Annotated in this window: 50 protein-coding genes and 3 pseudogenes; 31 read left to right on the forward strand and 22 right to left on the reverse strand. The window is 65.2% G+C overall.

Annotation, left to right across the window (positions count from 1 at the left end; all coding sequences use genetic code 11):
* From NP3_RS30480 to thpD, 9 genes are all read left to right on the forward strand, one after another.
* On the forward strand, window positions 1-276 hold a 276-nt coding region (locus tag NP3_RS30480; RefSeq protein ID WP_157124652.1), incomplete at its 5' end, for an ANTAR domain-containing protein.
* Window positions 277-392: 116 nt separating this feature from the next.
* The gene (locus tag NP3_RS30485; RefSeq protein WP_063045096.1) at window positions 393-824 is read left to right on the forward strand and encodes an anti-sigma factor; all 432 of its coding nucleotides are present in this window, start codon (window positions 393-395) and stop codon (window positions 822-824) included.
* Window positions 814-1599, forward strand: coding sequence for an RNA polymerase sigma factor SigF (locus NP3_RS30490; RefSeq protein WP_063045059.1), 786 nt, complete (start codon window positions 814-816; stop codon window positions 1597-1599). The genes NP3_RS30485 and NP3_RS30490 overlap by 11 nt, the downstream gene beginning before the upstream one ends.
* Window positions 1600-1725: 126 nt before the next feature.
* Window positions 1726-2124: a hypothetical protein gene (locus tag NP3_RS30495; RefSeq protein WP_245721181.1), complete on the forward strand. Its 399-nt coding sequence runs from the start codon at window positions 1726-1728 to the stop codon at window positions 2122-2124.
* 232 nt (window positions 2125-2356) lie between these two features.
* On the forward strand, window positions 2357-3067 hold the full coding sequence (locus NP3_RS30500) for a response regulator (protein WP_063045061.1): 711 nt from the start codon (window positions 2357-2359) through the stop codon (window positions 3065-3067).
* A 149-nt stretch (window positions 3068-3216) separates the two neighbouring features.
* Window positions 3217-3801, forward strand: coding sequence for a diaminobutyrate acetyltransferase (gene ectA, locus NP3_RS30505; protein ID WP_084509191.1), 585 nt, complete (start codon window positions 3217-3219; stop codon window positions 3799-3801).
* Complete coding sequence (ectB, locus tag NP3_RS30510) at window positions 3798-5066, forward strand: diaminobutyrate--2-oxoglutarate transaminase (protein ID WP_063045062.1); 1269 nt, start codon at window positions 3798-3800, stop codon at window positions 5064-5066. Before ectA ends, ectB begins: the two co-directional genes overlap by 4 nt.
* A 1-nt stretch (window position 5067) precedes the next feature.
* Window positions 5068-5466 (forward strand): ectoine synthase, encoded by a 399-nt coding sequence (locus NP3_RS30515; RefSeq protein ID WP_040690649.1) that lies wholly within the window; start codon window positions 5068-5070, stop codon window positions 5464-5466.
* A gap of 8 nt (window positions 5467-5474) precedes the next feature.
* Complete coding sequence (thpD, locus tag NP3_RS30520) at window positions 5475-6350, forward strand: ectoine hydroxylase (RefSeq protein WP_063045063.1); 876 nt, start codon at window positions 5475-5477, stop codon at window positions 6348-6350.
* A 72-nt stretch (window positions 6351-6422) separates the two neighbouring features.
* On the opposite strand, the gene NP3_RS30525 is transcribed toward thpD, so the two are convergent.
* Together NP3_RS30525 and NP3_RS30530 are read right to left on the reverse strand one after the other, a co-directional pair.
* Window positions 6423-7646: a hypothetical protein gene (locus NP3_RS30525; RefSeq protein ID WP_063045064.1), complete on the reverse strand. Its 1224-nt coding sequence runs from the start codon at window positions 7644-7646 to the stop codon at window positions 6423-6425.
* Window positions 7646-7867: a hypothetical protein gene (locus NP3_RS30530; RefSeq protein WP_063045065.1), complete on the reverse strand. Its 222-nt coding sequence runs from the start codon at window positions 7865-7867 to the stop codon at window positions 7646-7648. The genes NP3_RS30525 and NP3_RS30530 overlap by 1 nt, the downstream gene beginning before the upstream one ends.
* Window positions 7868-7897: 30 nt before the next feature.
* On the opposite strand from NP3_RS30530, the gene NP3_RS51640 reads away from it, so the two are divergent.
* The gene (locus tag NP3_RS51640) at window positions 7898-8239 is read left to right on the forward strand and encodes a hypothetical protein (RefSeq protein ID WP_063045066.1); all 342 of its coding nucleotides are present in this window, start codon (window positions 7898-7900) and stop codon (window positions 8237-8239) included.
* Here the strand turns inward: NP3_RS51640 and NP3_RS30540 are convergent, their stop codons facing one another.
* Together NP3_RS30540 and erm are read right to left on the reverse strand one after the other, a co-directional pair.
* Window positions 8240-10489, reverse strand: a complete 2250-nt coding sequence (locus NP3_RS30540; protein WP_063045067.1) for a serine/threonine-protein kinase — start codon at window positions 10487-10489, stop codon at window positions 8240-8242.
* A gap of 57 nt (window positions 10490-10546) precedes the next feature.
* The gene (gene erm, locus NP3_RS30545) at window positions 10547-11347 is read right to left on the reverse strand and encodes a 23S ribosomal RNA methyltransferase Erm (protein ID WP_063045068.1); all 801 of its coding nucleotides are present in this window, start codon (window positions 11345-11347) and stop codon (window positions 10547-10549) included.
* A gap of 315 nt (window positions 11348-11662) precedes the next feature.
* Between erm and NP3_RS51910 the strand changes: the two are divergent.
* Window positions 11663-11752: pseudogene (locus tag NP3_RS51910) on the forward strand (DUF1768 domain-containing protein); the annotation flags it as partial.
* 23 nt (window positions 11753-11775) lie between these two features.
* On the opposite strand, the gene NP3_RS30550 reads toward NP3_RS51910, so the two are convergent.
* Both NP3_RS30550 and NP3_RS30555 read right to left on the reverse strand, forming a co-directional pair.
* Window positions 11776-13014 (reverse strand): tetratricopeptide repeat protein, encoded by a 1239-nt coding sequence (locus tag NP3_RS30550; protein WP_063045069.1) that lies wholly within the window; start codon window positions 13012-13014, stop codon window positions 11776-11778.
* Window positions 13015-13105: 91 nt separating this feature from the next.
* Complete coding sequence (locus NP3_RS30555; protein WP_063824954.1) at window positions 13106-13627, reverse strand: hemerythrin domain-containing protein; 522 nt, start codon at window positions 13625-13627, stop codon at window positions 13106-13108.
* A gap of 874 nt (window positions 13628-14501) precedes the next feature.
* Between NP3_RS30555 and NP3_RS30560 the strand changes: the two genes are divergently transcribed.
* The 3 genes from NP3_RS30560 to NP3_RS30570 all read left to right on the forward strand — a co-directional run bounded on the left by NP3_RS30560 (window position 14502) and on the right by NP3_RS30570 (window position 17146).
* Window positions 14502-15581, forward strand: a complete 1080-nt coding sequence (locus tag NP3_RS30560) for an NAD(P)H-dependent amine dehydrogenase family protein (RefSeq protein WP_063045070.1) — start codon at window positions 14502-14504, stop codon at window positions 15579-15581.
* Window positions 15578-16063 (forward strand): carboxymuconolactone decarboxylase family protein, encoded by a 486-nt coding sequence (locus tag NP3_RS30565; RefSeq protein WP_063045071.1) that lies wholly within the window; start codon window positions 15578-15580, stop codon window positions 16061-16063. The genes NP3_RS30560 and NP3_RS30565 overlap by 4 nt, the downstream gene beginning before the upstream one ends.
* 249 nt (window positions 16064-16312) lie before the next feature.
* A complete protein-coding gene (locus NP3_RS30570; RefSeq protein ID WP_157124654.1) occupies window positions 16313-17146 on the forward strand; it encodes a hypothetical protein in 834 nt (277 codons plus the stop codon).
* Between the two features lie 5 nt (window positions 17147-17151).
* Here the strand turns inward: NP3_RS30570 and NP3_RS30575 are convergent, their stop codons facing one another.
* Window positions 17152-17838 (reverse strand): hypothetical protein, encoded by a 687-nt coding sequence (locus NP3_RS30575; protein ID WP_063045073.1) that lies wholly within the window; start codon window positions 17836-17838, stop codon window positions 17152-17154.
* 98 nt (window positions 17839-17936) lie between these two features.
* Between NP3_RS30575 and NP3_RS30580 the strand changes: the two genes are divergently transcribed.
* Both NP3_RS30580 and NP3_RS30585 read left to right on the forward strand, forming a co-directional pair.
* Entirely contained in the window at window positions 17937-18215 is a 279-nt protein-coding gene (locus tag NP3_RS30580; RefSeq protein WP_373864797.1) for an ArsR/SmtB family transcription factor, read from the forward strand.
* Window positions 18215-18604 carry a VOC family protein gene (locus tag NP3_RS30585; RefSeq protein WP_174566286.1) on the forward strand — a complete coding sequence of 130 codons (390 nt, stop codon included), beginning with the start codon at window positions 18215-18217 and terminating at the stop codon, window positions 18602-18604. The genes NP3_RS30580 and NP3_RS30585 overlap by 1 nt, the downstream gene beginning before the upstream one ends.
* Before the next feature lie 3 nt (window positions 18605-18607).
* On the opposite strand, the gene NP3_RS30590 is transcribed toward NP3_RS30585, so the two are convergent.
* A complete protein-coding gene (locus tag NP3_RS30590) occupies window positions 18608-19528 on the reverse strand; it encodes an LLM class flavin-dependent oxidoreductase (protein ID WP_063045099.1) in 921 nt (306 codons plus the stop codon).
* A gap of 57 nt (window positions 19529-19585) precedes the next feature.
* The gene (locus tag NP3_RS30595; RefSeq protein ID WP_040690789.1) at window positions 19586-20095 is read right to left on the reverse strand and encodes a GtrA family protein; all 510 of its coding nucleotides are present in this window, start codon (window positions 20093-20095) and stop codon (window positions 19586-19588) included.
* Window positions 20096-20286: 191 nt separating this feature from the next.
* Between NP3_RS30595 and NP3_RS30600 the strand changes: the two genes are divergently transcribed.
* Window positions 20287-21090, forward strand: a complete 804-nt coding sequence (locus NP3_RS30600) for an aldose epimerase family protein (protein WP_063045075.1) — start codon at window positions 20287-20289, stop codon at window positions 21088-21090.
* A gap of 3 nt (window positions 21091-21093) precedes the next feature.
* On the opposite strand, the gene NP3_RS30605 is transcribed toward NP3_RS30600, so the two are convergent.
* Complete coding sequence (locus NP3_RS30605; protein ID WP_174566285.1) at window positions 21094-21846, reverse strand: TetR/AcrR family transcriptional regulator; 753 nt, start codon at window positions 21844-21846, stop codon at window positions 21094-21096.
* A gap of 106 nt (window positions 21847-21952) precedes the next feature.
* Between NP3_RS30605 and NP3_RS30610 the strand changes: the two genes are divergently transcribed.
* From NP3_RS30610 to NP3_RS30625, 4 genes are all read left to right on the forward strand, one after another.
* Window positions 21953-23155 (forward strand): DUF418 domain-containing protein, encoded by a 1203-nt coding sequence (locus NP3_RS30610; protein ID WP_063045076.1) that lies wholly within the window; start codon window positions 21953-21955, stop codon window positions 23153-23155.
* Between the two features lie 283 nt (window positions 23156-23438).
* A complete protein-coding gene (locus tag NP3_RS30615) occupies window positions 23439-23978 on the forward strand; it encodes a hypothetical protein (protein ID WP_157124655.1) in 540 nt (179 codons plus the stop codon).
* A gap of 43 nt (window positions 23979-24021) precedes the next feature.
* Window positions 24022-25626: a hypothetical protein gene (locus tag NP3_RS30620; protein WP_157124656.1), complete on the forward strand. Its 1605-nt coding sequence runs from the start codon at window positions 24022-24024 to the stop codon at window positions 25624-25626.
* Window positions 25623-26054: a hypothetical protein gene (locus NP3_RS30625; protein WP_063045079.1), complete on the forward strand. Its 432-nt coding sequence runs from the start codon at window positions 25623-25625 to the stop codon at window positions 26052-26054. The genes NP3_RS30620 and NP3_RS30625 overlap by 4 nt, the downstream gene beginning before the upstream one ends.
* A 26-nt stretch (window positions 26055-26080) precedes the next feature.
* Here NP3_RS30625 and dapA read toward each other — a convergent pair whose 3' ends face one another.
* Window positions 26081-26974 (reverse strand): 4-hydroxy-tetrahydrodipicolinate synthase, encoded by an 894-nt coding sequence (gene dapA / locus NP3_RS30630; RefSeq protein ID WP_063045080.1) that lies wholly within the window; start codon window positions 26972-26974, stop codon window positions 26081-26083.
* A gap of 72 nt (window positions 26975-27046) precedes the next feature.
* Here dapA and NP3_RS30635 point away from each other — a divergent pair, with 72 nt between their 5' ends.
* Entirely contained in the window at window positions 27047-27934 is an 888-nt protein-coding gene (locus NP3_RS30635; protein WP_063045081.1) for a LysR family transcriptional regulator, read from the forward strand.
* 38 nt (window positions 27935-27972) lie between these two features.
* Here NP3_RS30635 and NP3_RS30640 read toward each other — a convergent pair whose 3' ends face one another.
* Window positions 27973-29463, reverse strand: coding sequence for a carboxylesterase/lipase family protein (locus tag NP3_RS30640; RefSeq protein ID WP_063045082.1), 1491 nt, complete (start codon window positions 29461-29463; stop codon window positions 27973-27975).
* A gap of 146 nt (window positions 29464-29609) precedes the next feature.
* Here NP3_RS30640 and NP3_RS30645 point away from each other — a divergent pair, with 146 nt between their 5' ends.
* Window positions 29610-31127: an FAD-dependent monooxygenase gene (locus tag NP3_RS30645; protein WP_157124657.1), complete on the forward strand. Its 1518-nt coding sequence runs from the start codon at window positions 29610-29612 to the stop codon at window positions 31125-31127.
* Between the two features lie 47 nt (window positions 31128-31174).
* Here the strand turns inward: NP3_RS30645 and NP3_RS30650 are convergent, their stop codons facing one another.
* The gene (locus NP3_RS30650) at window positions 31175-31585 is read right to left on the reverse strand and encodes a nitroreductase family deazaflavin-dependent oxidoreductase (protein ID WP_063045083.1); all 411 of its coding nucleotides are present in this window, start codon (window positions 31583-31585) and stop codon (window positions 31175-31177) included.
* A 131-nt stretch (window positions 31586-31716) separates the two neighbouring features.
* On the opposite strand from NP3_RS30650, the gene NP3_RS30655 reads away from it, so the two are divergent.
* The gene (locus tag NP3_RS30655) at window positions 31717-32484 is read left to right on the forward strand and encodes a trans-aconitate 2-methyltransferase (RefSeq protein ID WP_063045084.1); all 768 of its coding nucleotides are present in this window, start codon (window positions 31717-31719) and stop codon (window positions 32482-32484) included.
* Between the two features lie 202 nt (window positions 32485-32686).
* On the opposite strand, the gene NP3_RS30660 is transcribed toward NP3_RS30655, so the two are convergent.
* From NP3_RS30660 to NP3_RS30685, 6 genes are all read right to left on the reverse strand, one after another.
* Window positions 32687-33124 carry a nuclear transport factor 2 family protein gene (locus tag NP3_RS30660; RefSeq protein WP_063045085.1) on the reverse strand — a complete coding sequence of 146 codons (438 nt, stop codon included), beginning with the start codon at window positions 33122-33124 and terminating at the stop codon, window positions 32687-32689.
* A gap of 94 nt (window positions 33125-33218) precedes the next feature.
* Window positions 33219-34115, reverse strand: coding sequence for an N-acetylmuramic acid 6-phosphate etherase (murQ, locus tag NP3_RS30665; RefSeq protein ID WP_245721182.1), 897 nt, complete (start codon window positions 34113-34115; stop codon window positions 33219-33221).
* Window positions 34116-34131: 16 nt separating this feature from the next.
* Window positions 34132-34995 (reverse strand): MurR/RpiR family transcriptional regulator, encoded by an 864-nt coding sequence (locus NP3_RS30670; protein WP_063045086.1) that lies wholly within the window; start codon window positions 34993-34995, stop codon window positions 34132-34134.
* A 3-nt stretch (window positions 34996-34998) separates the two neighbouring features.
* Window positions 34999-36159, reverse strand: coding sequence for an anhydro-N-acetylmuramic acid kinase (locus NP3_RS30675; protein WP_063045087.1), 1161 nt, complete (start codon window positions 36157-36159; stop codon window positions 34999-35001).
* On the reverse strand, window positions 36159-37688 hold the full coding sequence (locus NP3_RS30680) for a sodium:solute symporter (RefSeq protein WP_063045088.1): 1530 nt from the start codon (window positions 37686-37688) through the stop codon (window positions 36159-36161). The genes NP3_RS30675 and NP3_RS30680 overlap by 1 nt, the downstream gene beginning before the upstream one ends.
* A 63-nt stretch (window positions 37689-37751) precedes the next feature.
* Window positions 37752-38681, reverse strand: a complete 930-nt coding sequence (locus tag NP3_RS30685) for an N-acetylglucosamine kinase (protein ID WP_063045089.1) — start codon at window positions 38679-38681, stop codon at window positions 37752-37754.
* Window positions 38682-38739: 58 nt separating this feature from the next.
* Between NP3_RS30685 and NP3_RS30690 the strand changes: the two genes are divergently transcribed.
* The gene (locus NP3_RS30690; RefSeq protein ID WP_063045090.1) at window positions 38740-39240 is read left to right on the forward strand and encodes a DnaJ family domain-containing protein; all 501 of its coding nucleotides are present in this window, start codon (window positions 38740-38742) and stop codon (window positions 39238-39240) included.
* A 29-nt stretch (window positions 39241-39269) separates the two neighbouring features.
* On the opposite strand, the gene NP3_RS30695 is transcribed toward NP3_RS30690, so the two are convergent.
* Window positions 39270-39929, reverse strand: coding sequence for an RraA family protein (locus NP3_RS30695; RefSeq protein ID WP_063045091.1), 660 nt, complete (start codon window positions 39927-39929; stop codon window positions 39270-39272).
* Window positions 39930-40078: 149 nt separating this feature from the next.
* Between NP3_RS30695 and NP3_RS47130 the strand changes: the two genes are divergently transcribed.
* From NP3_RS47130 to NP3_RS30710, 3 genes are all read left to right on the forward strand, one after another.
* Window positions 40079-40726: a cupin domain-containing protein gene (locus NP3_RS47130; RefSeq protein ID WP_157124658.1), complete on the forward strand. Its 648-nt coding sequence runs from the start codon at window positions 40079-40081 to the stop codon at window positions 40724-40726.
* A gap of 42 nt (window positions 40727-40768) precedes the next feature.
* Window positions 40769-41176: a TIGR03668 family PPOX class F420-dependent oxidoreductase gene (locus tag NP3_RS30705; RefSeq protein WP_063045103.1), complete on the forward strand. Its 408-nt coding sequence runs from the start codon at window positions 40769-40771 to the stop codon at window positions 41174-41176.
* A gap of 98 nt (window positions 41177-41274) precedes the next feature.
* Window positions 41275-42105 (forward strand): mycofactocin-coupled SDR family oxidoreductase, encoded by an 831-nt coding sequence (locus NP3_RS30710; protein WP_063045093.1) that lies wholly within the window; start codon window positions 41275-41277, stop codon window positions 42103-42105.
* 2 nt (window positions 42106-42107) lie between these two features.
* On the opposite strand, the gene NP3_RS48330 is transcribed toward NP3_RS30710, so the two are convergent.
* On the reverse strand, window positions 42108-42341 hold the full coding sequence (locus NP3_RS48330; protein ID WP_157124659.1) for a hypothetical protein: 234 nt from the start codon (window positions 42339-42341) through the stop codon (window positions 42108-42110).
* 370 nt (window positions 42342-42711) lie between these two features.
* On the opposite strand from NP3_RS48330, the gene NP3_RS30715 reads away from it, so the two are divergent.
* Window positions 42712-42921: a TOBE domain-containing protein gene (locus NP3_RS30715; RefSeq protein ID WP_040690806.1), complete on the forward strand. Its 210-nt coding sequence runs from the start codon at window positions 42712-42714 to the stop codon at window positions 42919-42921.
* Between the two features lie 36 nt (window positions 42922-42957).
* Here NP3_RS30715 and NP3_RS30720 read toward each other — a convergent pair.
* Window positions 42958-43547 (reverse strand): annotated as a pseudogene (locus NP3_RS30720) (TetR/AcrR family transcriptional regulator C-terminal domain-containing protein).
* A 13-nt stretch (window positions 43548-43560) separates the two neighbouring features.
* Here NP3_RS30720 and NP3_RS30725 point away from each other — a divergent pair.
* Window positions 43561-44421, forward strand: a pseudogene (locus NP3_RS30725) (FAD-dependent monooxygenase); the annotation flags it as partial.
* Between the two features lie 362 nt (window positions 44422-44783).
* On the forward strand, window positions 44784-46606 hold a 1823-nt coding region (locus NP3_RS30730), incomplete at its 3' end, for an arylsulfatase (RefSeq protein WP_063045095.1).

Below are 46606 nucleotides of genomic sequence, written 5' to 3' on the forward strand. Positions count from 1 at the left end.
CAGCAGGAGACCCTCGACGACGCGCTGCCCGAACTGTATGCGGCCCGCGCGGTGATCGAGCAGGCGAAGGGCGCGTTGATGCTGGTCTACGGCATCAATGCCGAACAGGCGTTCCGGGTGCTGAGCTGGCGCTCACAGGAGACCAATATCAAACTGCGGGCACTGGCCGCACGGTTGATCGCCGATCTCGGCGCGCTGACCGATTCGATGGCCGAACTGCGCACGCGATTCGACCATCTCCTGTTGACTGCCCATGAACGGATCGAGGCCGACTGAGTCGAATCCACACCGGTTGCGATGTTTCGATGGTGACCGGCCGGGTAAGTCGCGAATGGCCCCCGACTCGAAGGCAGGTTCGGCGTCGGCTCGGAGGAAAAGAGGTGGTGATGGGCATGGGGGAGTGGAGTTCCCAGTCCGCGGCGGAGAAGACGACGACAATCGGGGTTCGTATCCCCGCGGAGTTGGAGCAGCTGACCATGCTGCGCGCGCTCGCCGAAACCGTCGCGCTCATCGCGGATTTCGCGATCGATGAAGTGGTCGACATCCGGCTCGCCCTCGACGAGGTAGCCACCTCGTTGATCCTGGAGGCAACACCGGGCTCGAACTTGGACTGCGATTTCACCTACAACGATCACGAGATGTTCGTGCGCGTGGCCGCGGTCGCGGTGTCGGAAAAGGTGGTCGGCCAAGCCGGATTCGGCTGGCATATCGTCCGCACGCTGACACAGTCGATCTCGGCGGCGCAGGAGCCGTTCGACAGCGTGGTCTCCGGATATCCGACCGTCGTCGACTTCAGCTGGGCACGGAGTGGTGATGGCGGCTGATTCGAGAGCGCACCGCGACAGTTACGACAATATCGAGCCGCTCTTCGAAAAGATCGCCGCCATCGACCCGGCCGATCACCGTCGAGAACTGTTGCGCGAGGAGCTGATCGGCCGGTGCCTGCCGCTGGCCGAACATATCGCGCGCAAATTCTCCGGGCGCGGCGAGAACTTCGACGATCTGTTGCAGGTGGCCCGATTGGGTCTGGTGCAGGCCGTCGACCGCTTCGATGTATCACGCGGTTCCTCGTTCCTGTCGTTCGCGGTGCCGACGATCATGGGCGAAGTGCGCAGGCATTTCCGGGACAACACCTGGGCCGTGCGGGTGCCCCGGCGCACCAAGGAGATCCAGCTCAGCATCGGTCCGACCATCGAGGCCTTATCGCAGCGGCTGGGCCGGTTGCCCAAGGCGCGCGAGATCGCCGCGGAGCTGGATGTGGATCTGGTCGAGGTCACTCAGGCGCTCATCGCGGGCAATGCCTATCAGTCGAGTTCGATCGACGCGGTGGCCGGCGACGACGTCGAGAACGCGCCGCAACCACTGCTGGACAGTCTCGGTGAAGATGAGCCCAGCTACCAGTATGTGGAGGACTATCTGGCGGTCCGGCCGCTGATCGAGGAACTGCCCGACCGGGAACGCGAGGTGCTGGTCATGCGCTTTTTCGAGTCCATGACCCAGTCCCAGATCGCCGAGCAGCTCGGCGTTTCGCAGATGCATGTCTCGCGCATACTGTCCAGAACGCTCGGGAAGTTGCGCGCCGCCGCGCTACGCGACTGATCGGCGTGGGGAATACATTGTCGCGCAATGTGTTTCGTAGTGATCGGATCCACTGTTTGCCCGGGGTTGCACGCGGGTACGCGAAGAGGAACCGGACTATTGATGCCGACGCGCAAGGAGGTCGTCATGAACGATCAGCGACGACCGGCCACCCGAGATCCGTACGCCGGACCGGGGGCTTTCAGGTCGCTGAAGAAACCGCCGGAATCAGTCGTTCGCGGCGAGGGCCCGCAGCAGCCCGGGCGCTTCCTCGTCACCCGCAATCATGAAGTGATCCGGCGGTGGGCCGAGCAGCGCGGTGCGCGACCGGCCACCATGCCCGGCAGTGAGTATGACGGTCGCCTCGGCGTCCTGCGCTTCGATTTCCCCGGGTACGGCGGTGCGGTGCTGCGCGCGGTGGGCTGGGACGAATGGTTCGCCACCTTCGACGCGCGTCGGCTGATGTTCCGCTATCAGGACCGCAGGGCCGACGGCGGACCGAGCAACTTCAACCGGCTCGAACAGTCCCATCGGGACGAATGGTGACACTGGCCGAAATGTGTCGCATGTCACGTGCAATTTGCACAAATCGGGTCTTCATGCGCAGGGTGGAGTAGCCGGACGCTAACCGACTGCCCGTGACCTGCCGTTTACCAATTGGTCGGTCCGGGTATTCAAGCAGTTGGCAAAGGTGCTCGAAGTGCGGACTTTCGCGTCGGTTCTGGGTACGCGAGTCTCCGCGTCGCGTCGCGTCCGCGTGGCTGCAAGGGATGAGGGCTTGACCGCAAACCTGATGATCGTTGACGACGACGAAGTGGTTCGTGGCGCACTGCGCACGGCCATGGAAGACGAGGGTTACGACGTTGCCGAGGCACATGAGGCCGAGGACGCTCTGACATATCTGCGCAGCAATGGCGCCCCCGATGTGATGATCGTCGAGCTGATGCTCGGCGATATGGACGGCTTCGATTGCATCAGGGAGATCCGCCGCGAGCACGACGTGCCGATCATCGTGATCAGCTCGCGCGATGACACCCATGATGTGGTGGCCGCACTGGAGGCGGGAGCCGACGACTACGTCACCAAGCCGTTCGAGATCAAGGAGATCTCCGCGCGCATGCGGGCGCTGCGCCGCCGTGCACGCCTGACCATGGAGCGCGAAGCGCCGCGCGAGGCCGTACTCGACGCGCACCCTGACGGACAACTGGTGCTGGATCGCGACGGTGGCGCGGTACGCCGCGGCGAAGACGAAATCCGGCTCACCATCACCGAATTCAAATTGCTCTGCGAACTCGCGGAATCGCCGGGACGGGTGCTCAGCCGCACCGTCCTGCTCGAAAGAGTATGGGACGACGGCTTTTTCGGCGATGAGCGGATCGTCGATGTCCATATGCGCCGCCTGCGCACCAAAATCGAGCTCGACGCCTCAGAGCCGCGCATCGTGGTCACCGTGCGAGGTCTCGGCTACCGACTCGATCTGCAGCGCTGAGCCTGTGACGAACGCCGCAGTGGCACCGAAGTATGACGCTGCCTGCGGTTGTGATCTTTTCGTAATACAACCGCAAAGAGTTCGACAGGTTCACCTCAAAGTTGCTTCGTAAGCCTGGATAAGTACTGCAGACCCGACCAGGGAGACGTATGTCACTGCACACCTTGTCCACCAAGACGATCGAACCGTCGGTCACCGAATACCCTTCGGCCGTACCGATTTCCGGACCGCACACGCAGCCGGTGCTGCGCCCGCCGAGAGTCGGTGACGCGGCCCAGATCTGGCGTATCGCCAAGGATTCGCAGGTTCTCGACACCAATTCCAGCTATGCCTACCTGCTGTGGTGTCGTGATTTCGCGAGCACCTCGGTGGTTGCCGAAGTCGGTGGCCGGGTCGTCGGATTCGTGATCGGCTACCTGCGTCCGCAGGCGCCGCAGACGGTTTTCGTGTGGCAGGTCGCGGTCGAGCACGAACAGCGCGGGCGCGGCCTCGGCGCGGCGCTGCTGGACACGCTGCTCGACACCGTGGCCGGTGCCGGTGTTTCGACATTGGAGACCACGATCGCACCGGACAATCCGGCCTCGATCGCGATGTTCGCCTCGGTGGCACGTCGCCGGTCGGCCGAGCTGACCAAACACCCCTTGTTCGATTCCGAACTCTTCCCGGACAGCCACGCTGCCGAAGACCTCTATTTGATCGCCCCCACCGCCCGAAAGCAGGAGGATCGACGATGATTACCGCCGAGACGACCATTTTCGAGGAGCTCGAATCCAATGTCCGCGGCTATTGCCGCGCGTGGCCCACGGTGTTCACCACCGCGTCCGGGAGTTGGTTGCGCGCCGAGGACGGGAAGGAGTACCTCGACTTCTTCGCCGGAGCGGGTGCGTTGAACTACGGCCACAACAATCCGGTGCTCAAGCAGCCGCTGCTGGACTACATCGCCGGTGACGGCGTCACCCACGGCCTGGATATGTCGACCGTGGCCAAGCGCGGACTGCTGGAAACCTTGCGCGATACCGTCTTCACACCGCGCGGCCTGGATTACAAGGTCCAGTTCCCCGGACCGACCGGCGCGAATGCCGTCGAGGCCGCGCTGAAGCTGGCCCGCAAGGTCACCGGCCGCGAGACGATCATCAGCTTCACCAACGCCTTCCACGGCATGTCGCTGGGTGCGCTGTCGGTGACCGGCAATGCCGCCAAGCGGGCCGGCGCCGGTGTGCCGCTGGTGCATGCCGCGCATATGCCCTATGACGGCTACTTCGACAACACGACTGCCGACTTCCAGTGGATGGAGCGGGTGCTCGACGACACTTCGTCCGGTTTCGACCGGCCCGCGGCGGTGATCGTGGAGACGGTGCAGGGTGAAGGCGGGGTGAATATCGCGCGGCCGGAATGGCTGCGGCATCTGTCCGAATTGTGCACCGCGCGTGGCATTCTGCTGATCGTCGACGATGTGCAGATGGGCTGCGGCCGGACCGGACCGTTCTTCTCCTTCGAGATCGCCGGTATCACCCCGGATATCGTGACGCTCTCGAAATCCATCGGTGGCTACGGTTTGCCGCTGGCGCTGGTGCTGTTCAAACCGGAGCACGACGTCTGGGCCCCGGGTGAGCACAACGGCACCTTCCGCGGTAACAACCCGGCCTTCATCACCGCACAGGCCGCGCTCGAGCACTTCTGGTCCGACGGCACCCTGCAGGCCTCGACTGAGGCCAAGGGGCAGCGGATCGGTGCCGCCCTGACCCAGGCGGCCGAGTACTTCCCCGGCATTTCGACGCGGGGTCGCGGACTGGTGCACGGTGTGGTCTTCGACGATCCCTCTCAGGCAGGCAAGGTCTGCCAGGTCGCCTTCGAGCGTGGGCTGCTGGTGGAGACCTCCGGTTCGCTGGACGAAGTGGTGAAATTGCTGCCGCCATTGACGGTCACCGACGAGGAGGTCGAGCATGGTCTGCGAGTGCTGACCGGCGCGATCGGCACCGTTTGCGGACAGGAGCGTTGAGATGATCGTGCGCAGCACCGCGGAGATCACCGGCACCGAACGCGATGTCGCGGGGCAGGGCTGGCGCAGTAAGCGCATTGTGCTCGGCGGCGACGGCGTCGGTTTCTCCTTTCACGAGACCAGCATCGAGGCCGGGACCGTGCACGAGTTCCACTACCGCTATCACGTGGAGGCAGTGTGGCTCATCGAAGGTGAGGGCACGCTGACGGATCTGGACCACGGCGTCAGCTACGAATTGGCGCCCGGCTCGATGTACCTGCTCGACGGACACGAGCGCCACCGCCTGGAGGTACGTACCGATATGCGGATGATGTGCGTGTTCAACCCGCCGGTCACCGGGCAGGAGGTCCACGACAGCGACGGCGTCTACCCGCTCGTCGCGGCCCAGGTAAGCGGATAGGAGGCGCAATGACGTTGGTGCAGACCGACGATCGCTACCCGACTCGGCTCGTCACGGCAGGCGAGCATCGGGACCGGACCGATCCCACCGTGTGGGGCGCGGTCGATTCCGAGGAACTGGCCTCCTTCGATGCCAATGGTTTCGGGATCGTGGAAGAGCTGTTGACGCCCGCCGAGGTCGCGGAGTTCAGTGCCGAAATCGACCGTCTCGCCGGTGATCCGGCGCTGCAGGGCGACGACCGGGTGATCGTGGAGAAGTCTTCGAACCGGGTGCGTTCGGTCTTCGAGGTGCACCGGCTCAGCGGCGCGATCGCCGATCTGGTGCGCGAATCCCGGGTGGCCGGATTGGCCAGGCAGGTGCTCGGCTCGGACGTCTACATCCATCAGAGCCGGGTGAACTACATGCCCGGTTTCCGCGGCACCGGCTTCTACTGGCATTCGGATTTCGAGACCTGGCATGCCGAGGACGGTATGCCCGCACCACGTGCGGTCAGCCTGTCCATCGCACTGACCAACAACTACCCGATCAACGGCAGCCTCATGGTGATGCCGGGCTCGCACCGCACCTTCGTGCCGTGCACCGGCAGCACTCCGGCCGAGCATTATCGGGAGTCGTTGCAGGAGCAGGAGATCGGCGTACCGACGCACGCGGATATCAATGCGCTGGCGAACCGGTACGGCATCACCCAGTTCACCGGCAGCGCCGGATCGGCCCTGCTGTTCGATTCGAATATCATGCACGGTTCGTCGAACAACATCACGCCGTTCCCGCGGTCGAATATCTTCCTGGTGTTCAACAGTGTGGAGAACACGCTGGTGGAGCCCTTCGCCGCCCCGGCCCCGCGACCGACGTATATCGCGAGCCGGGACTTCACGCCGGTTTGATCCGCCTACGCACGCAACCGGTCTCGGGTCGCCTCACCCGAGACCGGTTGCGTGCATAGGCATTCGGTTGCATCAGCCGTAGATGTCCAGCGTGACGGTAAGTGTCGCCAGGCGTGTAGCGAGCCCGAGATCGCGGGCGCGACCCTGGATGTCCGTGCGGTCGTCGGCGGGCAGCTCGGCCCACAACTCGCCGAGGTGGACCTGAGTGTCGGTATCGGCCACAGCGAGGATCCGCAGCAGCGTCGACCACAACCGTCCCTTGGTCGCGATGGCGGGTATCGCGGTCAGGGTTGATTCGGGCAATTCCAATAGTTGTGTACCGATTCGGCGTTGGATCTCGGCATCGGTGCGCTCGACCAGGTCGAGCAGGCCGCGCCACAGTATCGGATCGCTCTGCCCCGCGAGCGCGGCGACCAGCGCCGCCGTCGCCGCCGGATCCGCGGTGATCGGGTTGGCCGCCAGGGTGTCCAGCGCCGATGGGCTCAGGTATGCGGTGAAGCGGAGCATGTCGTGGATCGCGCCGTGCTCGATGAAGGTGGCGGCGAGTTCGGTAATGGCTTCGGGTGGGCCGATGTCGAGCAGGAGGTCGCCGAGCGCCTCGATCACATCCTCGTCGCAGCGGGCGAAGACCGATACCGCCGCCAGACGCAGCTCGGTGGAACCGGCTAGGACGGTTTCGAGAATGTGCGGTATCCGATCCAGCGGCCCGGACAGCAGTTGGCGCACGATCGCGCTGATATTCGGGCCGGAGTAGGCATAGGCCGCCGAAAGGATCAGGCCCTCGTCGTCGGGCACGCCCGCCTCGATGGCCCGAACCAGTCGCGTCGTCGCGAAGCCGAGGAACGGACCGGCGGTGACGTAGTCCTTGCGGCGCATCAGCTCGTTGGCAACCCGCACGACCGGTTCCGGCGGCGCGACCTCGGCGAGTCGGCCGACGGTATGCGGGTCGATGTACGGCGCGCAATCGGCGGCATATTTCGGATCCAGCATCGCGAGGGCTTCCGCCGCCTTCTTGGGATGTTCGATGCCGACCGCACCCGCGGCGCGTCCGCCCATCATCGGCGGCACGACCCGCTGCACCAGCGGTATCGAGATGCTCAGCGGAATTATCGGCACCAGTTTGCTGAGCCGCCCGAAGGTCGCGGAGTGATCGTCGAAAAGTGCGCGCGCCATGCGTTGTTGCAGTTCGTGCAGTTGCTCGGCGCCGAGTTTCTCCAAGTGGGCCAGGCGTTCGGCGGGGACATGCAGTGTTCGGGCCAGCAGAACCAGCTGCGCCCTGGTCACCAGGTCTGTCATCAGCCGAGCCGATTCCCGAACATGACCTTCTTCGCCGCGGTGCTCAGCGGCCAGGGCAGTGCACCGAGCAGTCCGTCGACGGCCTCGGTGAGTCCGGCAGTCTCGGCCCTGCGCGCGTCGCGGAACAGGGTCAGCAGTTCTGCGGATTCCGCCTCGGAGAGTTGATCGAGGGCCGCGACGGTGCCGCCCAGTTCTTGTTCGAGATCTGCTCTGGCGGTCATATTCGCTCCCGGTTCCCCAGTCCTCGCGCAATGACAGTGCACGAAGCACCTCTAGATCACATTGTGCAGTGCCAGCTGGCCCACGGGATTCGGTTCGCTTGTGACGCGCCGCAAGGCAATCGTCTGGCAGCACAGCGCGCCGGTCCGGCCCGTTTCGGTCAGCATGGGGTCGACGGCTATACCGACGCCACGCCGCCGACCGAATCGGCGGGCATGCTCGATACCGGCGATCTCGGCTATCTCGATGTCGCGGGGCAGCTGTTCGTCGCGGGCCGCGATGACGCCATGCTGCGCGATGTCACCTTCCTGGACGTGCTACCGCGCATTGCGACCGGCAAGATTCTCGAGCGCATGCTCATCCAGCCGGTCTGATCAGCGGTTGACAATGCGTTCCAGAGCGGCGAGGTCTTGTTCGAGCATCCGGAACAACCAGTAGATGGCGACGAATGCCAGCGCGCTGCCCACACACAGCACACGCAGCGGCACGATGACCGCCGGAATATCCTCGGCGGGAATGAACGTCGCGCCCGCGACGCCGAGCAGCGGTACCGCGGCGGCGATGGCGAGGAAGTAGGTGCTGCTGCGGTCGAGCCGGCGCAATTGGACACCGTCGGCGGCGCCGAGTCCGCCGTGCGGCACGAACATCGGGTAGATGCTGCGCACCGCATAGAAGCTGACCAGGAAATACGGGTAGGCCATGGCGATCGCGCCGCAAACGATCTGGGTGATGAAGAAGTGCACATAGGCCTCGGCGGTGAGGTGATTGCCGGAGATCTGCACCGATACCGGGACGACGACACCAGCCGATACCCATAATGCGAAGCAGGTCAACACATTTCGGCGACCGAGTTGCAGGGCCGCACTGCGGGCGCGCGCCAGCGTCGGCGCGTCGTAGGACTTGCCCTTGCGTAGCCCGCGCGAAATGGACCACAGATCGACCAGCAGCACATTGGTGGCGATGATCCCGATCAGGAAGCAGATGCCGTAGGCGGCCACAGCGATCTGGTCGAAGCGCAGCTGCGCCTGCTCGTCCAGTTTGGCGATGATGAGCGTGCGATTGTGGTTGTAGCTGTACAGGATTGCCAGCGCATTCGGCCCGCCGATGGCCAGCGCCATGATGGGGTGCATGAGCACTCGGGCGCGCAACCGCCAACTGTGCGGCGGCGGGTCGACCAGGTCGCGGGCGCGCGCGTCCAGGCAGACATCGAATTGCTGGGCCATATCCGCCCCGCGCGCCCACCGTTTGTCCGGATCCGGATCGAGGGCGCGGACCAGTGCGCGGCGCAGCGCGGCCGGGCAATCGGCCGGAAGATCCTGATAGGGCAGCGATTGCGGACTGCCCGAGCGGCGGTCCAACATGCCATCGAGTGCGGTGCGATCGCCGCCGGTGACCTTGTCGTCATCGAAAGGCTTACGGCCGGTGAGCAATTCCCACAGCATGACGGCCAGCGCGTAGAGGTCGCTGCGGGTATCGAGGTCGGCGGCTGTCGTCGGTTTGTCCGGGTGCACGGCGGCCAGCTGCTCCGGTGACATATAGGCCAGCGAGCCGCCGAAGTAGGCGACCGGGCTGTCACCAGAGACATTGCCGCTGAAGCTGATATTGAAATCGGCGAGTTTCGGAATGCCCTCGGCGGTCAGCAGCACATTGGCCGGTTTGATATCGCGGTGCAGCACTCCGCACCGTCCGGCATAGTCCAGTGCCAGGGCCAGTCTGCGCCCGAGCCAGGCAATGGTCTCCGGCCAGGACAGTTCGGCCAGTTCGGCGCGCACGGGGGATTCGCTGGGGCGGATCTCGCCCTTGTCGGCGAGTACGGAGTCGATGACATCGACCAGCAGTGCGCCCGAGCGTTCGGCCGCCGGTGTGTTGCGCACCCGCTCGAGCACGGTGAACAGCGTCCCGCCCGGCACGTACTGCATGTACAGCAGGCGCAGGCGGCGACTCTCCAGGACCCGCTGGTCGAAGACCCGCACGATGTAGTCGTGATCGAGCTGGGCCAAGGTCTGTGGTTCGGCGCTCTTGTCCTGGGAGATCTTCACCGCGACGAGCCGCTGCATGGAGCGCTGTCTGGCCAGGAACACTCGCGCGAACGCGCCACGACCCAGCCCGGTCATCAGGTCGAAGTCGTCGATCTGCTGGCCGACATCGATATCGTCGAGGTTCAGCGGATCGGCGTACACGGCTAGTAGAGTGCTGCGGTAATCGTCGGTGGCCAGCATCTCCGAGAGTTGCTCGGCCTGTTCGGGATAGGCTGCGGTGTATTCCTCGACATCCACCGAACTGCCCGCGCGCCTGCGGACGTGGAATTCCTCGTAGATGAGATCCGGCGGCAGCGGCCACGTGCGCAATTCCGGCAGGTCGTCGACGTATTGAGCGAGGCGCTTCGGCTCGGTGCCGCGCATCCACCGGTTCGCCAAGTCGACCTTGATCAGCTCGATCAGCGACACCCGGCGGATAGCGGGGGAGTCCGGTAGGTAGGCGGGCAGATCCGGAGGCGTATCGGCCGCCCGCCAGGCCTGCGCGAATCGCTCGACGACCTCGGCGACCCCGGTGCCGCGCGGACCGCCCGGCGAGCGGTCCGGAGCGACCGTCGCCCCCGGAACCGGCGGAGCAGGGTGCGCCATCTGCGCATCGTAGCTCCGCCGATACCCCGATGGCGGCCGAGTTGGGCAACTGATTTGCTAGCTCAATGCCTGGTAGAGGCTGAGCCAGCGGTCCGGGGAGACGAGGCCGACGGGTTCGTCGAGGGCGATTCCGGCCACGGTGCAGGCCACGCGAACCTCGTGGGCCGGATGAACCCGGCGCAGCGTGGCCGCCAGGGAACCACCGAGGCCGGTGAAGCCGAATTCCACGAGTTGGTGGTAGCCGCGGAGTTCCTTTCGTGCGAGCAGCGGTTGTTCGCGTCGGCGCAGCCGCAGGACGGCAGCATCGACCCGTGGTATCGGACGGAAGTGGTGGCGTTCGACTCGGGTGCCCAATTCGATTGTGACGGTGGGCCATTGGGTGACGGTGAGTTTGGTCCAGCGGCCGTATTCCCCGGCGTATTTGCGGGCGAACTCGCGTTGGGTCAGTAATGTCGCCGAGCTGAGCCTCGGTGCCGCGAGACACCAGCGCAAGATATCGGTGCTCGCGGCGAACGGGATATTGGCGACGACCGTGAATGGTTCGCGGGGCGGAGTGATATCGCGAATATCCGCATGGTGCACTTGAATTCGGCGGTCGCTTGCATAGCGTGCGCGCAGTCTCTCGGCGTAATGGCGGTCCTTTTCGTAGGCCAGGATGTGGCGCGCAGTGCTCAGCAGATGCCTGGTGAGCATCCCGTCGCCGGGACCGATCTCCACGACGAGGTCATCGGTGCCGACACCGGCCGCGCGTACCAGCCTCGCCGCGATGCCGGTATCGGCGAGGAAATTCTGTGACAGCTGCTTGCGGGTGCTCCCGGAGCGGATCCGGGCATGCGGCAGCGAACGATTGCGGGACATGGGTGTCCTCCGAACGGAGTGGTCGAATCAGGAATGTGTGATTCGCCCGGACCGTGCCGGAACACTATGGGGCGCAGCCCATTTCAGTTCTAATCAGAACTGGAGAAATCGATCAGACTGATCGAGGATGGGGAACAGCGGAGTGCGCGGGCAGAGGCCGGGCTGCCGCGCGGCGCCGCACGTAGTACGCGGCGACCACGCACGCTCCGTTCAAGCCAGGACTGCCTGCCATACCGGCAAACCTAGAGCACCCGCGACCTTTCCGCGACTGATTTATCGCGCCCGGCGCCAGGGCCGGGTGCTGCGAAATTCGGTCAGTACGGAGAACTGAAGCAGTACATGCTCGGCACCCGAAGCCGAGTGCTCGTCGAGGCCAGTTCGGTCGACCGGGTGTGGGGGATCTGACCGGCGGCGAATCCTGCTGCCACTCAGGCCGAATTCACCGATTGATCGTGTTCGTCGGTCTTTTCCTCGGCGATGCAGGCGCGCCAGATCTCGGCTTCGGCATGATTGCCCTGGCGTTCGAGCAGCTCGGCGAGTCCAGTCATGGCGCGTGCTTCGCGACGCTCGGCCGCGGTGCGCCACCAGCGCTCGGCAGCGGCGAGTTCACCACGATTGAACAGAACGACGCCGAGGTCGTAGGCCGCGCCGGCGTGTCCGGCCTCGGCGGCCTGTGCCCACAGACCGCAGGCTTGTTCTTCCTCGCCGCGGCCGAACATGGCGACGCCGAGATCGTAGAGGGCTGCGCGATAGCCGCGTTCGCCATCCTTGGTGCGCTCCTGCGATTTGGATGGCTCGGGCTTCGGTGGTTCCGGGAGCGGAGTGTGGTCGGTATCCGCTGCCCGTTCCTGCATCACCGGAACCTGCTCGGCTACTGACGGTTCCGCCAACCGGGCGCGCGCGGGTTGCAACGGTGTGGTCTGCTCGGCCGCCGGGAGCTCGGGGCGGGCGAATGTCGTTTGCAGTGGTTCCGGGAACCGCACCAATTCGAGGTCAGGGGGTGTCGGCTGCGGCTCGGGGAGTCGAGGCTGCTCGGGGGCAACGGATACGGCGCGCTGTGGCTGAGTCGGTGGCGTCGGCTGAGCGGATGTGTCCGGTCGCGGTTCTGCGGGTGGTGGCACTTGGGGCGCGGCGGCAGGCGTCGGGGCGGAGCTGGCGGGCAGACTGGCGGTTTCCACCTCGACCACCAGGTTGGCGAAATTCGGCGGGCCCTCGCCGACGCTGCACCAGAGGATGATTCGGCCGGTCGGCGGTTGCTCGATGAGGATGCCGTAATTGCCCGACCAGGATTTCTGTGCGCCGAACCCGTCGACCCAGACCGGGGTCAGCGAGAACAGTGCGCCCGGATCGGTCGGGACCACCTCGAAGGTGACGCCGTCGGCGAGGGCGTCGCTCCATACGTCGACCCCGGCCAGGCGTCTGCCATCGATGCCGATGTGCCCGTCGACCACCGACAGCCCGATTCCATGTCCGCGCAGACCCGCGGGCGGTGCCGCGGACAGCAGCTTCATGGTGACCAGGATCGGCGCGGATCCGACCCGCTCGGTGTACATCGGGTAGATCAGGCTGCCGTTCCAGGTGATCGGGTCGGCGGATCGGTAGTGGGCGGCCAGCGGTAGGTTCTCCGGCGAATTCTGGGCATACCACTGCGAATACGGTTGATTCATATCGCGCCCCGACCTTTCACCGATGCTTCCTCGCCCCTGTCTACGCGGTCCGGCCGGTAATACCGTACCCGCCTCCGATCTGGTGGCTGCTTCAGTCCCGAGCGGACCGCATGCGATCCACCGCAACCGTGACGCCGAGAAGTTCCTCGCCCGTACTGGTACCCATGTCGAGTTCGTCGAAAGCCTGCACGAGCCTGCGTTCCTCCCAGTGGAAGTGCGATTCCAGGATGGCGGCCAATCCATCGAGTTCGCGCCGTACGGTATCGGCATTGTCCGGCCCGATCGAGTCGAGCAGTTCGGTCAGTCTGCGCAGGATATCGGCGACCAGTTGGTGATCGGTGCGCAGTTCGGCCAATACCGGGGCCAGTTCGGGGAATTGACCCGCAAGTGCCGGGAACCCCGCGGTGTCCTCGCCGGTGTGGTGGCGGGTCAGCGCGGCGCAGAATGCCGTGCAGTGCGCACGAAGTTGCGTCGGCCGCAGCTCGGAACCTGCCGCATAGGCAGTGACGTTCACGCGTATTCGCGTGAGTTCGGTTCGCAGCCAGTCGTGTATCGCCACCAGTTCCTGTCCGAGGGCGCGCGCCCGGTTTGCGTCGAGGTCGGTTGATGCCATGGATCGTCTCTCGTCCGAGGAAGACGCACGGGCCGTGCGGCTCCGCGAAGGGTGCTGGAATGCGTGGGGCGTCGATGCCCCGCTCGACCTCAGTGCGAGCGCGAATGTGGACGCACGGCGGACTCCTCGATCACTGCGCCTCCATGCCGATCACCGTCCACCCGGCGCCGCCACGCGACACATCCACGATCTTGCACCTGATAGGGGCTGCCGATCAACTCGGTGTGTTCGAAGACGTTGCGCGCCATGCGAAATTGCAGTTCATGCCCGATCCTGCGATGGTCACCGCATTTATATGTAACTCACGGTTACATATAAATCGGCTTCTACGGGATTCGGGCGCCAGAGCGGCAATGCGATCATCGTACCCGGTCCCAAACCGCGACGCGACGCGACCGCGAAAGATTCGACCCACGAGACGTGGGTCGAACGCTCAGGTGTCAGACGCCGACTGCCTCTTCCATCTCCTCTTCGGCCTAGGCGGCCTGCCGACTGACCGTGGCGCGGTACTGCTGGTGGCGGCCGCGCGACACGAACGCCGCTCCCCCCGCGCCCGCCGCTTCCGTCTGTGCACAGCGACATGTGCGCGCTGGAGCGCTTGGGCTATCTGACCCGCGAGATCGATCCGGAGAACCGCCGCAACCACATCCTGCGGCCCACGCCGGAGGGGCGGCGGGTCGCGGGGGGTGGCCGAGCGGCGGCGCGATCAGGAGTTCGCCGAGCGCTTGACGGCGTGGGATGACGCCGACATCGGACGGTTCGCCGACTATCTGATCCGCTACAACACCGCAAAATAGCCGCGCGAATTCCCCAGCCCCACTACGTAATTCCCATAATCCCGGTCACCGAACCAAGCGCTTGCTACGCTCACTCGATGATCCCCACGATTGTCTGGGGCACCGGCAATGTCGGCCGCGCGGCCATCCGCGCAGTCGACGCGCACCCGGCGCTGGAACTCACGGGCGTGGTCGTCCACAACCCGGATAAGGTCGGCCGCGATGCGGGTCGGCTCGCGGGGCTCGACTACGACCTCGACGTCCCGGCGACCGCCGATATCGAGGCGGCCCTGGCCGCCGGACCTCGGGCTGTCGTGTACGCGGCCTCCGGTGATATCCGCCCCGATGACGCGCTCGCCGACATCGTCCGCGCCGTCGAGTCCGGCGCGGTCGTCGTCACCCCGGCGCTCTACGCACTCTACGATCCGCGCAGCGCCCCGCCCGAAATGCGCGACCCGGTGCTGGCCGCGATCGCGCGGGGCGGCGGGTCGCTGTTCGTCTCCGGTGTCGATCCCGGCTGGGGCAACGATGTGCTGCCGCTGCTCATGAGCGGACTCGGCAGCACCGTGGATGCGATCCGCTGCCAGGAGATCTTCGACTACACCACCTACGACCAGCCCGATTCGGTGCGCTATCTGGTCGGTATGGGCCAGCCGATGGACTATCTGCCGCCGATGGTGGCGCCGGGCATCCCGACGATGGTGTGGGGCGGGCAGATTCGGTTGATGGCGCGGGCGCTCGGCGTCGAACTCGAGGAGATCCGCGAGACCCTGGACCGCCGCGCGCTGGACGCCACAGTGACCACCGAGCGCATGGGTGAGTTCGCGCCGGGTACGCAGGGCGCGTTGCGATTCGAGGTACAGGGGATCGTCGAGGGCGAGCCGCGCATCGTCATCGAGCACGTCACCCGGATCCACCCGTCCTGCGCACCGGACTGGCCGACGCCGCCGGACGGCGAGGGCGCGCATCGCGTGCTCATCGAGGGCCACCCGCGCATCGAAATCACCATCGAGGCCGCCGACGAGGACGGAAACCGTTCCGCGGGCGGCAATGCCACCGCGGTCGGGCGATTGGTGAATGCCATCGACTGGCTCGTCGCCGCCGAACCCGGACTCTATGACGCACTCGATATCCCACTGCGTCCCGCAGTCGGCAAGCTCGGAAGGAAGCATCCATGATCATCGACATCCCCCAGGGTAAGGACCCGATCGGTTACGTATGGGGCGAGATGGTGCCCGGCATCGGCGTGGCCGCCTCGAACTTCTCGCTGTCGGTGTATTCGCATTCGACCCTCGGACTGCGCGAATTCGAGGCGGCACGATTGAAGATCGCCCAGGTCAACGGCTGCATCTTCTGCCTGGATTGGCGCACCGAACGCGACGGTCAGAAGGTGGAGCCGGAGTTCGCGGACGCGGTGACCAACTGGCGCACGACCGAGTTGTTCGACGAACGCACCCGGCTGGCCGCCGAATACGCCGAACGCTACGCCACCGATCACCACAATCTCGATGACGAGTTCTGGAATCGGATGCGCGCGCAGTACAGCCAGACCGAAATCGTCGAATTGAGTATGAGCATCGGATCGTGGCTGGCCTTCGGGCGACTCAATCATGTGCTGGGGCTCGACGCGGTATGTGTGTTGCCCGGGCATTCGTCGTAGGCGAATGTCTTTGTCCCAGAGATAAATAGGTTTCTGGCGCGGCCGTGGCGTCTTAAGGTCGTGCCATGTCGTCCGCCGAGCCGAGCACGCTACTCGGGCTGATCCAGCGCGGCCGCGGTGCTTGTTTCGGGGCGGCGCGCACACAGCCCGCGCTGGCTCGTGACCACGTCGACGACTGCATCGTTGGTGATCCGCGGTGGGATCACCAGGTGGAGCAGCGCGAGCGAAGCGAACGGAATGCTCGACGATGTGCTCGAAACAGCCGATGACACACAGCTGACCTGCGCGCTCGGTTGGGGTCACGATCTGGGTGCGTCCCCGTGGCCCGGGCGGCGGCTGGCGAGTCCGCGGATCGAACGGATCGTCCGAGCGGTGGCGCGGAATCGGCGTCCACATAGTCTGTCCGCGCCGGAGCGGCGAGGGGAACGCGAATCGGCGGAACGCGAATGTGTGCTGCTAGCCGCGATCGAGGCAAAGCTGATCAGTGGCCCGACCGAGTGGGAGGCCACGCTGCTGGCGATCGCAGCGGATCTCCTACAGGCACAGGACTTTCCGCTCCCCGTCCGGCGCGCGACGCGCCGGTGTCTCGCACGGCTGGGCTCACCCCGCGCATTCGCCTGGGCACGCGCGAACGTGGACCGCGACGGTGAAGCCGGGGCCGCCGCGATATCCCTGATCGCCGATCTCGCCGAACCCGCCGACGCTCGATGGCTCTGCGACCTACTCACGGAGGCACTGACACATGACAATATCTATGCCCAGTGCGATCTCGTCGACGGCTTGGCCCGTCTCCGTCATGTGGCCGCTGCCGGGATCATCGATGAGGTCTTCGACGGCACCGTCTACTCGTACCTGCGCACCCGATGCGCCGCCGCATCGGCTCTTTTGGCTCCGGATTTCGCCGAGCGTCGCGCGATCGAATGCCTCGACGACTGCGAGCCCGAAACCCGCGCCCTCGGCGTCGCCCACGCACGTGATCGGATTTCGGAGGTGCGGGAACGCATCCGCGGCATGGCCGAGGATCCGATGGAGGAGGACCGCAACCGGCGAGCGGCGGCAGCACGAATTACCCAGTGGCGCTGATAGATTCAGTCAAACGGTACCCAATCGATGCCGTCCAGTCGGCTCCACTCGTCGCAGGCCCAGTCCCAGATGAGCTGGGCGACGGTAGCGCCATCGGTCACTGTGGCGCGGAGGCGTTGGTCGCGGACCGGGTGGTGGATTTCGAGGGTGTAGTCGATCGGAAAGTTGCGCTGGGCCCGGATGAAACTCTTTGCGTCGTTTCGCTTTTCGGCGATCAGGAACGGGGTGGCGGCCAGCAGATGAAGTTGGCGGACCCAGTCGAAGACTTCACGCTGGGTGAGTGAGGAAAATTTGCGCTCACCGCCGATATCGATCGAGGCATAGCGGCGCATTCCGGGGCTGGTCAAGGTGTTGGTCCGCGCATCGTAGATTTCATATGCGAAACCCGCGATGAGGGCCTCGATGAGTTCGCGTACCCGCGGCGCGGCGTAGTCCATGGCGGAGCCGCGAGTCCTGCGGCGATCCACACTGTCGGCGGCGGTCACCCGCACCGAATCTCCGGCCGCTTCGATCCGCAGCCTGGCATGCCGGGCGGCGGCCGGAATTCGGCTGTTCCAGCCGTGTAGTCCGGCGATGACGGTCTGGTAGAGGTGGTCATCGGCGGGTTGCCCGCGTCTGGATCGAAAATAAGGAAGTACGTCCCCCGGCGATGCCGCCGCGCCCGCGGGCAGCACCACGAACTCATAGCTCATCAACCCAATTTAACTCGGCCCCCGACACATTCGCCCGCCCTGTTTTCGGCCCGAACTCCACTTGATAGGCAAGCAATTACTTGCCTATAGTGAGGCGTGTGAGCGGCGATGTCTTCAAGGCGCTGGCCGACCCCACGCGTCGGGCGATCCTCGACGAACTGGCCGATCGCGACGGCCAGACCTTGTTCGAGCTCTGCGCACGGCTCACCATGGGCCACCAGCTCACTTCGAGCAGGCAGGCGATTTCGCAGCATCTCGATGTGCTGGCGGCCGCCGGTCTGGTGACCACGCGCCGGGACGGCCGATACAAATTCCACCATCTGAACCGAGAACCACTGCGGCGGCTCACCCACCGCTGGCTCCAGGAGGACCGATGATCCGCATCAATATCACCAGTGTTCTGGTCGACGATCAGGACAAAGCATTGCGCTTCTACACCGAGGTGCTCGGCTTCGTGAAGAAGACCGAGGTTCCGCTCGGCGAGGCGCGCTGGCTGACGGTCGTGTCGCAACAGGAACCGGACGGCGTCGAACTGCTGCTGGAGCCCGATGGGCATCCGGCGGTCCGGCCGTTCAAGGAGGCGCTGGTCGAGGACGGAATTCCGTTCACGTCGTTCGCGGTGGACGATCTGTACGCCGAGTACGAGCGGTTGCGCGGGCTCGGCGTGCGATTCACTCAGGAACCGCTCGATCAGGGGCCAGTTGTCACCGCGGTACTCGACGACACCTGCGGCAACCTGATTCAGATCGCCCAGCTGAAGAGCTGAAATTCAAGCCGTTCGGAGTAGCGCGTCCGCGAGCAGATCCAGCTGGCGGCGGGCCTGCAGTGAGCCGATGCGCAGCACCAGATGCTGCGCGCCCGCATCGAGGTACCGTCCGAGCCAATCGACGCATTCCTCGGCAGAACCGCCGAAATAGGCTTGGATCGTGGACATTTCGTCCAGGGAGCGGCGGTAGTACCGGCGGACGTAGCCGTCGAGTTCGGTGCGCGCGGCGGTGGTGTCCGGGTTGATGTTGATGGTGGCGTAGAGGGCGGGGGTGATGCTGCGGGTGGTCTTTTCGCGCAGGGTGTGCCATGCGCGGGCGTAGGCGTCCGGGTCCGGTAGGAACGGCAGCCAGCCGTCGTAGTGCCGGGCCACCCGTTCGAGCACTCGAGGTGTGTCACTGCCCGCCAGCCATAGCGGGGGACCGTACGGGCTCGCGGCGGGGAGGGTGCGGGTCAGATCGTCGAGTTGCCAGTAGCGGCCGTCGAATTCGGTTCCGCCGGACCAACTCCGGCGCCAGATGGCGACCGTTTCGTCGAGTCGCCCGACGCGCTGGTCGAAAGGCACACCGACGGAGGCGAATTCGTCCCGGCTCTCGGGTAGTGGGAATCCGGCGCCGAGACCGAGGACCAACCGGCCGCTGCTGAGTTGGTCGACGGTGGCGGCGGTGTGGGCGCCGAGCAGTGGATGACGCAATGTCGCGGTGAGTGCGGCGGTGCCGAGCTGGACGCGCGCGGTAGTCGCGGCCACGGCGGCGAGCAGCGGCAGCGGATCGACTCGGGTTCGTGCCAGCGGGGAATCACCGATCCACACCGAATCGAACCCGGCATCCTCGGCGGCGCGCGCGAACCGGACCAATCCGGCGGCATCGTGTTCACCGGTCATCGAGGTTTCGCGGCTTGGGAGCAGCAGGCCGATCTGTGTCATACCGGCGATCTTCACCCCCGTCGCCGATTCGGGGCAATTACCTCGAAGGTAAGCGACCTACCGCGGTTCGAGCTCCGATTGGACGAGATCGTCGGGGAAGGCGTACCGCCGAAACGCCCAGTACCGGAACGCCATTGCGAGCAGCACGCCCAGAATCTGGCCGGTAATGAAGTTCGAGACGGCCTGGGTGACCGGACTGACGTGCGGCACCCGAATATCGAGCACATACAGCGCGACCGCCTGCGGCAACAGCGTCACACCGATACCGAGCGCACTGATCGCGAAGAACAGCGCCGCCTCGTGGTGCCGCTCCCTACCGCCTCTGGTCCGGAACGACCACTCCCGATTGAGCACATACGACACGATCGTCGCGATCAGCACACCGAGCACGCGCGCCGTGAGCGGCTTCTCGCCGAGCACCGTCAACTTCAGCGCATAGACGATCCCGGTGTCGATGAACCAGGTGATCCCACCCACGACGGCGAACTTGAGCAGCTCACGCCGCTGGATCAGATACGACCGGTACGGCTCCGGAATCCGGTCGAGCGCAAGCTGGACGAAGGACACGCCCCGCACTATATCCAGCAAATCCGTCACCTCACGTTTCCGACCGCCGACGCCGCTCTAACCCAAGCATGCCCGCGCCCGTCGCGCCAGGTAAGTCACCTCCGGTATTCGGGCGCGCCGCGTCGGTCGGCGTGACCGGGCTGGTCATGGCACTGTGTCTTACCGAACTCATAGTCGGAGGAGGAGCGCTCATGACCGATGCAGGTAATTCCAGTGTTGTGCTGACCGCAGGGAACGCGCAAGTGAGCATCGCGCCGGAGAATGGCGGGCGGCTGACCAGTTTGCGGGTCGGTGCGCTGGAACTGTTGCGGCAGGGTGCAAGGTACGGCGCGTTTCCGATGGCGCCCTGGTGTGGCCGGATGGGATCGGGACAGTTCCGGTATAGCGGCACGTTGCATCAGATGCCGATCAACGCCGATCCGCACGCTATCCACGGCACCGCGCGCGATAGGGCCTGGCACGTCCTCAGCACCACGGAATCCACCGCCGCGCTGAGCTGCGAGCTCACCGACCCGTGGCCGTATCGTGGGCGTGTCACCCAGGAGTTCCAGCTCTCCGAGCACTCGATCACCCTCACCATGCGGGTCGAAACAGCGGGCGAACCGTTTCCGGCGCAGGTCGGTTGGCATCCGTGGTTCTTGCGAAATCTGGGCTCCGGCAAGGACATCGAGCTCGACTTCACCCCGGCCTGGCAGGAGGAACGCGGCCCCGACTATCTGCCGACCGGACGCCGCATCGCCCCGCAGCCCGGACCCTGGGACGACTGTTTCGGCATGCCCGATGGCACCACTGTCACCCTGACCTGGCCCGATGCCCTGCAGCTGACCATCACCGGTCCCGCCGAATGGGTCGTCGTCTTCGACCAGCAACCCGAAGCCGCCTGTGTCGAGCCACAATCCGGCCCGCCCAACGGCATCAACACCCACCCGCGTCCGGTCACCGCGAGCGATCCGTTGGAACTGTCCACCACTTGGGCCTGGCGTCTGCACGACTGAGTTCTATGCGCCATCGATCTCGGCGGCCACGCCGCCGAGGATCAATTCCAGCGCGAATACGAAGTCCTGGTCGGCGGCATCGGCATCCCCATCCGGCGGTGATTCGAACAGCGGACTGGCGAATAGTGCGGCCGCCTCGGGGAAGCGGTCCGGGTCGACGAGAACAGCCAGCGTGCGGCGGTAGTTCCGATTGGCCTGCACCTCGTCGAGCCCCGTGCCGCGTCGTGCCTCGGTGACCTGCTGGGTGAGCAGACTCGCTTGCCGCACATGCCCGCTCACCAGCATGAGGATGCCGACCTTGGTGGCCCAGTCGAGTCCGGTGTCGGCGAGTGCGCGCAGCGCGGCATCCACCCAGCCGATCGTGTTCGGACCGCGCGGCGGCCCGGAGATCGGTAACTGCGGCAACCACGGATGCTCGGCGTAGACCGCACGCATCGCATGTGCCCACTGCCGCAGCCCGGCCCGCCACTCGGGGCGCACGGTGCCGAGATCCGGTGCCGGGCCGATGGCGAAATCGGCCATCAGCTCGAAGAGTTCGTCCTTGGAGCCGACGTGGCGGTACAGCGCCATTTTCGTGAAACCCAGTGTCTGCGCGACCTTCAGCAGCGTGACCGCGGCCAGCCCGGAGCGATCGGCGAGCTCCACCGCGGCGCGTACGACCCGGTCGACGTCCAGTTCCGCCGGTCGGCCGAGTCGTGCTGGTGTCGGGAGTCGCCAGAGCCTGCCCAGGTCGGCGGGCACCGCCTCGTCGGCCATGGTCTTACCTCCTCGGGATCGCCGATGTTTTTGGCGGATATTAGCCCGAGAGATAGTATATGTTGGATAGTATCCCTTGGATACTATCGATTTGCGGAGCATGCCGATGACCGATCAGCTGGTCGCCTCCAGATCCCGGGTGCACGACGTCGATGCCCTGCGCGGCTTCGCCCTGTTGGGCATCTTCATTGTCAATATCACCTTCATGGCCTCGGGTTATCCCGGCAACCTGGTGATCGACCCCGACTACACTTCGACCCTCGACGACGCCGTGCGCGCACTGTCCGAGGTGTTCGTCGACATGAAGTTCTATCTGCTGTTCTCGTTCCTGTTCGGCTACAGCTTCACCCTGCAGATGGAATCGGCGGCTGCCGCGCGAGCCGCCTTCGAACCGCGGATGCTGCGTCGCATCGGAGGCCTATTCGTCCTCGGTGTGCTGCATATCGTGTTCCTGTACGCGGGCGACGTACTCACCACCTACGCGGTGGCGTGCTCGGTGTTGTTCTGGATGCGGAGGGTGAGCGACCGGACCGCATTGCGCGTCGCGGCAATTCTGTACGGCTTGGTCGTGGCGAGCCTGCTGCTCGCCACCGTATTCATGGATGCGTCGGCCCTGCTGCCCTCCACCGCCGAGGCACAAGCCGATGCCGGGCACGCTACCCAGGCCATGCTCGGCGGCTGGGGCGACATTATCGGCGAACACCTCGACGGCCTCGGACTCCTTGTCCTGCAAGCTCTTACACTGCAGGGACCGACCGCTCTGGCCATGTTCCTGCTCGGCTTGGTCGCGGGCCGCCGCAAACTGCTCGCCCACATACACGGCGCCGAACCGGTCCTGCGCCGAATCCAACTCATCGGCTTCCCCATCGGCCTCGCAGGCAGCATCCTGTTCACCATCGGCGGCGGCACCGGCCACACCCTCCCGGTAGCGATCAGCGTCGCCACCGCCCCATTCCTCACCGCCGCCTATGTCGCAACCCTGCTCCGAGCAATGCGCAGCCCCCGCATGTCCTTCATCCGCACAGCCCTGGCCCCCGCGGGCCGCATAGCCCTCACCAACTACCTCGCCCAATCAGCAATCGGCCTACTGATCTTCACCGGCATAGGCCTAGCCGCCGCTGGCACGTTCTCCCCGCTCGCCACCATGTCCACAGCCCTGCTCGTTTTCACCCTCCAGTTAGCCGTGAGCGCAATATGGCTCCACTGGTTCCGCTACGGCCCCGCCGAATGGACCCTCCGCTGGATCACCAACGCCCAACGCCCCACCTGGCGCAAAACCCCGTCCGAGCCGGTGCTGAATCAACCATGAGGCCAGCAAGGATGTCGGGGTGACGCAAACGAGCGAAGGACAACTCCTGGTCGTCGGGCACGATGCGCTATTCCGGCGCAGGTCAGCAGCCATTTTCGGAAGTAGCAGCGAACCTGGACAACGCTGCGGTCAACAGGCTCGAAGACCTCGAGACCGACGGCTTGTCGACCGGTGATTCGCGGCGATGTCACCACCGCTGGAAATACACCTGCGTTGATTGTACGAGAAAATGATTGCTCGATATCGAGCGGTGCCAGTAGGTCCAGGTGTGGGAGCGGTGATGTTGGAAGCGGTGCCGGATGGTGACGGTGACAAGGGTGACACAACGGCGAACGGCGGTACGGAGGGAGCGACCCAGGCCGCGCCGAATCCAATTCCCGGTGACATCGCCAGTCCGTCTGCAGATGACAATCTATCGATCGATTCGGACCACATGCTGTCGCCGATAGCAGTGGTCGATCTGGTAAACGACAATCTCACCGCGATCAATAAACGCCTGGCGGATTCGGCCGCCGACGCACTTCTCGGCATGGCTCCATTCATAATGTATTCCGGGATCTTCGGCGATAGCGCTATCGAATCTGCTTGGTCAGCGTTCCATCGGGCGTGGGTTCGCGAGGTGGGTGTGACGAGTTCGGCTATAGCCGAACTCAGGAAGCTGCTCCCCGATGCCACAGCGAAGTATGAAGGAACAGATCTAGCCGGAGGGCAAGCCGTCAGCGGGGTGGATATCGATACGCCCGGCTCAGGAGTTGTCCCGGCGGACCAGCCGCCTATCACAAGCCCATTGCCGTGGGATCCGTCCGATTCGAGTAAGCGGTGACCGACCCGATACAGCGCCGAGCTCGTAGGCCCGGGGTCGGAGGATGAGCACAGTATCTGCCCTGCGGGCAGCGTTGGACCTTATCGATAGCCTGATCTTCGACAGTCGCGCACCGGCCCTGCCATTCGCTGGCTTGCCGCGCGCGATCGAGATCGCACTGATGCCTCCCTCTCCCGGTGGCTCGCCGAGGAGCATCACCGAGCGGGCGGGCGACTATAAGGTCGCCTCGGATGCCTATGGCGGCTCCTCCGCGGATTTGACCACCGTCGCAAACGGATCGCTCCCTACCGCCTGGCGTGGAGCGTCCGCAGAGACTGCCGCGGAAGCTGTTCGGGCGCTCGCGTCTCAATCAGAAGCAGGCTCGGCAGCCTTTCTCGGCGGGGCCATCGCGTTGAATGTCTTTTCCGAGAAGCTGGGCCAGGCACAGCAGACCGATGAACGGGGCATCGAACTGCTGAAGCAGGCCAAAACTACGGCGCTTTCACTCGGCGGCTCGGGGATCAACTGGTTCGAGATTCGCCATCAGGCGGCGCAAGGCTGCCATGATCGCCTCACCGCCGCCAAACTCCGTGATGACGCAGCAACCGATGCGGTGAGCGCGCTCGAGCAGTTTGCCGCACAGGCCAGGGCGAGGCGGATCAACTCACCCGGCATCGATCCATTGTCGACGGTAGTTCTGGCATATGCCGGAGATTACGGCTCTACGTCGAATCCCCTCCTGAGCATTCTCACCCCGACAGCTTTGGCGCGGGCCTCACAACTACTGAACAACATGTCGGAGACGGATCGCAAGGAATTCGAGAAAATGCTGGGCGACGCCAAATCCCCACAGGAGGCCGCATACATTTGGAAAGCATTGGCAGCGGGATACTCGTTGGCCGACGTGCAGTCGTTCGGCAAATTGATACACCCGCACGGCGATGATCCCCATTGGCTTTCCGACCACCTGAACCCGCAGGTCGATACCATGAATACAAAATTGGGAGACGGCGGTGAACATATATTGGGGTACAACGGCAAGTCCACCTATCTGACACCGGCAAAGGAGAAGGGGATGGTGTACGTCAACAACTTATACGGGCAAAACAAGGGCAACTGTGTTGCCGCTTCCACCGTCGTCGCACGAGCCGCCAATGACCCGGTATTCATGCTCGGTTTGACGACCGGCCAGGGTCCGGCCGCGGTAGCGGGCGCGGCGCCGGGCGACGATTCTTCTACCGCGTTCCGCGACCGGTTGGTACATGTCTATAACACGACCGACGCCACCTTGGACAATACCCCCGAGGGCAGGGCGAAACTGTTCACCACCGAACTCCAGCCGTCAACCGGCGACACTTACACCGTTACGACAGTTCCTGACGGTTCCCCTGCTCAGGAGGCGGCGACGCGGCAGGCCATGTTGCCCGAGATCGAGACGTCGGTAAACGAGGGCAAACCGGTTCCGATCAGCATAGTCGCGGACAATAATGATGCGCACGAATTGGTGATCATGGCAGCGAAAGATGACAAGCTGGAAGTTTATAACCCTTGGGGTTTCACAGAATGGGTCACTAAGCAGCAATTCATCGACGGTGAGCTGGGCGCGGTAACGGACACCGAACCGGAAAAGGGTATGAGCGATGCCTACGATGCCGGGCTGCCAGAATGAGTGGCCCGAGGATTCGTCGCGATGAGGTGTTGGGTGAGATCGACATCGAGGCGGCGATCGCTGCTGGCATGGCCGAACCTGACGAAGCACGCTCGGCCCTGTTCAGTGCGGCGGCTGTAGCGGCAGCGCTGCGTGCCGATGAACTCGAGGTCGCCCCATACCCTCTCGAATTCCTGGCCGGCTGTGTGCGGGCAGTCGGTTTGCAGGGTGCATTGGAGCTACCTGAACCGCTGATCGGCGAGCAGCCGACCGAGTTGGTCCGCGGATGGATGTCGGCCGCCCGGCTGCCGCGCAACCCCGATGCCCTCCGCGACCAACTATTCGCCAGATGGCTGGACGCTGTCGCTGTGGTGCTCACCGCGCGTCGGCATGTCCGAGCGACAACCGGCGCACAGAAGTTCAGTCGCGGGGACCACGGAGCGGTCTGATCCATACCACCCGCTGACCGAGTTGGTCAGGCGGATGTGGTTGTGGGGAGCTGGGTTAGGGCTTCGAGGGCGGCAGTGGTTGCTTCGGATGAGGCGGGGAGGAGGGGGAGGCGGACGGTGGGGGTGGGGATGCGGCCTTGGGCGGCCAGGGCGGATTTGATGACTACCGGGTTGGGTTCGGCGAACAGAGCTGCAGAGAGAGGGGTGAGTCGGTGGGTGAGGGTGCGGGCTTCTTGGATGGGGCCGTTGCGCCAGAGGTGGATCAGGGTGGCGAAGGCGGAGGTGGCCAGGTGGGCGCTGGCGAGGATGGCGCCGGGAGCACCGAGGGCCAGCAGTGGGGCGGCGTGCAGGTCGTCACCGGCCAGGACAGTGACGTCGGGCGGGAGGGTGGCCATGAAAGTGGTTGTGGTGTCGTCGATGCCGCCGACGGCGTGTTTGAAGCCGATGATGTTCGGGATGCGGGCGAGTTCGTGGAGGGTGTCGGGGCCGAGGGTGCGGCCGGTGCGGTAGGGGATGTTGTAGACGACGAGGGGGACCGGGCTGGTGGCGGCCAAGCGCCGGAAGTGGGCGAGCACGCCCGCTTCCGAGGGCCGGGTGTAGTAGGGGACGACGGTGAGTGCGGCGGTGACAGTGGACCCGAGGGCAGCGAGCGCCTCGGCCGAATCCGCGGTGGAGTTCGTGCCCGCTCCGGCGATCAAGGGGGCGTTGCGTTCTCGGCAGACAGACCCACAGATATCGAGGACGCGGTGGCGTTCTTCGGGGCTCAAGGTGGCGGTTTCGGCGGTGGTGCCGAGAGCGACGACGCCGGTTGCGCCGTCGTCGAGTACCTCGTGGGCCAGGCCCGCCAGTGCGTCGGTGGCCAGGTCACCGCTGGCGGCGAATGGCGTGATCAGAGGGACGAAGAGGCCGGTGAGCATCATGGTTTCCAGACTGACCCGCGGCGATACTTCAGGTCCAGTTCACGTTTCTTCCGTTGAGCATAAGCTGAACTGATGCTCGATGTTCGAAAGCTGCGCCTGCTGCGCGAACTGGCCCATCGCAAGACGATCGCTGCGGTCGCGGAGGCGATGAGCTACACGCCGTCGGCGGTCTCCCAGCAGTTGACCGCATTGGAGCGGGAGGCAGGCGTACCGCTGCTCGAACGGACCGGGCGACGCGTCACTCTCACCCCCGCCGCACTCACCCTGGTCGAACACGCGGAGACGATCCTTGCGGCCCTCGAACAGGCCACCGCCGACCTCGCCGCCTCCCGCGCGGCACTCACCGGAACGCTGCGCATCGGCGCGTTCCCGACGGCGGTCGCCACAATCCTGTCCCCGGCATCGGTCGCACTGAGCCGCGACCATCCGCGACTGGAATTGCTTGTGACAGAACTGGATCCGGCCACCGTCCCGGACGCACTGCGCACGGACACCCTGGACATCGCGCTGGTCCAGGAGTACGACTATGTACCCGCCGAACCCGATCCCGCGCTGGACACCGAGCCGCTCCTCGAGGAGACCATCTACCTGGCCGCCCCGACCGCCACACCGCTCGAAGACCACCGCGACGCCTCCTGGATCGTCGGCACCCCCGGCACGCTCTGTCACACCATGGCGATCCGGGCCTGCCAGGCAGCCGGATTCACCCCGAGGGTCCGCCATCACGTGGACGATTTCAGTACCGTCCTCGCACTGGTCGCGGCAGGCCAGGGTGTCGCCCTCGTCCCCGGACTCGGCGCACTCACCCCACCACCCAACGTGGTGCTCACCGCCTTACCCACCCGACGCAAAACCCACTTGGCCTACCGGCGCGGCACCGGCCGACACCCAGCAGTAGCCGCGGCCCGCGCCGCCCTACGCGCCTCCGCCACAACGATTTCCAGCGCACTCGACAAGTAGGAGCCAGTGGCCGCAGTGCTCGACCCACGTGATATCCGCTAAGCGACCGACTTCCGAAGCGCCGCCAATTCGTCCCCGCGCGGATCACTCACGACACCCGACTCCGGACTGTCGAAGATCTGCACCCGCCGCGAATCCTCCTCGAAGCGCGCCCACCCCGGATCACCGGACTCGGCGAAAGCCACCCACGCCGAATGGATCTCATCGGCGAGCGGCTGCGGCGGATTAGGCCCGGTCAAGGTGTGCGCGCCCGCGAGTGCGTCGAAGACGAACGGCACCTCCAAGACGTGACAGGCACCGAGTCCCTCGATGCCGGATGACCACGCGAACTCATAGGCGAAGCTCGGCGCACCCGCGGCGGCGTTCGACTGCGCGATCCGCAGGGTGTCCGAGCGGAAGGCCCGATCGGTAATGATCGCGGCGAAGACATCCGCCGCCGTGGCCCGCGGACGATTCGCACCATAGATATCCCCGAGCGCGGGATCGAGTCCATAGCGGGTGAGAACGAAAGGCAAAGTGTCCACAGTGATTCCGGCGGCGATACCGGTCGGAACCGTGAAGAACCGGAACTCCTCGGCGGTGCATCCCGCAATGAGCGGGACAGCCCGCTCTGGTTGTGCGGCAAGCACTTTGACGGGTTGACCTTCGACAACCTCACCATCGATCACCGGAAGCAGACTCATGATCCCCATCCCATTGGCGATAATCGACGATCCCCATCGCGCCGGATCCGGATCGTTCATCAGCGCGAGCGCGAGCGCGTCCTGCGCCGCGCGCAATTCATCGGGCCCGAGTTCACCGAAATCCGCCGCGGTGGGGCTGACTCCGATACTCGTGGCCAATTCTCCGGCGAGTTTGCGCGCGTCCTCGACGGCCACCGCGGCGGATCCGTTGCCGCTCTGCATGATCGCCTGCCGGAACAACCCGCGCGAAAGCGGCGAGGCCATCAGCGTCGCCACACTCATTCCGCCCGCCGACTCACCGAATACGGTGACCCGGTCCGGATCCCCACCGAAGGCCGCGATGTTCTCCTGCACCCACCGCAGCGCGAACAGCTGGTCGTGTAATCCACGGTTGAGCGGTGCATCCGGCACCGCCGCGAAGCCGGATATGCCGAGCCGGTAGTTGATCGAGACCAGCACGACCCCGTCGCGCGCGAACGCCGCACCGTCGTAGATCGCCCTGGCATTGGATCCCCGGGTGAATGCGCCGCCATGAATCCACACCATGACCGGCAGTCCGGAACCGCCCGCATCCGGTGTCCACACATTGACATTCAGGTATTCGTCGCCCGGTATCCCGTCACTGCCGATCAGGGCGTGGATCGGCGGGGGATAGGGGGTCTGCACGCAAGTCGCGCCGTGGGTGAGCGCATCACGAACCCCCTGCCACTCCGGCACCCGTTCCGGCAGCCGGAAGCGCGCTGCCCCGACCGGCGCCGCCGCGTACGGCACTCCGAGAAATGCACTGACCCCGGCGGTCGTCCGGCCGCGAATCTTGCCGCCGGTGACGGAAACAATCGGTTCCATGAGTCTCCTTCGCTCGACTCGATTCTCTACGCAGCACCCGGCCCTGGACCACAGTTTCGAGCACCTCGCAGAACTTCCGGCGCGATGCAAGGCGCGTGCAAGGCGATGTAAGCCCGCCGCAACCGCCCATCGGCAGAGTCGAGTTCATGAACGAGACATTCGATGTGATCGTCGCCGGTGCCGGACCGGTCGGACTGATGCTGGCCTGCGAACTTCGCCTCGGCGGCACCGAAGTGCTGGTGGTCGAGCGGCTGACCGAACCCGATGTGACCATCAAGGCCGCTGCGATCAATGTGCCGACGGCGCAGGCCTTCTACCGTCGTGGCATGCTGCCCGACCTGCTCGAGCAGCAGGACGCGACGGTGCAGCGCATCCGCGCAGCGGGCATGGTCCCGAAGGCCTCGGGCCAACGCCTGCCGATCGCCGGGCATTTCGCGGGCATCGTGCTCCGCGCGGACGAAATCGATTTCGACGACCCGGTTTTCGCCGAACTCGGCCCCGGCGCCGAGGCGGTGCTGGTGGCCCAGCAGGCCATCGAGGCGATCCTGACCAGGCGCGCCACCGAACTCGGGATCGAGATCAGGCGCGGTGCGGAGTTGACCGATTTCAACGACAGCGGAACCGCTGTCACCGTCCACCTCGGTGACAGCACCGTCCACGCGGATTGGCTCGTCGGCTGCGATGGCGGCCACAGCACAGTCCGCAAGCTAGGTGGATTCGACTTCCCTGGACTGGCCCCTGAGATCACCGGCCATCAGGGGGTCGTCGACATGACCGGCGCGGAGGGCTTACGGCCGGGTTGGAACACCACCCAGACCGGGATCTATACCAATGGTCCGACACCGGGCCGGATCGTGACCGTGGAACTCGACGGGCCGCCCGCCGATCGGGCAACGCCGGTCACCGCGGCCGAATTGCAGGCCAGCCTCCGCGCGGTGTCGGGCGTGCCGGTCGAGATCACCGCCGTGCATTCGGCAACGCGGTTCACCGACAACACCCGCCAGGTCACCGACTATCGCAAGGGCCGGGTGCTGCTCGCCGGCGATGCGGCCCATGTGCATTCGCCGTTCGGCGGGCAGGGCCTCAATCTCGGCATCGGCGACGCGGTCAACCTCGGTTGGAAATTGGCGGCGGTGGTGCGCGGCGATGCGAGCCGAACCCTGCTCGACACCTACACCGCTGAACGTCATCCCGTCGGCGCATGGGTGCTGAAGTGGACCCGCGCACAGGTCGCGCTGATGCGACTCGACCAGCGCAGCAAGGCATTACGCGAGGTAGTGACCGATCTGCTCGGCACCCGCGACGGCAGCACCGCGATCTTCAAGAGGATCGCGGGTGTGCTGCACCGCTACGACCTCGGCGGTGACCACCACCTGATCGGCGCGGTCGCGCCGGATATCGAACTGTCCGACGGCAGTCGGCTCGGTGCGCATTGCGCCGATGGCCAGGCAATCCTGTTGGATCTGGCCGATTCCGCTGAGCTGCGGACGATCACCGCACCGTGGTCGGATCGGGTGCGCGTGGTGACCGCGAAACCCGTTGCACCACGCGATCTTTCCGCGATGCTGATTCGACCGGACGGCTACGTCGCCTGGGCCGCGGATTCCGGCGAGCGCGATGGACTTGCCGAGGCTCTGCGGCGCTGGTTCGGCGACAGATCCTGATCGGCGTCCCAGCCCGGACATCGTGGACCGGGCTGGCACGTCGATCGTCAGGCCTGTTGGCGATACACCGCGACAACCGGAATCACCCGGGAAGTCTTCGCTTGGTACTCACCGAATCCCGGCATGATCTCGACCATCCGCGCATACAGTTCGTCGCGTTCGGCGCCCGTGATCACCTCGGCCTTCGCCGGATAGGTCTCGGTGCCGAGTTCCACGGTGAATTCCGGATTCGCGCGCAGGTTGTGGTACCAGGCCGGATGCTTGTCGGCACCGCCGTTCGAGGCGATGAGCACGATCCGCTCGCCGTCCGGGAGGTAGACCAGCGGGCTGGTGACCTGGCGGCCGGATTTCGCGCCCGTCGTCGTGATCAGCACCATCGCCGCACCGTCGAACATCCCGCCGACCTTGCCCGCATTGGCGCGGAACTCATTGATCACCTGCGCATTGAAGTCGTTCACTGCACTCCCATCGATTGTTTTCCGCACCAACCCACGCGGCGCGCCGGAAATTCCGGCCGCTTCTTGCCGGACCAGCCGATGCAGAATACAGTACGTACGTACGGTTTGGTTGAATCGACTTGGAGCTGCCGATGTGGGATCCCAAGAAGTATCTGGCCTTCGATGACCACCGCTCGCGTCCATTCTTCGAACTACTCGGTCGAATCGGGGCCGAGGATCCGCGCCGTGTCGTCGATCTCGGCTGCGGCCCAGGACATCTCACCGCTTCGCTGGCCGAGCGCTGGCCGGGAGCGGTTGTCGAGGCCTCGGATTCATCGCCTGAAATGGTCGCCGCGGCAAGGAGTCTCGGCATCGACGCACAACTCGGCACAGTGCAGGACTGGCGACCGGCACCGGATACCGATGTCGTGATCAGCAACGCGGTACTGCACTGGGTGCCGACGCACACGATGCTGCTGCCCCAATGGGTGCATGCGTTACCTGCGGGCGCCTGGCTCGCATTCCAGGTGCCCGGCAATTTCGACGCTGCGTCGCACCTCGCGATTCGCGAACTCGCGGGCCGCGACGAATGGCGCGACCGGCTCGCGCCCGCGGGCATCCTGCAGCCGCGTGATGTCCTCGACCCCAGCGGGTATGCCCAGGTGCTCACCCGCGCGGGGTGTGCGGTCGACGCATGGGAAACGACTTACCTGCAACGGCTGTCGGGGGAGGATCCGGTACTCGAATGGGTCACCGGAACCGCCCTGCGTCCTGTCCGCAACGCACTCGACGACACCGCCTGGCAGGAGTTCACCGCACAGTTGGCGCCACTCTTGCGTGCGGCCTACCCGCGCCAGCTCGACGGCACCACCTGGCTGCCGTTCCGACGGGTCTTCGCCGTGGCACACAAGACCGGGTGAGCGCCTGGTTATACTTCCCGGCTATAGCTCAGGCGGCAATCCCTACTTCGGAGAGGTCTGCGATGGTTCCCAGCGTTCTTCCCTGTGCTTGCGGCCCGGACTGTCGGTGCGGTTGCCAGGAGGGCGGCAAGTGCTCGTGCGGAGACAAATGCCAGCACGAATGACGATCGAGGCTCCCGGACTCGGGAGCCTCGATTCGTATTCAGGCGGTGCCCGGCGCGACGAACATGAAGCTCTTCTCCTCGACACGCTGCTTGATCCGCCATCGGCCGCCGACGCGGACGAAGGTGTCGTGATACCAGAGCCCGCACAGCATCAGACTCTGCTGGCCTTCGCCGGTCGCGACCAGCATCGGGTTGTGACACATGGTGCGCCCGGTGGCGCTGTCACCGTCGACGGTGATGGACGAATTGCTGATCAGATGTTGGAACGCAAGGAAGTTCGGCATCACGGTCGCCAGGAACTTCTTGGTGGATTCGAGATCACCGACCGCGCCGCCCATGGCCGAATAGTCGATATGCGCATCCGCGGTGAAAATCTCGTCGAGCAGATCCCACTGTCGGGTGTCGACCGCATGTGAGTACCGGACCATGAGGTCCTCGATCTCCAATCGGTCGGAAATCTCCTGCAGGGACAGCATCGCGCCTCCGAATTGCCGACACATCGTTCCGCCGGGGCGCGGAACTGTGGGTCAGGGTAGCGGTTGGCCGCATGCGGATACGGCGAACGGAATATCAGTCGCGCACCGCGTCGCGCACCCGTCCGTCCGCATCGTGGAGCAGTGCCCGGGCCTCCGACGCGTCGACTCCGGCCAGGCGCATGACGATGGCGGTTTTCACGTGACCATCCGCTGCCTCCAGTAGTGCCGCGGCGGTGGCGGCGTCGGCTCCCGTCGCCTCGGCGATGATGCGGCGGGCACGGTCGACGAGTTTGGCATTGGTGGGCTTCACATCCACCATCAGGTTGCCGTAGACCTTGCCCGCCCGCACCATGGCGGCGGTGGAGAGCATATTGCACACCATCTTCTGTGCCGTGCCCGCCTTCAACCGGGTGGAGCCGGTCAAAACCTCAGGGCCCGTGTCGATTTCGATGCCGACATCGGCGTGTGCGCTGGCTTCGGAATTGCGGTTGCACGAGATCGCGACCGTCGCGGCACCGACCGAGCGGCCATACCGCAGCGCACCGACGGCGTAAGGGGTTCGGCCGCTGGCGGCCAGCGCGACGACGACATCGTCGCCGGTGAGTGCGACAGCGGACAGATCGGCAACGGCCAGCGTGGGATCGTCCTCGGCACCTTCTACGGCCCGAAGGAAGGCGTCCGGTCCGCCCGCGATTATGCCGAGGACCTCGCCGGGATCGGCGCCGAAGGTCGGTGGGCATTCGACCGCGTCGAGCACTCCGAGGCGGCCGCTGGTGCCCGCGCCGATGTAGATCAGTCGACCGCCGCGCCGCCGCGCCGCGACGATCAGCTCGACCGCCCGCACGATCTCCGGAATTGCCTGCGCCACAGCGGAAGCCAAACCCGCATCCTCGGCGTTCATGGTGCGCAGCAGCTCGTCGATCGGCATCGAATCCAGCGCGGTGGTGTGTGGATTCGACGCTTCGGTGGTCAGCGAACCGATTTCGGTCACCGCGGCACCGGGTGATTCATTCGGCCTCCTTGGTTCGGCGATCGGCAACCGCCTCGTAAGTTCGCCGCAGCGCCCTGGCCGCCGACGGCGTGCGTTGCAGGACGCCGACATACAGTGCGTCGACGATGAGGAGCTGACTCATGCGACTAGCCATGGCCGCGGAACGGAATCCGTCCTCGCGTCCGGCCACGAGCACCGTGTGCGCGGCGGCATTCGCGAGTCCGGATCGCGCTCCCGCGGTCACGGCGACCGTGGTCACGCCCGCGTCGGCGGCCCGGCGCACGGCCTCGACGATCGCGGCGGTTTCGCCCGAATGCGAGAACGCGACGGTTACGTCACCGGCCTGGAGCAGGCTGGCCTGAACCAGCGCGTCATCCTCGGACGTGCATGCGCCGCACCACATTCCGATGCGGGTCAGCTTCTGCGCCATATCCATCGCGACGAGTCCGGACGCGCCGATACCCACCAGGTGCACCCGTCGCGCGTCCACCAATGCGTCGACGACGGCCTCCATGGTCGCCGGATCGGCGAGTTCGGCGGTCGCCATCATGCCCTCGGTTTCGAAGGCGGTGAGTTTGTGCAGCACCTTCGACAATGCGTCGTCGGCGTCGATATCGGTGGCGAATACCGGCGAGCTGTCATCGCCGCCGACCGCGGCCATTGCGAGCCGCAGCTGCGGATAGCCTTCGTAGCCGAGGGTTTTCGCCAGCCGGACGACCGCGGAGGTGCTGGTCGCCGACCGGTCGGCGAGTTGGCTCACGGTGAGCTGTGCGGCGGCGGCCGGGTCGTGCCGGATCACCTGCGCGACGCGCAGTGCGGTCGGGGTGAGTCGTGGCAGTGCCGCCAGCAGGCGAGTGCGTACGTCATCAACCTCGGGCATGGTTCACCTCGTCACCGTGAGTCGTCGGGGCATGGCGGTCGGCACACTGGGCAGCGCGAATCCGCCCGCACCAGGGGTGATCGAACCGAGCACCGCCGCGCGACTCGCTCCCGTACAGGCGGGACGGCTACCCGCCAGACCGTGCGCGGTGAGGAAGCCGAGCACCGCGAACGCGGTTGCCTCCTTCGCCGCCGACGGTAGGCCGAGTTCGTCGGACGTGCGCAACTTCGTGGTACCGAGATGTGCACCGAGCATTGCCATCAGGGTGGGATTGCGTGTCCCACCGCCCGATGCGATGACCTCGGTCGGGCGCAGCGGTGCGAGGGCATCGGCAATGGTGCGGGCGGTCAGCGCGGTCACAGTGGCGACAATATCGTCGGGGGAGGCCGAACGGCCGTCCAACACGCGCTCCAGGTAGGTGCGGTTGAACTGCTCCTTCCCGGTGGTCTTGGGTGCCGGTGCGCGGTAATAAGGTTCCGCGAGAAGGGTTTCCAGCAGATCGGTATCGATGTCGCCGCGGGCGGCCCGTACTCCCGCACGGTCGAAATGCTCGGCGCCGCCAGTGCACAGTTCGACAGCCGCATCGATGAGGGCGTTGCCGGGGCCGGTGTCGAAGGCGGCCGGTTTGTCTCCGGTGACCGTGACATTCGCGATTCCGCCGATGTTCAGCGCGGCCGCGCGTTCGGGACGTCCCGCCAGCCACAGCAGATCGAACAGTCCCACCAGCGGCGCGCCCTGCCCGCCCGCGGCGATATCGCGCGAACGAAAGTCGCTGACGACCGGTAACCCGGTGCGCTCGGCAATCCACGCAGGCTGCCCCAGTTGCAGCGTGCCTTTCACCGCGCCGTCGCTCACCCAGTGGTAGGCAGTCTGTCCATGTGAGGCGACGAGATCAGCTGTGCCACCGAAGAACTCGCGCTGTGCCGCATCGGCGGCATCGGCGAAGGCTTGGCCGATCGCGGTATCCAGACGGCACACGGTGGCCATATCTATGGCACCGGGTGGCAAGGCGGCGATGAGTTCCGAACGCAGTGCATCTGAATACGGTCGGCTGAGCTGTCCGACGAGATGTACCTGAATCGTCGCGTCCCGAGTTGCGATATCCGCGCCGATGGCATCGATCGCATCGTGCGAGGTCCCCGACATCAACCCGATGACGCGCACTACGCCACCGCCGCAACGGGTTCCGGCTCATCCGGTGCGGACGCCGGATGGCACAGACTTGCGATTGCGCCGACGATCAAGGTGACGAGCACGCCGAACGGCACCAACCACTGTGCCGCGATACCCTTTTCGACCACCTTCCCCGCGACGGTCACATCGATCTTGACCACCCGTACGACGAACGTCATCACGATTACCGTGGCGATGAAGGCGACGATCGCGTCGAACTGGTTGGCGCGCGTGACCAGTCGCCCGAGCAGGAAAGCACCGAGCAGCGCACCGTAGGTGTACCCCGCGATGGTGAGCGCCGTCAGGTATACATTGCCCGTCGTCGCGCTGAAACCCATCGCGAACGCCGCCATGAGCGCCGCCCACACCAGTGTCATCACGCGCGCCAGGCGCAGCAGCGTGTGATCGGTGAGCGTGCGCCGGGAGAAGCTGCGAATGATATCGGCGACCGTCGAATTGGCCATGGAATTCAACGCCGAGGACAGTGAACCCATTGCCGCGCCGAGGATTCCGGCGACCAGCAGTCCGGAGATCACCACCGGCAACCCGTGCAGGATGAAGTTGGGATACAGGCTGTCCGCGCTGGCCAATCCGAGTTCCTTGGCCGACTTGCCGCTGTTGTAGGACCACAGCAGCGCACCGACCAGTGAGAATGCGGCAAACTGGATGGCCACGAAGATGCCCGAACCGATCATCGCCTTCTGACTGTCGCGCAGCGACCGCGTCGCCAGAATGCGCTGCACGATCAGTTGATCCGAGCCGTGCGAGGCCATCGCGAAGATCGCCCCACCGATGATCGCGGTCGGGAGGGCAAAGGTGCTGGTGAGAATGTGGGCGAGACCGAAATCGGTATCGAAGACACCGAACTTGCCCGCATGCAACGCATCCGACCAGCCGGACGCGCCGACGTGACCGGTGAGCACGCAGATCGCGATGAGCGCGCCGGTGAGGTAGAGGCCCATCTGTAGTGCATCGGTCCAGATCACCGCCTTGATGCCACCCAGGTAGGTGTACACGACGGTGAGCAGCGTCAGCGCCACGATGATCGCGTCGTAGCCGAAGTCGAGTCCTAATTCGCTGAGCAGCAACTTGATGGGAATGGCGGAGGCGAACAGTCGCACGCCCTCGGCGAGCAGCCGGGTGAACACGAAGGTCACCGCGGCCACGCCCTGCAGATAGCGACCGAAGCGCAGCTCGAGGTACTGATATGCGCTGACGAACCCCCCGCGCTTGTAGAGCGGGATCAGCACGATCGCCACGACCGTGCGTCCGATGATGTACCCGATGGCCAGTTCGACATTTCCGAAGGCCTGATCGGTGTACGCTCCGCCCGGAATCGAGATGACGGTGAGCACACTGGTTTCGGTGGCCACCACCGAGAAACACACCGTCCACCACGGCATTCGGCCCTCACCGACGAAATAGTCGTTGCTGGACTTCTGTTTTCCGGACAACCGCAGGCCGATCCACGCGACGGTGACGAGATAGACGACGATGACGGCGAGATCGAGTGCGTTCAACGCAGCTCCCCGGTGACGCGATGGACTGAATGCAACTAAGTGTCAGATGTGACGAGGTCTCTGTCAATAAGTGTCAGAGATTCGAGTGACCAGCGCTTCGAGCGCGGTGGTCGGGTCGAGGGCGAGGAGCGCGGCACCGTCGATCGGGTCGCCGAGCGGATCGCGACGGTCGATCGCGTGCACGATCTGGTTGTCGAGCGGCTCGAGAAGTGGTGCGCCGAGCTTGGCCAGGCCGCCGGTGATGGCGTAGGGGACCGGTGGGCGAATTCCGGATCGTTCGATCACGGCAAGGACGGTGCGAGCGAGTGCACGTGCGGCGGCCGCCATGATCGCGGCCGCGGTATCGTCGACGGCAGCGGCGACGACGGGCGCGAATCCGGCGGCTACAAGAGCTGGATTATCGTGTTCGCCAAGGTATTTCGGCAATGCATCCAGTTCGATGCCGTAGTGTTCACGGACCCGCTCGGTCAGGATGGTGCGTGGCCCGCGGCCGTCATGGGCACGCAGTGCGGCACGCAGACCTTCGAGGCCGATCCAGCCGCCACTGCCTTCATCGCCGAGTTGCGGCCCCCAGCCGTCGACCCGAGTGCACCGGCCCGCCTCGTCGACGGCCATCGCGACGGCTCCGGTTCCGATTGCCAGCACGACTCCGGGCGATCCGCCCAGCGCCCCGGCATGTGCGGTGACGGCGTCGGAAGTCACGGCGACCACGGCCGCGCCCGAAACCTCGGCCAGCTTCCGCGCGAGTGCCGCGGCCGCGGCCGGTGCCGATGCGGCGCCCGCCGCACCCACCGAGAGCGTGAACGTTGTCGGTAGCGCCACGATCTGATCGATCACCGCGCGGATCGCTCGCTCCGCCGCATCGACACCCGCACTGTCCGCCAGCCCCGGCGCGCCCGGCGCTTCCGCATATCCCACCTGCCCTCCATCGATGCGCAGCGAACCGCGACATCCGGTCTTGCCGAGATCGATCGCGAGGACATGGCTGGTCATGGGAATATCTTTACCGTCCGTAGACTGGAGTTATGGACGTTCCGTCGAAGCTGTGGCCATGACCGAGCGCAAACCCCTCGGTGTCACCTTCGAATCGTGGATCGACAAACAGGTCCGCGAGGCCACCGAACGCGGCGAATTCGAGAACCTCCGTGGCACGGGCAAACCGATCCCGAGCTCCGTCGACGATGAGAACTGGTGGTTGCAGAACTACCTGCGCCGCGAGGGCGTGCGTGGCGACGGCCTGCTGCCGCCGTCGCTCATATTGCGTCGCGATATCGAGGAACTTCCGGAAACGGTGCGGGATATGACCTCCGAACGCGAGGTCCGCAAAACGGTATCGGAGTTGAACGAGCGCGTCGTCGAGTGGTTGCGAATGCCGCACGGGCCATTTGTACCGGTCGGACCGGTGAACACCGAGGAGATCGTCACGCAGTGGCGCGCCGACCGTGCGGCCACACGTCGAGTGGCTCAGCGCGGGTCGAGCGTGTCGAGTCCTCGGCCCGCGCCTGCCGAATCCCGTTGGTGGCACCGGATCCTGCGCCGCCGTCCACGCTGATCTGCCTGCAGCGCAAGGCGTTTCGGGGGTCAGGACAGAAAGCGCAATGTCGACGGTTCATCGCGATTCAGGGCCGCGGTGTGCTCGGCGAGGTTGAGACCATCGCTGAGTGTCGATCCGGTATCGAGGAGCGCGACCAGTTCGGCCTCCGCGTCCTTGACCGCAGCCGCCGCATCGAGGAGCCAGTCGATGCGGTCGGGTTCGACGACGATGACGCCTTCCTCGTCGGCGAGGATCAGGTCACCCGGGGATACCTCGACGCCACCGCAGGTCACCGGAATCTGCAGCTCGCCGAGCTGTGCGGTGGTGCCCGCCATGGGCGTGACGAAGCGGCTGTACACCGGCAGCGCACAATCTCGGACATAGCCGATATCGCGATACCCGCCGTCGACGATGATGCCGCCGAGATTGCGCACCAGCGCGCCGCGCGCGAATAGTTCTCCGGCGAGCGCGATTTCGGCACCACCGCCATCGACGACAATGACGTCGCCGGGCGCGGCGGTCTCGACGGCGCGCAGCACGGCGAGGAAGTCGCCGCGACAGCGCACAGTGAAGGCGGGCCCGAGGATCCGCGGCTGAGCCGAACGAAGGCGAATGGCGCTGTCCAGCACCCGAATCGACTTATCGGCATCGCAGATCGCGGTCGTATCGACGGCCCGGAACTTCTGGACGAGCTGGTCGGTCGGCATCGATGACGCCCCCTTCGTAACTCGAATGACGGGATCAATTCGCATCGTACGGTCGAACAGCGCGCGGACCAATCGTGACCATGCGATGGGCGGGGCGGGGCGAGTTGATCTTGCCAGATATCCAGCAAACTGTTGGCACACTCCGTATGATGCGTCAAGAATTCGGTTTGCCCTGCTGCGATGACGTCCAGGAGGTCATGCGCGTGGAAGACAACCGATACCTGGCCGAGGCCGAAGACGAAACGGCGCGCGAAATGCGCCGCAGAATCGCGCTGGCGCTACCCGCACTGGGGCTGGCGCTACCCGTGGTCTGGAAGGGCTCGAACGGTGACGCGGCTGTGGCGTCGACCGTCGAGTTCCCGGCCATCCGAGACCGGTCCCCGGGTCCGGGCACCACGATTCACGGCATGGCCGACCTGAACTGGCAGCCCGCTCCCGGCGCACCACCGCAGAGCTTCGAAACCGCCGACGTGCTCGGTTCCTATCGAGCCCCCGGCTTCTACGCGAGCTTTGCCCGCTGGCACCCCGGCTGGATGAGCGCCCCGCATGCCTACACCTTCGACCGCCACGCGGTCATGCTCTCGGGCATCTGGACCGTCGGTGCGGGCGCCACCATCGACCTGACCACGACTCTGCCCATGTACCCGGGCGAATTCGCCACGCGCACAGCGGGTACGCCACACTACGACGGCACTTTGCACGACAGCCCGGAGCCCGCGGTCTTCATCCTGTTCGGAATCGGCCCTGCCATACCGATCGCCGTGGACCCCGCGCGGCCGCTGTTCGTCCGCGTCTAGTCGCCGAACAGGTGAGAATCGTAATGTGGGGGTGTGGTGCGACTGAGTGCGAAAGTGGCGCGGGAACGGTTCGTGGCAGAACCCGTAGCCAGACTCGCCACCGTATCCACCGACCTGCGCCCACACATCGTGCCGATCGTATTCGCGGTCACCGACGACACCATCTACAGCGCCGTCGACGCGAAACCCAAGACGACAACCGCCTTACGCCGCTTAGCGAATATCGCCGCCAACCCCGCCGTAGCCGTACTCACCGACCGCTACAGCGACGACTGGACGCACCTGTGGTGGGCCAGGGCCGACGGCGCCGCACGAATCCTCGACGACTTCGAAGCCCAGCAGGCCCTGGACCTGCTGACCGCACGCTATCCCGTGTACCGCGCCCAGCCGCCACCCGGTCCGGTGCTCGCCGTCGACGTCACCCGCTGGTCGGGCTGGTCCGCGAGCTAACTTCGCGGCGTGGTCCGCGGCTGTCGCAAGTCCTCTTTCGAATGCGCGGATGCTACTGGTCGTGACAGCATGGGCGGACCAGTCGAAAGGGGACGCGCGTGGGGCAGTTGGAGGGCAGGGTCGCGGTGATCACCGGCGGCGCTCGCGGTCAAGGGCGTTCGCATGCGGTCACTTTGGCGGCCGAAGGCGCCGACATCGTGCTGTGTGACATCAGCGAATCTATCGGCAGTGTGCCGTATCCGCTGAGTTCCGAAGACGATCTCGACCAGACCGTCAAACTCGTCGAGGAGACCGGGCGGCGTTGCGTCGCGGTGCAGGCCGATGTGCGCAGCCGCTCGGCGATGGACGGGTTGGCCGAACGAGCCATCGCCGAGTTCGGTCGGATCGACATCCTGCTCGCCAATGCGGGTATCGCCTCCGGGGCGGCCGTCGCCGAGATGGACGAACAGATGTGGCAGGACATGATCGATGTCAACCTCACCGGCGTTTTCCACAGTTTTCGCGCGGTCTTGCCGCATATGATCGAACGCCGGTGGGGCAGAATCGTTGCCACCTCGTCCATCGTCGGCCGCATGGGAGCGGCGAACTCCGGCCACTACGCGGCGGCGAAATGGGGTGTCATCGGTTTGGTGAAATCGCTTGCACACGAAGTAATTTCGCACGGCATCACCGTCAACGCGGTGCTACCGGCCGGTGTGCGCACCGATATGATCATGAACCCGGCGATGTATTCGGCGATGGTGCCCGATATCGAGAATCCAACCCTCGAGGATGTGGAGGCGATGTTCGCCGCCGGTCCGCCGAATGGCGATCTGATTGCATCGCAAGAGGTTTCCCAAGCGATCCTGCTTTTGGTCGGCGAATCCGGACGTCACTTCAACGGCGAAGCGATCACCATCTCCGGCGGCATGAGCGCGGGCACCACCTGAGGCTAGAACCCGACAGTGTTGAGAATCGCCAGCACGAACGGTGCGGCGACAACGAGCACCCCGATAACCACCAGCGCCGCAATCACATTCGCGATACGCCAACCACGCGAGGCGGAATAGCGGCGCGACAGCCGATGCGCATCCGCCGTGGACTGGCGCGCCCAATCCATATGCCGGGCCACGTTCCGATTCGCATTCTGACTCGCCTGCCAAGACGAGAATCCGGGATTTGTCATCGTCGATGTCCTTCCGACACTTCGAGAACCGATGCCACCAACACTATTTCCGCACCGCCACAGCCGAATCCGCCGAAGTACTCATCCACCTACTCATCCGCTCACGTCAGAATCCAGACATCGCCGCCGCACTCGATCGTGACCGTGTGCGGCGTCCCAGGCCACTACGTTGTCCGCATGATGTCCGTGCCATTCGAACCACCACCGCCACCGATAGCCGGATGACGGGGGATGAGCACCCCGTCGGATGCCACCCTCGGCGCAGCATTCGCATCGACACGACCAGTGCATTTTCGTGGGCAAACCAACCTCCGTGCGACGTGGACGAACATCCGATGAATCGGCGCCCGCACTGCGTAGGATCACTGACATGCGACTATCCACACGTAACCAACTCGATGGAACAGTCGTCTCGGTCACCCGCGGCGAAGCGATGGCGGTCGTCCGCGTCCGGCTGGCCGGCGGCGACGAAATCACGTCCTCCATCACCCGCGACGCCGCCGACGACCTCGAGCTCAGCGACGGCTCCCGAGTCACCGTCCTCATCAAATCCACCGAAGTCGCGCTCGGCGTCGACTGAACCTCACTCGTGGCACCCGGACTGCGCTGGCGCGCGTCAGCGCAGCGACGCCACGAGTCGATCTAGTCCGTAGGCGAACTGGACGTCGCGTGGTGTATTTCGCAGGGTCCGCAATCCCGCCGCGACGCGCGGGTATCGTTCTGCGTCGACCTCACCTCGATCTTCACCGCGGTCGGCGTCGGCGATCTGCCTAGCGGCCTGTTCTTCGATCACGAAGCCCAAGACGTAGTACTGCACCGAGAACGCCGCCAACACCGCTTCACTATCGGGCACACCCGAGGCGAGCGCGGCACAGATCCCAACGTATTCGACTGGCGGACAAACGTGCCCGCGAAAACTCGACCACCGTCTCGATGCGACAACAGCGCCGTGCGCAGTCGGTGTGCCAACTCGAGGAGCCGGTCGGTACCCGCAGCACCCACGCCGCTGTCATCCGCCACGCCGGCCAGTAGGTCTTCGGCAAGGGCGTCGATCAATGCGTGTTTGCTTTCGACGTGCCAGTACAGGCCACCGTGATTGACCCCGAGCGAGGATGCGAGTTTGCGCATCGTCAACGCATCCAACCCGTGATCCTCGATGAACGCCCACGCGCCAGCGAGCACGGCAGCTCTGTCGAGACGTGCCATCGCATCCTTTCCACTCAACGCCGTGTTGTTCGCCGCAGCACAGGACGGAATCCATTACCGGTTCGGTGATTGCGTGGCAGCAATCGAAGACAACGGCAATGCGGTCACGGTCACGTTCGAGAGCGGGGCGCGCGAGGACTTCGATCTCGTCGTCGGCGCAGACGGACTGCACTCACGCACCCGGGCGCTGACGTTCGGGGAGGAAAGCGACTTCGTCCACCACTTGGGCTGCTATCAGGCGCATTTCACGACCGACAACTTTCTCGACCTCGATTACTCGGGGCTTCTGCTGAATCGCCCCGGCCGCACAGTCGGTTGCTACAGCGTGCACCAGAACCGCGAGATCGTCGTCGGCCTGTTCTTCGACTCGCCTCCCGTCACTTACGATCGCGCGGACACCGTCGCTCAGCGACAGTGGGTGGCACAGGTTTTCGCCGATATGGGCTGGCGAACCGGCGAACTTCTCGAGGCCATGAACGGCTGCGACGACTTCTACTTCGATCCGATCAGCCAGGTAATGACCGGCGAACCGTACCGCGGTCGGGTAGCCCTCGTCGGCGATGCCGCGTACAGCCCGTCGCTGCTGTCCGGCATGGGAACAACTTTGGCGATAGTCGGTGCCACCGTGCTCGCCGACGAGCTGATATCCAACCCCGGTGATCACCAGCACGCGTTTCGTCGATACCACGCTCGGATCGCGGACATGATCACCCTGAGCCAGGACCTCGCGCGCGCCTCTCGGGGTTGGTTCATCCAACCCGACAACGAGCAGGACGCGCACTCGGCAGACGAAGAATCCACCGTCCTGCGCAGTCGAGCCGTGCACGCCGCAAGTTTCGCCTTTCGGGAGAGTCCCCGGATCCGGGCGATGTAGCCCACAGATTCAGGGCACACTAAGTCAGCGTTGAACTCATGGGCCGGTAACCACGTACAAACTCAACCTGTTCCGAACTCGGTCACCCCTGCCGAACTCGTGACACATCGCGGTGGGCCGCCGTACTCTCTGTACGGAAGGCGTTGATCAGCGAACTTTCCGACATCATGTCCGGGAAAGCACGTCCACGAGACGTCGAATCGAATATCCGTCCCCGTCTCCGCTATCGCCGGAGTTGGGAAGGCACATCCCCACACGACAGCCGCACCGATCGGCGTTCGCGCGTGAACTCGGCATGAGGTCCGGAGCCCGGACAGCAGGACGAACGGCAAACGAACAGCTCTCGCACCGGAGGTGGATTGATGGCCAGGAAGTTCGAGGGGGAGGTCGCGCTCGACATCCGTGATTCAGTTCCCGATTGGGGGCCTTACGCGGAACCGACGGCGCCACGGGGCACGCCGAATGTGCTGTATCTGGTGTGGGACGACATCGGGATCGGGACCTGGGACTGCTACGGCGGTCTGGTCGAGATGCCGAACATGAAGCGAATCGCTGATCGCGGTGTGCAGTTCACGCAGTTCCACACCACCGCCCTGTGCTCGCCCACTCGTGCCTCCTTGATGACCGGCCGCAATGCGACCTCGGTCGGTATGGCGACCATCGAGGAGTTCACCGATGGGTTCCCGAGTATGTGTGGTCGGATACCGGCCGAGACCGCGCTGTGCTCGGAGGTCCTCGCCGAGCGCGGGTGGAACACATACGCGGTCGGCAAATGGCATATGACACCACTGGAAGAGGAGAATATGGCCGCGTCCAAGCGGCATTGGCCGCTGGGGCGTGGGTTCGAGCGGTTCTACGGTTTCCTCGGTGGCGAGGCCGACCAGTGGTATCCGAATCTGGTGTACGACAACCACCCGATCTCGCAGCCGTACCCACCGGAAGACGGATATCACCTGTCGAAGGATCTGGCGGACAAGGCGATCGAGTTCATCCGCGACTCGAAGGTGGTCGCGCCCGACAAGCCGTGGTTCACCTACCTGTGCCCGGGATGCGGGCATGCGCCGCACCACGTGCCGCGGGAATGGGCCGACAAGTACCGCGGCCGATTCGACATGGGCTATGAGAAGTATCGCGGGATCGTGCTGGAGAACCAGAAGCGCATGGGTCTGGTGCCGGAGAACACCGAGCTGTCGCCGATGAACCCGTATGCGAATGTCACCAGTGCCGACGGCAAGCCGTGGCCGATGCTGGACACCGTGCGAGCATGGGATTCGCTGTCGGAGGACGAGAAGCGGCTGTTCCGACGGCAGGCGGAGGTGTTCGCTGGATTCCTGTCCTACACCGACGCCCAGATCGGCCGACTGCTGGACTATCTCGAAGAAAGCGGCCAACTGGACAACACCATCATCGTCGCCTTCTCGGACAACGGCGCCAGCGGCGAGGGCGGCCCGAACGGCACCGCCAACGAGATGAAGTTCTTCAACGGCTACCTCGACACTGTCGAGGACAGCCTGACCAAGCTCGACGAGCTGGGTTCGCCGACCACCTATCCCCACTACAGCATCGGGTGGGCGATGGCGTTCAACACCCCGTACAAGCTGTACAAGCGCTATGCCTCGCACGAAGGCGGCATCGCCGACCCGTGCCTCATGTCGTGGCCCGCCGGGGTAGCGGCCCGTGGCGAGGTGCGCCACCAGTACCTCAATGTCTGCGACATCACCCCGACCGTCTACGACCTGCTCGGCATCACACCGCCGGACACGGTGAAGAACGTGCGGCAGCGTCCCTTGGAAGGGATCAGTTTCCGGGCGCTGTTCGATGACGCGAACGCGGACGTCGGCAAGCACACGCAGTTCTATTCGATGCTGGGCACGCGCGGGATCTGGCATCGCGGGTGGTTCGCCGACACCGTTCACGCGGCATGCCCGTCCGGCTGGGGACATTTCGACCAGGACCGCTGGGAACTGTTCCATATCGAGCAGGACCGCAGCCAGATGCACGACCTGGCCGAGGTTCATCCCGAGAAGCTGGAGGAGCTGAAGGCGCTGTGGTTCTCGGAGGCCGAGAAATACAACGGCATGCCGCTCAACGATCTCGACGTCATCGCCATGATGACCCGCCAACGACCGACGTACGGCTCGCAGCGGGACAGTGCCGTCTACTATCCGGACGTCGCGGAGGTGGG

The organism is Nocardia pseudovaccinii NBRC 100343, assembly GCF_001613225.1.
Taxonomy (GTDB): domain Bacteria; phylum Actinomycetota; class Actinomycetes; order Mycobacteriales; family Mycobacteriaceae; genus Nocardia; species Nocardia pseudovaccinii.

What these genes read in the sequence shown, in the direction of transcription:
- NP3_RS30495 (WP_245721181.1), top strand. Translation starts at nt 1,726, where the DNA reads ATGAACGATCAGCGACGACCGGCCACCCGAGATCCGTACGCCGGACCG.
- NP3_RS30605 (WP_174566285.1), bottom strand. Translation starts at nt 21,846, where the DNA reads ATGGCCGACGAGGCGGTGCCCGCCGACCTGGGCAGGCTCTGGCGACTC.
- NP3_RS30715 (WP_040690806.1), top strand. Translation starts at nt 42,712, where the DNA reads ATGCGACTATCCACACGTAACCAACTCGATGGAACAGTCGTCTCGGTC.
- NP3_RS48330 (WP_157124659.1), bottom strand. Translation starts at nt 42,341, where the DNA reads ATGACAAATCCCGGATTCTCGTCTTGGCAGGCGAGTCAGAATGCGAAT.
- NP3_RS30555 (WP_063824954.1), bottom strand. Translation starts at nt 13,627, where the DNA reads ATGGCATCAACCGACCTCGACGCAAACCGGGCGCGCGCCCTCGGACAG.
- NP3_RS30660 (WP_063045085.1), bottom strand. Translation starts at nt 33,124, where the DNA reads ATGCTGTCCCTGCAGGAGATTTCCGACCGATTGGAGATCGAGGACCTC.
- NP3_RS30540 (WP_063045067.1), bottom strand. Translation starts at nt 10,489, where the DNA reads ATGGCGCACCCTGCTCCGCCGGTTCCGGGGGCGACGGTCGCTCCGGAC.
- NP3_RS30640 (WP_063045082.1), bottom strand. Translation starts at nt 29,463, where the DNA reads ATGGAACCGATTGTTTCCGTCACCGGCGGCAAGATTCGCGGCCGGACG.
- NP3_RS30575 (WP_063045073.1), bottom strand. Translation starts at nt 17,838, where the DNA reads ATGAGCTATGAGTTCGTGGTGCTGCCCGCGGGCGCGGCGGCATCGCCG.
- dapA (WP_063045080.1), bottom strand. Translation starts at nt 26,974, where the DNA reads ATGATGCTCACCGGCCTCTTCGTCCCTCTGATCACGCCATTCGCCGCC.
- NP3_RS30565 (WP_063045071.1), top strand. Translation starts at nt 15,578, where the DNA reads ATGATCATCGACATCCCCCAGGGTAAGGACCCGATCGGTTACGTATGG.
- NP3_RS30490 (WP_063045059.1), top strand. Translation starts at nt 814, where the DNA reads ATGGCGGCTGATTCGAGAGCGCACCGCGACAGTTACGACAATATCGAG.
- NP3_RS30685 (WP_063045089.1), bottom strand. Translation starts at nt 38,681, where the DNA reads ATGACCAGCCATGTCCTCGCGATCGATCTCGGCAAGACCGGATGTCGC.
- NP3_RS30515 (WP_040690649.1), top strand. Translation starts at nt 5,068, where the DNA reads ATGATCGTGCGCAGCACCGCGGAGATCACCGGCACCGAACGCGATGTC.
- NP3_RS30625 (WP_063045079.1), top strand. Translation starts at nt 25,623, where the DNA reads ATGAGTGGCCCGAGGATTCGTCGCGATGAGGTGTTGGGTGAGATCGAC.
- NP3_RS30530 (WP_063045065.1), bottom strand. Translation starts at nt 7,867, where the DNA reads ATGACCGCCAGAGCAGATCTCGAACAAGAACTGGGCGGCACCGTCGCG.
- NP3_RS30485 (WP_063045096.1), top strand. Translation starts at nt 393, where the DNA reads ATGGGGGAGTGGAGTTCCCAGTCCGCGGCGGAGAAGACGACGACAATC.
- NP3_RS30620 (WP_157124656.1), top strand. Translation starts at nt 24,022, where the DNA reads ATGAGCACAGTATCTGCCCTGCGGGCAGCGTTGGACCTTATCGATAGC.
- NP3_RS47130 (WP_157124658.1), top strand. Translation starts at nt 40,079, where the DNA reads ATGCGTCAAGAATTCGGTTTGCCCTGCTGCGATGACGTCCAGGAGGTC.
- NP3_RS30590 (WP_063045099.1), bottom strand. Translation starts at nt 19,528, where the DNA reads ATGACACAGATCGGCCTGCTGCTCCCAAGCCGCGAAACCTCGATGACC.
- NP3_RS30670 (WP_063045086.1), bottom strand. Translation starts at nt 34,995, where the DNA reads ATGCCCGAGGTTGATGACGTACGCACTCGCCTGCTGGCGGCACTGCCA.
- NP3_RS30695 (WP_063045091.1), bottom strand. Translation starts at nt 39,929, where the DNA reads ATGCCGACCGACCAGCTCGTCCAGAAGTTCCGGGCCGTCGATACGACC.
- erm (WP_063045068.1), bottom strand. Translation starts at nt 11,347, where the DNA reads ATGTCCCGCAATCGTTCGCTGCCGCATGCCCGGATCCGCTCCGGGAGC.
- NP3_RS51640 (WP_063045066.1), top strand. Translation starts at nt 7,898, where the DNA reads ATGACAGTGCACGAAGCACCTCTAGATCACATTGTGCAGTGCCAGCTG.
- NP3_RS30635 (WP_063045081.1), top strand. Translation starts at nt 27,047, where the DNA reads ATGCTCGATGTTCGAAAGCTGCGCCTGCTGCGCGAACTGGCCCATCGC.
- NP3_RS30610 (WP_063045076.1), top strand. Translation starts at nt 21,953, where the DNA reads ATGACCGATCAGCTGGTCGCCTCCAGATCCCGGGTGCACGACGTCGAT.
- NP3_RS30690 (WP_063045090.1), top strand. Translation starts at nt 38,740, where the DNA reads ATGACCGAGCGCAAACCCCTCGGTGTCACCTTCGAATCGTGGATCGAC.
- NP3_RS30600 (WP_063045075.1), top strand. Translation starts at nt 20,287, where the DNA reads ATGACCGATGCAGGTAATTCCAGTGTTGTGCTGACCGCAGGGAACGCG.
- ectB (WP_063045062.1), top strand. Translation starts at nt 3,798, where the DNA reads ATGATTACCGCCGAGACGACCATTTTCGAGGAGCTCGAATCCAATGTC.
- NP3_RS30645 (WP_157124657.1), top strand. Translation starts at nt 29,610, where the DNA reads ATGAACGAGACATTCGATGTGATCGTCGCCGGTGCCGGACCGGTCGGA.
- NP3_RS30525 (WP_063045064.1), bottom strand. Translation starts at nt 7,646, where the DNA reads ATGACAGACCTGGTGACCAGGGCGCAGCTGGTTCTGCTGGCCCGAACA.
- thpD (WP_063045063.1), top strand. Translation starts at nt 5,475, where the DNA reads ATGACGTTGGTGCAGACCGACGATCGCTACCCGACTCGGCTCGTCACG.
- NP3_RS30655 (WP_063045084.1), top strand. Translation starts at nt 31,717, where the DNA reads ATGTGGGATCCCAAGAAGTATCTGGCCTTCGATGACCACCGCTCGCGT.
- ectA (WP_084509191.1), top strand. Translation starts at nt 3,217, where the DNA reads ATGTCACTGCACACCTTGTCCACCAAGACGATCGAACCGTCGGTCACC.
- NP3_RS30550 (WP_063045069.1), bottom strand. Translation starts at nt 13,014, where the DNA reads ATGAATCAACCGTATTCGCAGTGGTATGCCCAGAATTCGCCGGAGAAC.
- NP3_RS30560 (WP_063045070.1), top strand. Translation starts at nt 14,502, where the DNA reads ATGATCCCCACGATTGTCTGGGGCACCGGCAATGTCGGCCGCGCGGCC.